The organism is Streptomyces sp. CY-1, assembly GCF_047218265.1.
Classification (GTDB): domain Bacteria; phylum Actinomycetota; class Actinomycetes; order Streptomycetales; family Streptomycetaceae; genus Streptomyces; species Streptomyces niphimycinicus.
The window spans coordinates 8626173-8683843 of the sequence record NZ_CP178393.1 but is presented as its reverse complement, the minus strand read 5'-3'; the positions used below and the strand labels follow the sequence as shown (position 1 = coordinate 8683843).

Here is a 57671-nt window from a genome sequence, read left to right as displayed (position 1 = left end):
CGCGACTCGTCAACCGAGTCTCCGCTGCACCGGCTGGGCCGAAGTCCAGCAGTGTGGCGCGCCAACCGCCTCTACTTGTTGTCGTGAAGCGGCGGTACCGGGTGCTTGCTCATGATCGACACGCGATTGAACGCGTTGATGGTGATCGCGACCCAGATCGCGGCTGAGATCTGGTCCTCGGAGAGAACCTGCTGGGCGGCCTCGTAGGCGAGTGTCTGGGCCCCGGCGTTCACCGGATCGGTTACGGCCTCGGCCAGCGCCAGGGCGGCGCGCTCCGAGGGACTGAACAGGCCGGTGTCCCGCCATGCGCTCAGGATTCCGAGTCTCTGCGGTGATTCACCGGCGCGCAGGGCCGCTCTGGTGTGCACGTCGAGGCAGTAGGCGCAGCCGTTGAGTTGCGACACGCGGAGGTTTATGAGTTCCACGGTGGTGCGGTCGAGCCCGGCCTCGGAGGCCGTTGCTCGGACCGCCTCCGAGACCTGCACCAGGGCATGGAAGGCCTTGGGGCTCTGTTTGTCGATGAAGATCCTTCGGGGTGGGGAACTACAAGTGCGGTCGCTCACGTCGGGGCCTCCTTCGGGCCGCACTCAGCGCGGCCTGCGTTCGTGCGGACACTGTGGCCATCGGCCCGCCTCCGCGACATCATAGTTGATGCGACAACCAGATCGAGTGGGAGGTGCTCCCAATGAGCGGTGTGAATCGTGAAGTCACTGGTCACGGGTCTGGTGTGCGTGGGGTTCGGGGTGCTCGTGCTGGTCGTGGGCGGATGACTTCGGCGAAGATCGTCGGTCATCGGGAGACTTCGCGGTTCGTGAGGACCAGCAGGGCCCGGACCAGGGCGGTTGCCCATGTCGGGTCGGTGCGGGCCTCGCCGAGGACCCGCCGGCTCTTCAGGCGGGCGAAGCCGTGCTCAACCGGCCCCTCTCACGGCCGCCAGCGCCTTGTTGGACAGCTTCCGACCTCGCGTCAGGGGCCTTTTCCGGGCGGCCTTGTAGCCGGTGATCAGCGCCGGGTCGGCGTCAAGATCGGTGTCGTCGAGGCCGACGAATCCCAGGTCTGCGATGGCCCCGGATCCGGCCGCCCGCAGCTTGGCGGTGAGCTGGTCGTGGCGGCAGGCGGTGATGTCCGAGATGCGTCCGGGCCGGGCCGCCGAGACCCAGAGCAGTCGGCCCCGGTCGTCGGTGAGCGCGATCACGAGCAGGCCATGGCACATGTGCTTGCCGGAGTAGTTCTTCCGGTTCTCCTTCCCGGTCCTGCGCCGGGTGCGGATCAGCGTGCCGTCCAGCAGTACGACTCCGCCGCTCTGTCGGGTGATCTTCTTCAGGGCGCGGTCCGGGCGTGGGGCGCGGGCCGCCAGCAGGCCGACGACTTCCCTCACCCACCGGGTCACGGTGGTGCGGTGTATCTGGTTGCCGCCGGCCAGGTCGCCGGGCCGCTGTAGTACTCCAGTCGCGTTTATGACGCGTGTCCGCGTCGCTGGTAGTGGTGTCGGCGGGCGGTGTGCTGGTGTCTTCGTCGCCGGCGTGAGCGGCGCAGCCGAGCACAGGACGACTCCTTCAGCTTCCGTTCGCGGCCGAGCGCGGTGGCTGCCGTGCCTGGTTCCGGAACTGCGCGGGCGATGAGCCGACCACGCGGCGGAACGCGGTGCTGAACGCACTCTCGGACTGGTAGCCCGTGGCCCGTGCGAGCTCGGAGATCGACAGAGTGTCGCGGGCGAGGGCGTCGCGCGCGAGGCTCATGCGCCATTGGATCAGGTACTCCAACGGCGGGACACCGACGTGGCTCTTGAAGGCCCGGGCGAATGCGGAACGCGACATGTGGCTGATCTCGGCGAGCTCCTTGAGGCTCCAGGAGTGGGCCACGTCCGCGTGCACGGCACGCAGGGCGGCACCGATGCCGTCCTCGTTCAGGGCGCCCAGCCAGCCGGTGGGCCGCTCTGTCTGACCGGCGTGAGCACGCAGCATGTGCACGAGCAGGATCTGTGCGAGGTGGTTCTGCACCAGCGGGCCGCCGGCGGCAGCGACCCCGACCTCGGTGGCCAGGAGATCGATCAGCTGCGCGAGCCGCCTGCCATGAGGATCGGCCACGCGGACGATCACGAGCGGCGGCAGAAGATCGGTCAGGACGGCCGCGTTCCTGTCGTCGAACGCGATGTGCCCGACGCAGAGGTAGAGGTCCTCCTCGGACTCCGGGCCGATCCGCACGAACCCGTCTTCCGCACCCGCCCACACCGGCTCCGCAGGGCGCGGGCTTGCGTCGAGCGTGCTGGCCAGCACGTAAGGCGGCGGGTTGCCCAGCATGAAGGTGTCACCCTCCTGCAGGGGCACCGGCTCGTGCCCTTCGAGGATCAACCAGCACGTGCCGCGCACGAGGCCCCCGATCCGCACATGCAAGAACGTGTCGAAGCGCAAAGCCCAGTCTCCCGCGGCCCGGAGACTGGGTCCGATCACCGTGCGGGGCCGGAGCAGGCCGATCGCGTCAGCCACTGGATCCCGAAATCCAAGCACCGACGACACCTCCGGGACGATACGTAAAGGAATCCGGACTCTGCATCATGGATAGTATCTCCGTTCTCTCGCAGTATCGATGTCGAACGGATCGGCATCGAGAGAGTGATGGAGACACCCACATGGGACATCTGGAAGGCAAGACGTCGGTGGTCACCGGGGGCAGCGCCGGTATCGGCCTGGCCACCGCCGCACGGCTGGCGGACGAGGGCGCGTACGTGTTCGTCACCGGCCGACGCGAGTCCGAACTGGAGGCCGCCGTCAAAACTATCGGAGCAGACCGGGCCACCGCGGTCGTCGGCGACATCTCGAAGCCGGAGGACCTGGACCGGCTCTACGAGGCGGTCCGGGCGCGAGGCAAGGGTTTGGACGTGCTTGTGGCGAACGCGGCGGTCGGTGCGTTCGTGACGCTGGAGCAGACAACCGAGGAGCACTTCGACCAGACCTTCGCGGTCAACGTCCGAGGCACGCTGTTCACCGCGCAGAAGGCATTGCCGCTGCTCAACGACGGAGCCTCGATCGTCCTCGTCGGTTCGACTGCCGGCGACCGTGGAGTAGAGGCGTTCGGCGCGTACGCGGCGTCGAAGGCGGCCGTCCGGTCCTTCGCGCGGACGTGGTCCACCGAGCTCAAGGGCCGTGGCATCCGGGTCAACGTGGTCTCGCCGGCATGGATCGAGACTCCGGGGGGGACCGCCGCCTTTGGCGACGAGGAGACCGCCCGGGCCATCAAGGAGCAGGTCGCCGCGACCGTGCCCAAGGGCCGCATGGGCCAGCCCGAGGAGGCCGCCGCAGTCGTGGCCTTCCTGGCCTCGGACCAGAGCAGCTACGTCGTCGGCGCGAACATCTACGTCGACGGAGGCGAGAACCAGATCTGAGCAGGCACCACACGGTGGGTGGCATCTAAAGCGCCCCACCCTCCAATTGGTTGACGCGTCAAGCAAATGCGCAGATGGTTGACACCTCAACAATCGGTCTGCGCAGGAGCCCACCATGTCTGATCTCGCCTTCGGTCTGGACACATTCGGAGACGTACCGGAGGACGACTTCAGCACCCCGGTGTCCTACGCGAAGGCCATCCGCCAAGTAGTCCAGGAGGCCGTACTCGCGGAGGAGACCGGCGTGGACGTCATCGCACTCGGCGAACACCACCGCCCGGAGTTCGCGATCACCACCCCGGAGACTGTGCTGGCCGGGATCGCCACGCGCACCAGCCGGATCCGTCTGAGCTCCGGCGTGACCGTGCTCAGCTCCGACGATCCGGTCCGCGTGTTCCAGCGGTTCGCAACCGTGGACGCACTGTCCAACGGCCGGGCCGAGGTCATCCTCGGACGCGGCTCGTTCACCGAGTCGTTCCCCCTCTTCGGATACGACCTCGCCGACTACGACGTGCTTCGGTCATCCGCACCGCGCACTACGGATCCCGGTCACCGCGGCTCAAGCCGCCGCGGCGGCGGACGTCGTCATCCTGGCGCTGCCGCTCGGCAAGTACCGCGCTCTCCCCGTCGATGCATTGCGGGGCAAGCTCGTGATCGACGCCATGAACTACTGGTGGGAAGTCGACGGCATCCGCGAGGACCTGACCGACCCGCTGACCTCCTCCAGCGAGATCGTGCAGGACTACCTGGCGGATTCACGGGTGGTCAAGGCGTTCAACCACATGGGCTACCACGATCTGGAGGACGGGGCCCAGCGTCCGGGAACGCGCGGACGCAAGGCAATCGCGATCGCCGGTGACGATCCGGATGGCCTCGCCACCGTCGCGCGCATAGTCGACGCAGTCGGCCTCGACCCCGTCATGGCCGGACCCCTGGCCGAAGGGATACGAATGGAACCGGGCACCGGGCCGTTCGGCGCCAGCGTGGGCGCCGAAGAACTGCGTGCGATGCTTCTCCGCTTTCCGGGGTCGGGGCGCGGAAAGAGCGTACGGATAGCTCGAACGTGGTGAACTGCTCTTCGAGCAGCGCCATGGCCTGCTCCGGGCGGCCCTGCGCATCGGCCATGAGCGCCAGCGGCAAGGCCCCACATTGCGGACAAGTATCGTCAGATTGCCGACCTGCCCTCCGCCCTCGGCCGTGTAGCGATCCTCAGGAGCGAGGCGAGTCGCATCACCTGAGGCTCAGGATGACACACGTTCCATGGGGTGAATCCCAAGTAATCGTCACAAGAGAAGACGAACGGCTGCTCACCGGCCGGTACGTCACCGGCAAGTCGGTGCCGGCAGTGTCTCGATACGGCGTTGGTGAGCAGCATGGCCCCACTAAGACCCGGGCACAGTGGATTGCGCCAGCGCTCGTCAGATCGCTGAGGTCGTGATACTGGGCCTCGATGAGGACGTCATCATCTCAGGGGCGGGGAATGTTACGCAGGTTGGCGCGGGCCAGGTCGAGCATCTTGCCGACGCCCCCGTCGAGCACTGTCCGGCCCGCAGCGAAGGCGAATCCCTTGATCTGGGCGGCCGAGATGTGCGGCGGGATCGACAGCGCGTTGGGGTCGGTCACCAGGTCGACCAGGAACGGTCCGTCGTGGGCGAGCGCCCGCTTGAGTCCCTCGACGACATCCCCGGGGCGCTCGATGCGGATCGCCTCGATGCCCGCACCGCGGGCGATCGCCGCGTAGTCCACCGGCTCGTGGTCGGTCTCGTGTTCGGGCAGCCCCTCGACCAGCATCTCCAACTTCACCATGCCCAGGGAGGAGTTGTTGAAGACGATCGTCTTCACCGGCAGATCGTGCAACTTCACTGTGAGCAACTCGCCCATCAGCATGCCCAGTCCACCGTCACCCGACATCGATATCACCTGGCGGCCGGCGTAAGCGAACTGCGCGCCGATGGCGTGCGGCAGCGCGTTGGCCATCGTGCCGTGCAGGAACGAACCGATCACCCGGCGCCGCCCATTGGGGGTCAGGTAACGCGCCGCCCAAACGTTGGACATGCCGGTGTCCACGGTGAACACAGCGTCGTCAGAGGCGAGTTCGTCCAGAACCGAGGCCGCGTACTCAGGGTGGATCGGTGTGTGCCGCTCGACGTCGTGGGTGTAGGCGGAGACCACCGTCTCCAGCGACTTGGCATGCTTGTGCAGCATCCGGTCCAGATAGGTACGGCCCCGCTTCGCCTCGACCAACGGCAGCACAGCCCGCAGCGTCTCCCGGACGTCGCCGTGGACCCCGAGTTCCAGCACCGTACGACGGCCGAGGCGGCCCGCATCGTGGTCGATCTGCACGGTCCGTGCCTGCGGCAGGAAGTCGTTGTACGGGAAGTCGGTGCCGAGCAAGACGACCAGATCGGCCTCGTGCATTGCGTCGAAGCAGGCGCCGTAGCCCAGCAGACCGCTCATGCCCACGTCGTACGGGTTGTCGAACTGGATCCACTCCTTGCCCCGGAGGGTGTGCCCGATGGGGGCGGCAGCCTTCTCGGCGAGCGCCATGACCTCGGCGTGCGCGTCCCGCACTCCCGCACCGCAGAACAGCATCACCTTCCGTGCCGCGTTCACCTTCTCGGCCAGCGCCCGAACCTGCGTGTCCGGCGCGACGACCCGGCCGCGCTCAGTGACCAGGTCACTGCTTCCCGTCGGGTGAGTCGCCTCGTCGTGCGCGACATCACCCGGTATCACCAGGACTGACACCGCGCTGTTGCCAAGAGCCCGCTGCATGGCGATTCGCAGAACCCGGGGCATCTGCCCGGGAGTGCTGATCATCTCGCAATAGTCGCTGCACTCTGTGAACAGCCGTTCCGGGTGGGTCTCTTGGAAGAAGCCGGTGCCAATCTGGTGGGACGGGATGTGCGAGGCGAGTGCCAGCACGGGCGCACCGGAGCGGTGCGCGTCGTACAGTCCCTGGATCAGATGCGTGTTTCCGGGGCCACAGCTTCCGGCACACACCGCGAGCCTACCGGTCAGATGTGCCTCCGCTGCCGCAGCGAAGGCGGCGGCCTCCTCGTTCCGTACATGCACCCACTCGATGCCGTCGGTACGGCGCACCGCGTCGACCACCGAGTTCAGGCTGTCACCCACCACACCGTAGATCCGCTCCACGCCCGCCTGGCGCAGGATGTCCACCATCTGCTGGGCCACGGTCAGATTCCGCATCGCCGGACTTCTCCCCTCGGGCTGCACACCTGTCTCAGGTGACTCTCGACAGCCAATATAGTTGACAGATCCACCTGCGGCCGCGGCCGACGACGATCGCACATCCGCCAGAGCTCGCTGGGGCTACGGCCACGCCGAGCCGGGTAGATCTTCGGGGTTGCCAGTCGCCCGACCCGGCGGATCGTGCTGCGCGGGCCCAGACGTCAGCGGGTACGGCCGCGGGGCTTGAGCGGGGTCACCGGCAAGGCGGGCGCGGGCAGTGGCGAGCCGTCGTAGCCGTACACCGTTCCGAAGCGGTCACCGGACGTCCACGCCTCGCGTCCCTGGGCGATCTCCTCCTGGGTTCGTCCGATGAGGTTCCACCACATGATGATCTTCTCCTCAAACGGCTCTCCCCCAAGCAGCAGCAGCCCCGAGTCGCTCAGAGCACGCAGCGGCAGCTCGGAACGTCCGGAGCCCAGATAGAGCATGGAGCCGGGGTCGAGACGCACCCCGTCGACCTCGGTGGCCCCGGACATCGTCAGCACGGCGTACTCGAAGTCCGGCTCCACGGGCAGCCGTACATCCGCGCCTTCGGCGAGTGCGAGGTCGGCGCCGACCAGCGGTGTGTACGTGGTGCCCGGCGAGACCGTGCCGTCCAGTCCGCCCAGGACGACGGTGGCCTTCAGCCCCGGGGCCGTGACGACCGGCAGGTCCGCGTGGTGCTCGAAGGCGGGCGTGGTGTGCCGGTAAGCCTCGGGCAACGCGACCCATAGCTGGGCACCGTGGAGCAGGCGGGGGTGCGGCACGGCGCTCTGCTCAGCGTGCGCGATGCCCCGTCCCGACGTCATCAGGCCGAGCTCGCGAGGGTGCAGGGTCTGCACGCTGCCAACGCTGTCGCGGTGCAGAACCTCGCCCTCGTGCAGCCAGCTCACCGTCTGCAGGCCCATGTGCGGGTGCGGTGGCACCTGCATGCCGGGCTCGTCGGCGATGTCATCGGGGCCGAAATGGTCGACGAAGCACCAGGCGCCCACCATCCGCCGCCCCAGATTCGGCAGCAGTCTACGGACGACCGTGGCGCCCAAGCTTGCCTCGCGCGGGTTCAGCAGTTCCCTGACGGGCCGCCCGGACACGTCGGCCCGGCCCCCGCACTCACGGAGACCGGGCTGGAGGTCGAGGTCACTCATGACGGCTGCATCCTTTCTGCGGCGGCGGGCCGCGGTAGGGGGTTGTGCCGCGCCGGGTGTTCAGGCGCGGGCACGATGGGCGTTTCACCACGTACCACCCGCGTGACGGGGGCCCGGTCGGCGATCCGCAGCAGCCGTGCACGCCGGCCGTCGTCGAGGTCGCCCGCCAACTCGATGCGCATCCGATCCGGAACTGGTGGCGACAACGGCAGCGACTCGTACGCAGACGGGCTGGACGGCATCGGACATCTCGGTCTGCTCCGTCTGCGGCACGGCCCGCCTCACAGCCCGAACCGCGCCCGCTGCCCCTGCGGCACCAGGTCGGTGTACTCCAGGTGCTTCCCGATCCAGCCACGGATGAAGGGGCAGAAGGGAAGCACTCCGAGCCCTTGCACCCTGGCCGCGTCGAGGGCCGCACGGGCGAGTACGGTGCCGAGGCCTCGGCCCTCGAACCGCGGGTCGATCTCCGTATGAATGAAGGCGATCTCGTCCTGGTACCGGTGGTACTCGGCAAAGCCGGCGAGCTCGTCGCCGTCGAAGACCTCGAAACGCGATCGTCCGGGGTTGTCCGCCACGCGAGGTTCCATCGCTCCTCCTCGGGATGGTCGCTGCGTCGTCGTTCCTCCGCACGAGGAGGAGACTTCCGCGGCAAGCCAACCACTGACTTGGTTGACTAGTCAACCGATGCTCGCACCGGCGGCCGCGCGGCACCTGCCTGCCGCGTGATGGCGACCGGAGAGGTCCGTGGAGACCTTCAGCTTGCGGGGAACCTCCCAGGCGGTGATGCCCGTACCGGCCAGGGTCGCGGCAACCTCCCACGGGACGTAGGCCGGGTTGGCGACCAGTGCGGTGGGGTCGGCGAGCGCGGACTGCGCGCAGGAGAGGCGATGGAAGCCCCCAGCACCTCGCCACCGACGCTGAAGGCGGTCACGCCCTCGCCGACCTGGTCGACCACGCCGGCCACGTCGGAGCCGAGACCGCCCGGAAGGCCGAAGGGCATCACCTGGCGCATGCAGCCGCGCAGGACCTTCCAGTCGATTGGATTGACGCCTGCGGCCCGTACCGTGAGCCGTACCCGCCCGGGGCCCGCGGTGAGCGGCGGAACACAGCTCACCCGCGCACGGTCAGATGCCCGGTGGAACTGCGGGTGATCGCGGTTGGCCGGCCGGAGTATCTGTTCCGCCGTCCACGAGTTCGTACCGCAGCGCACCCGAGGGACAGCGCCGCACCACTTCAGCCAAGCGCTCGGCGGTGGCCTTGTCCGGCTGGATCCACGGGCGCTTCGCCGTGTCGAACACCTCGGGCAGACCCTGGACGCATTCGGCGGCGTGCAGGCAACGCCTGGCCTCGAAGGTCACCGTGATCGACTGCGCCTGGTACGCCTTCTTCTCGGATCCACCGCTCATACCTGCCTCCTTCACTGCCGTGCTCGGCTCTTCAGTCACTGACCTTGCTGCGGGACTGGTACAGCAGGTCCTGGTACTCGGGGTGCCGGCTGATCCAGCCCGCGAAGAAGGGACAGGTGGCCAGCACCCGCAGGTTCGCGGCGCGTGCCTCGTCAAGAGCGGTGCGGACCAGCGCGGACCCGACTCCGGCGCCCTCGTACTCCGCCTCGACCTCGGTGTGCACGAACGCGACGAGTTCCGTCGTACGGATGTATTCCGCGATGCCCGCCACCTTGGGCCCTCCATCGACGCGGGCCTCGTAGCGCTTCGCCTCGGGCACGTCGCTCACTTCGACCGTCATGTGTCCTCCTCGTGGATCTGAACCCGCTGAACTCGACAGAATCCCGTCAGCCAGGACATCAGCCTAACCCCATCAGGTTGATGCATCAACTTAAAGCTCGGCGAGTACGCTCATACCGCAGAGCGAGCACGGGCACCGATCCCGGCACCTTCCGGCTCGCACACCAGGGCGGGCTCTGAACCGAGCCATCTTGGGCGCGACGGACGCGGCCTCGCCGTGGGCTGCATGGCCGCCACTGCGAGTAGATGAGCTGTCAACGATTTCGTTAGACTGCCCCCATGGACGCACCACCGCGCTGGCTCAACCGGGAAGAGAAGGCCGCCTGGGACAGCTTCATCCGCATGCAGGAGACCCTCATCGGACGGCTGTCCCGCCGCATCCAGGCCGACTCCGGAATGTCCGCCTCCGACTACATCGTGCTCGTCAGCCTCACCGAAAGAGGCGACGGGCGAATGCGCTTCTTGGATCTGGCCAAACTCGTGGAGTGGGAGAAGAGCCGAATGTCCCACCAGGTCACACGGATGGCGAAACGCGGGCTCGTGGCCAGGGAGGAATGCCCCGACGACGGACGCGGAGCATTCATCGTCGCCACCCCGGCCGGCTACAAGGCGATCGAAGAGGCCGCGCCCCCGCACGTCGAGCACGTCCGCCGCCTGTTCATCGACGCCCTGACCCCGAACCAGCTCAGCACACTCGGCCGGATCTCCAAGCGTGTCCTGGACCATATGGAGAAGCAGCCGGACTGACCGGGCGAGGGGACGCGACTGCTTGGATCATGGAAGGTAGCCCTGCGCCATCCGTCGAGGGCGTCCTGGTGCGCGGGCCGTTCTCACCAGGGACTCCGGCGACTCCGCAGCCGCCTCGACAGGTGACCCGCCGATCCGGAGGTCGCGACCGAAACCGGCGCTCAACCCCATGCGGGACCGCAGCCCGACGGAGACATCACCGGACGGCCATAGCGATGTACACGGGGTTTTCCTCCACTCTTCCCACGCCGGAGCAGGAAGGGCCCGGGGTCATCTGATCCATCAATCAAAATCCTACGACGATATAGTTGACTTGTCAACCTCTGACTATCAAGGCAGGAGTAGCCGCACCCGGCATCACGCTCACCGCCCGCAGCGTGACTCAGGAGGTGCGACCGGCCTCCGGCGCGCCGACCGCTGCTTGAGTAGTTACCAGGGCTGCGCGGACCCGCGGTGGCAGACGTGGACCTCGCAGCCCAGTTGCCGGGAGAGTGCCCTGGGCACGTGGATCGATCGAGGCTGGCGGATTTCCTCCGGCGCCGCCGCGCCGCTCTGGTTCCGGACTGGCCGTCGGCTCGCCGGGTTGTCGGCCTGCGTCGCGAGGAGGTCGCCGAGCGCGCCTTCATTTCCACGGACTACTACACGCGGCTCGAGCAACGCCGCGGGCCGCGCCCGTCCGAGCAGGTGACGACTGCGCTCGCGAGCGCGCTCCAGCTCACCGCCGACGAGCGAGACCACCTGTTCGCGCTGATCGGGCACAACCCCACCGATCCGCACCACCGGCATCAGTGGAGGTGGTCGTCGAGTGCGGCCCCGGGTGTCTGCCACAACCCGGAGCTGACCGGCACGACCACACAGGGGCGCTGGACGAACTGGTCGACCGATTGGCCAGAAGATGGACGAGCCATGTGAGCAAGGTCGGCTACAGCGTCGCTCTACTTGCGCAAACTCGGCACCCAAAGTCTGTTCGCCCAGCACTTCGGAGCCAACGGCGGCACCCTCACCGGGGCCGTCCACCAAGTCCAGCCACTCATGGCCGAGCACTGGTACACGATCTTGCGCCCTCGACAATCAGGTTCCAGAAACCCGCTGACACCACGCTCCTCGCCAACAGCAGCCCCACGAAGACCAAACCAGCATGTTGACCCTCAGCGGGTCCTTGAGGAGTGATGCTAATATAGATGATAGGTCAACCAAATGAGGCGGGTCGGTCAGCCGACCATCCCGCATTCGGCCCGCTGCCCCCGCGAACCAACGATGGTCGCCAACAACGACACCTCGGGCGGCGCTTCGAAGCAGGCCCAGAACCTCGTCCCCCGGCGCAACCAACAGCGGCAACCCTATGGTCCATTACCGCGCCACACAGGTCGAAGACCAAGTCAAGGCCGCTTACCGATCACGTGCCGCGTCAGGTGAACGTGCCGACGAGGTGCGCGTGGACTGATGCCGCTGACGGCGATCCGAGGAGGGTGGATTCGCCGGCCCGGCCTCCCGCCGTCCGCCACAGTATCTGCCTGCGTAGGCGCGAAAGCGGATAGTGGTCGATGCCGGTCGAAAAGTAGCCACGAAACACGCAGAATCTGATACATCGAGCGCCGAATCCCACAGCGATCCAGGAGGAGAAAGTAAATGGGGTACATTACTGTAGGTCATGAAAACAGCACGCAGGTCGAGCTCTACTACGAGGATCATGGCGCGGGTCAACCCGTTGTCCTCATTCATGGATACCCACTGAACGGTCACAGTTGGGAGCGGCAGACGCGAGATCTCCTGGCCGCCGGATACCGCGTCATCACCTACGACCGCCGAGGCTTCGGCAAGTCGTCGAAGGTGGGCTCCGGGTACGACTACGATACGTTCGCGGCGGATCTCAACACCGTGCTGGAGACGCTCGACCTTCGTGAAGTCGTCCTCGTAGGCTTCTCGATGGGTACGGGCGAGGCCGCCCGCTACGTTTCGCTATTCGGGCATGAGAGGGTGGCCAAAATCGCCTTCTTGGCTTCACTGGAGCCTTTCCTGGTCGCCCGCGAAGACAACCCTGGAGGTGTGCCACAGGAGGTGTTCGACGGGATCGAGGCAGCGGCGAAAGGCGACCGGTACGCCTGGTACACCCAATTCTTCTCGGACTTCTACGATCTTGAGGAAAACCTCGGAAGTCGGATCAGCCAGGAGGCCGTCACCGCGAGTTGGAACGTGGCGACGTCGAGTGCCCCCGTGGCAGCCTACGCGGTCGTTCCCGCTTGGATCGAAGACTTCCGCGCCGATGTCCAAGCGGTCCGCGACAGCGGCAAGCCCACCCTGATCTTGCACGGCACATCTGACAAGATCCTGCCCATCGATGCCACCGCTCGCCGCTTCCGACGGGACCTGCCCGAGGCGCGGTACGTGGAAATAGAGGGTGCCCCGCACGGGCTGCTCTGGACGCACGCCGATGAGGTCAACTCGGCCCTGCGTTCCTTCCTCGGCTAGCCCCGACCTTTCGTGACGGTCCGCCGACGGAGTCGGCGGACCGAGCATGGTCGCCTCGCGGTCAGTGGAAGAGATCGGCCTGGCCGTTCGAGGCGGTCAGGCCGCCATCGACGGCGATGTGCGTCCAGACGCCCGAACCGTTCGGCCACCCCGTCCATGAGTGCGGTGACGGCGTCCAGGTCGGCGACGTCGCCGACCCACGGGTGCGTATCGCGCCTGTCCGGGCCGCTCTCGATAACCTGCCGCAAAGTCGATTCGGTACGCCCCACCAGCACTCACCTTGCCTCGGCCCTCGCCCAGGCGGCGAAGAACCTCGCGGAGCGACGGCTCACCGACGCCGAGCCGTCGCCAGCGATGCTTGCCCGGGAGTTGAACGTTTCTGTGCACGCCACTGCTGGTCACCGCGAACGCTATTCGCATGCCGGATTCGTAGGTCAGTCACTCCCACCTGCAACTGGCCAAGGTCTACCGAGAACCTCTTACCGACGAGCTGAGCCGGCAACTCACTGCGGGTGCAATGTATTACGAAGGCTTCGCCGCTTGGCAAGCCGGGAGAGGCGGATGACCGATTGTCTGATCTCACGACGCCTCGGTCGAGCGGACGGCGGGCCCGCGCCTCCGCCGAATCCGCGGAACTCGCCCGGCCCCGGTTGCCGCAGGAGCGGAGGGAGGACTGGCAGTCACTGGTCATCCTCGCGCACCTGGTCGAAGCCGAGCTCGAGCGACAGACTCGGCGCGACGCCGGCATCCCGCACAGCCACTTCAAGATCCGCGCGTTGCTCGCCGGTACAGATCGGCACACCACGGGTCTGACCCGACTGAGTCGGGCACTACGATTCCACAAGAGCCGCCTGTCACATGCGCTCCGCTCACTTGAGGCCGACGGATTGCTCCGCCGCGAGGACACCCCGAAAAGGGCCGTGCCTACCAGGCCGTCCTCACGCGGCGTGGCCTCGACCTCGTGGAGCGGGTACTGCCGTTGCAGGACGTCTTCGCCTGGGACACGGTGCTCGCCGACCTCAGCGCGACCGAGGTTACGCACCTGCGCACCCTCGCCGAGAGGATCATCGCGAACCTGGACGACCGGCCAGAGTGACCCGTGTCCGGTGCCCACATCTACGTCTGGGTCGTGGCGCTGTCGCCTCCGGATCACGTGGGTCACGACGCAGTGCCGCAGCCTCACGTCCCTGGGCGACGTGTTGACGCATGAGTCGCTCAGCACGCTTGCGGCTTAAACCAGGCCGTTCGCGCGTTCGCGCGTTCGCGCGGAGCTCCGGAGTGATCCCCATGACCCCGTACGTCTTCCACGTCTTCCCGAACTCGGTTCGGACTTTGGGAATCCGCCCGGTGAGCACGGCGGCGGCGACCCTCCAAGGGACCCGTGACGCATGCCTCAGGCGGGAGATGGCGCGTCCACTTTGGAGTCCGGTCGCCTACGTGGGCTCGGGTACGGACGACGGATCGGCATCTAGTTGACGCATCAAGTGTCAATGACTAACGTAGGTGACACGTCATCCACTTGATCGGGCGAGCCGTTACTGATGCCGCGAACCGTCTCGATACTGCGGCCGAGCCCAGTCGTGACGCGATATCAGCCGATTCAGCGTGGTGGTTGACCGACTCGGCTTCAGGGGTGCCTGCGCGGACGCGCACGGCCGTATTCCGGCGTCGGGATCGACAGCGTCCGTCTGAGCACTCTGAACACGCAGATACACCCACGCAGATACACCCACCCGGAGAGGGACCCCATGAGCAACAAAGCAAAGTCCGGACTGCAGGCGCTGCTGACGCCCGAGGAGAGCGTCGTCGTCCTGATCGACCACCAGCCGTTCCAGTTCGCCAACCTGAACAGCCACGAACCCACGATGATCGTGAACAACTCTGTCGGCCTCGCCAAGGCTGCCAAGGCGTTCGACGTGCCGACCATCCTGACGACCGTGCTGGAGGAGCGCGGCGGCTACCTCATCAAGGGGCTACAGGACGTGTTCCCGGAGCAGAAGCCGATCAACCGCACGTTCGTCAACACCTGGCAGGACGAGCGCGTCGTCGACGCCGTCAAGGCGACCGGCCGCAAGAAACTGATCATCGCCGGGCTGTGGACGGAGGTCTGTGTCGCGATGCCCGCGATACAGGCGGCGGGTGAGGGCTTCGAGGTCTTCGTCGTCACCGATGCCTCGGGCGGTGCCTCGAAGGAAGCTCATGACATGGCCGTGCGGCGCATGGTCCAGGCGGGAGTGGTACCGATCACCTGGCTGGCCGTGATGAGTGAGTGGCAGCGCGACTATGCGCGTGAGGAGACGGTCCCGGGCTTGACCGAGATTCTGCTTCAGCACGGGGGCGCCACCGGCGTCGCCTTCACCTGGGAGACGCAGCTGCTCGCCACAGGACGCGCCGGAAGCGACGTCTGACATCGCCGCGGGACAGGCTCCCGTCCGCATGGGGTACTGCCTGTCGGTGTTCCTACCTGGACGACTCGATCGGCCTGGCACAGGCTATCCGATCTCACCACTACCGGCCGAAGATGGCCGGAGGTGCCATGATCGGCCCGCAGAAGATGCAGGTGATCGCTCAAGCCGTCGAGGCGACCGGCGGTTTCACCGACGAGAACCTCTCGGCGTACGCGCGGGAGACAACCTTCCCGACAGTCATGGGTGATGTCCGGTTCGGTGTGAAGGGTGAATGGCCACAACCGAGGTTTCTGCAGGTCCAGTTCCAGGGAATTTCCGGCCACGAGCTCGGTCAGTTCCAGAACGGGTCACGGCAAATCGTGGTGTCGCCACCGGACTCGTCCTCCGGAGACCTCATTTTTCCCTACGCGGAACCTCTCACCGCTGAGTAAGGGGGTCAATCACAGTCATCGAGACGGGTCGCCACATTTTCCGGCGGCCCGTCTCTGCTCAAGTGAGGCATGCCTTCTCAGTGGCTCGGTAGTCGTCTGTCGGAGCGGCCTTCATACCGCTGGCAGTGCTGGTGTACGCGACGAGCGCGACACCGGCCGTCCTGGCGGTGTCGAGCACCTTCCTGTGCACCGCACAACTGCCGGACCTGGCCTCGGCCGACGTCGATGGGGTCACCCTCGACCTGAAGGGTGCCAATATTCCGATCAGGCTGCCGAGCTGGGCATTTCCTGTGGATGGTAAAGCAGTCGGAGTAGCGTGGTGGGGTACTCGTTGAGCAGTCCTCCAAACGCCTGGCGGCGCCTGACGGTGCCGGCAGGCAGGGGGAGCCCGGGTGCCGGCTTCAGCCCCGGCCACTGTGAGGGCTTGGGAGTGCTTTCAGAAAGCTGGGAGTCTGCGGGCCAGTGGCAAAGGCCCGCGGTCTGAATCTCTATTGATCACGTCAGCACCAGACGGCCGGATCCCCGCTCCCGGGCGCCACCAGCCGATGACGAAGTCCGACCACCACCGCAGCACCACCAGCCGCCCCGGCGCATCCCACCCTCTGCCGACCACCGTGTGGACCCCTGCCTTGAATGAACCGAGCGGGCTCTCCACCCCCGGCGGAGTGCTGCCCGGCTGGGCGTTGGACAAGATCCGCGCCGAGTTCACGCACCGACCCGATCACCCGCCCGCGCGCCTGATCAAAATCCACATGCGAGACACCGAACCCGGCATGGACACCCGGACCCGCGTCACCTACATCGCCGCCCCCGCCGACCGCAAAGCCCCTCTCTACCAGGCTTTCGGCCTCACGCTCACCTACAACATGAAGAAGCGGGTCGTGACCGTTGAGTCACGACCCGCATCCGTATACGTAAAATCGTAGTAAGTGTCCGAGGGGGGACTTGACCCAAAACCCCAACCGGTCGTGTTGCGGGCCGACCTGGCCCTTCACGGCGGAGCGCCACTGATCGCAGAGCCCCAAGTTCGCTGTGAAGATGCGGATCCTGGCGACCCTGCAGCGGAATGTCCCGGCGGACCAGTCTGGCCGGAGGGGGCGGTCTGATGGCTGACCGGGAGTGGACGGACGCCCATGCTCGCCCGAGTGGCTCCATCGAACGGGCGATCACGCTCCGCGGGGTAACAGCGATCATGGCTGCAGTGGTCGGGCTCACGTTCTTGTTCGGGTTCGGGAATGTGTGGACGTTGGCGCTGCGGTTGGGTGTACCGCCGTGGGTAGCACCTCTGGTGGCTCCGGCAGTTGATCTGTCGGTGCTGGGGCTGCTGCTGGGCACCCGGTACCTCGCGCTGCACGGCGCGCGTCCGGAGCAGCTCCGCCCGGCGCGGCGCCTACTGGTTGTCTCCAGTGTGATGACTCTGGCGCTGAACGTGACGGATCCGCTACTGGCCGGCCAGTCGGGGAAAGCTGCTTTTGATGCGGTCGGACCGTTGCTACTGATCGGTTGGGCAGAGGTCGGTCCGGGCCTGCTTCAAGCGATCAGCGGCGTCGGGGCAGAGGAGTCGGCGACTCTGGGACCAGATGCTGCCACGGAGGGCCCTGCGATTCATACGGTCGTCGGGACGGAGCATGCGCATGCCGAGGGCGCATGTTCCCCACCTTTCGAAAGTCTTGATCAACAAAGTGACCCCGAATCTGACGAGGGCGATCTCCTGCAGCGCGCGCGGCGCGAGGACGCTCGGCATTGGGAAGCGCATCGACGTCCGATTTCAGCAGAGACGTTGCGGAAGCGCCTTCATGTGGGAGCGGCAAGATCCCGGATGCTGGTGGCCATGGTGCGCGCGGACGACTGCGACCGCATGAAGGCTGAGGGGATGCCTCACGACGCGCCAGGTTGATCGACTCGTCATAGTGGCGTCGCTGGTGCGGGCGAGAAGGTTCGCGCGATGGATGGGCCGGGGCGGAGGGGCCGACTCTTGATACAGGTGTGCTAAGCGCACCCCCCATGAGGTAACAGGAGAGACGGAACCCGGCGTACAGGCCGACTCGTCCGCCACCAGGTCTCTGACCGGGGGGCATACCCTGTTCAAGGCGCTCGGCCAGGCCGCCGTACTTCCCTCTTTTCTTCTGCTCCGGCGTCAGTTACGCGATCACACCCATCATGCCCGCGAAGAGATTCATTACAGCATGCTCTACTTCGCCAGTGCCGATCATGTAGCCGATGCTACAACAAAGAATCAAAAGAAGGATGATCGTAAAGTCGGGAGGAAATTCTCCACCTGGTCGCAATGCAAATGCCGCCATCGTGCTACCTCTCGGTTGCCCGCAGAGCTACGGAATTCGACTATCCGAATGCTGCTCGCGAGAGTCGCACAACATGGTGGTCGAGCATTCTGGCAACGGCGAGCGCTACGCAGATTGGGCGAGTAATGGCACTCGTAGGGGCCAACAATGTCGTGGTAACGGCCTCCTGCCTGTGCGAGGCGAGGAGGGGCTGAAAGGTAAGGGGATACCTGCATGATCGGAGCCCCGCTCAATCGGCGGGCCGCGTCCTGCTATCTAGCCCTGCTGCATACGATCAGATTTTCGAGGAATGGCCGTAGATGTTGTTAGAGCGCTGCCTCCTTGATCGGCCGCAGGTCGATTCATCGCCCCCATTTGACGTCTCTGTCCGGGTTCTTGTAAATTCCAGGATCTGTCAACGGCGAGCGCGGCTGCGGGATGAGATATCGCAGGTGTCCATGCCCTGGAGGGATCGCAACAGCATTCTGGCTCGGCGCGCGCTGCTGGGCATTTAATCAGCCCTAGAGGGTTTCCGCCTACTTAAGCGTTCCGTTATTTCCCCTGCTCGCTTGGTGAGTGGAGTGTTAAGACGAGCGGCACTGAGAGCACTGCGTCGGCGTTGTGAATATTGCTGGACTGATGTCACCCCGGGACCTTGTTGGCGGTCGTCGCGTTGTTCACTTTTCGATCCCAGCAGGGCTGCGACAGCAGGCAGGCGCTGTGTCTGCCATGCTCAGACGTGTCCGTTGCGATCCCACCAGGGTTGATGACGGGCGCCCCCACGGACCGAGGGAAATTGCGGAGGCGATGGGGATGTTACGACCCCTCCAGGGGTGATGACGGCCTCGGTCGAGTCCGAGGCAGGTGCACTGGGTAGCTCGTTGCGACCCCTCCAGGGCTGAGACGACGGGCCGCCCGGGCGAGCCGCCCCAGTGGCCGCTGACGTTGCGACTCCTCCAGGGGTGATGACGACAGGAGCAACCCCAAATGATCGTCTCGTACACCCACGCGTTGCGACCCCTCCAGGGGTGATGACGACCTGACGAGGAGGTACAGCAGCTGCCAGCCGGGCTCGTGTTGCGACCCCTCCAGAGGTGATGACGACCACCACCATCGAGCAGGCCCGCGACTGGCTGCACGGGTTGCGACCCCTCCAGGGGTGATGACGACCACTGCAGGGTGGGGCGCGCTCGCGCTGGGCACATTGTTGCGACCCCTCCAGGGGTGATGACGACGGGCCGCCGCCTGCGTGACACCATTTTCGGGCTGATGTTGCGACCCCTCCAGGGGTGATGACGACGGTCCGCCGTCGCCCCGGTGTCGTTCCACGCCTGCAGTTGCGACCCCTCCAGGGGTGATGACGACCGCATGCGGCGTCGTAACAGGTCCCACATCTCATCGTGTTGCGACCCCTCCAGGGGTGATGACGACCGGTATCCGTCGGTGACGGCGTCGTGGCCGTTCGGGTGTTGCGACCCCTCCAGGGGTGATGACGACAGTGACCGCCCTCGTACCGCACCAGCCGGACGCCGCGTTGCGACCCCTCCAGGGGTGATGACGACGCCGGGCTCTGGATCGCGATCAGCCATGGGTTCATGTTGCGACTCCTCCAGGGGTGATGACGACGGGGGACGGGGCGCGGCCCCGGGGATGGCCGCCGACGTTGCGACCCCTCCAGGGGTGATGACGACGATGCACACCGCCCAGCAGTTCCGCATGATGATCCGGTTGCGACCCCTCCAGGGGTGATGACGACCTGCGGCGGGGATCCGGAACATCACCGACTGCACGGGTTGCGACCCCTCCAGGGGTGATGACGACGAGGTCGAGTCCGCCGCGCCGCCGCTGTCCATCATGTTGCGACCCCTCCAGGGGTGATGACGACACCACCCCAGCCGCCACCACCCCCGGCCGGGGCCTGGTTGCGACCCCTCCAGGGGTGATGACGACGTGGGCGGAGCGCGAGCACGCCTCGTGCCGTCAGAGTTGCGACCCCTCCAGGGGTGATGACGACTCGGGAACAGACCGGGCCTACTGGCGAAGGCTTCCGGTTGCGACCCCTCCAGGGGTGATGACGACACCCTGGCCGTCCCACGTGCCGGACCCGTGTCCGTGTTGCGACCCCTCCAGGGGTGATGACGACCGCGACACCCGCGCCGTCCTGGTCCAAGTCACCCCGTTGCGACCCCTCCAGGGGTGATGACGACCGGACGCAACGCATCTTGCACGCCTCATCGCAATGTTGCGACCCCTCCAGGGGTGATGACGACGCCGGCGGGAGCCCAGCGGCGGGGGTCCGCGGTGCTGTTGCGACCCCTCCAGGGGTGATGACGACCCCCGGCCCCGACGACGAGGAGAGCACACCGTTCATGTTGCGACCCCTCCAGGGGTGATGACGACAGCTTGGTGGCGGCCCATACGCGGGCGGCTTCGGCCTGTTGCGACCCCTCCAGGGGTGATGACGACCCGGTGAAGGGGGCGAACCAGTAGGTGGTCCATCCCTGTTGCGACCCCTCCAGGGGTGATGACGACTGCTCGCGCTGCTCGCGTGCTCGGCGGTGTTCTCCACGTTGCGACCCCTCCAGGGGTGATGACGACCCGTGACCATGGGTGCCCTGTTCTGGGAGGGCATCAACGCGTTGCGACCCCTCCAGGGGTGATGACGACGACCTCGAGCGCCTGGAGAAGCCGCGGAAGAGCCTGTTGCGACCCCTCCAGGGGTGATGACGACCCGAGGGTAAAGCCACAGGTCGGACACGTCTTCCTGCGGCGTTCCCAGGCGGATTTTGCAGCGACCCGGCAGTAGTGCATCAGAGCAGGTCAGAGCGTTATGACGTGTGAGCACTACACGCCGTGCGGGGTTGTTGTCAGTGGTGCCCGCTAGTTTGCGGGTTCGGTTCCACTGGCGGCAACACGTCGGTGGAGTTTGACGAGTGCGATATATAGCACTGATGAAGACGTTTCAAGATACTTTGTAAGTTTTCGCACCTTACCTCCCTTTGCTCGGCTAGGGTCCTTTCCTGTCCGGGCTGGTCGCTGTGTCAGCAGAGCGGCAGGGTCGTTGGCGGAGTCGTTGGGGGTGTGATGCGGATCAGGGTGGACGTCGAGCCGGATCGGCCGAGTCTGCGGTGGGAGGAGGTGCATGGGCCAGCGCGGGGGGTGATGTATGAGTTGCTCGGCAGCCACGATGCCGCGATGGCTCAGTCGCTGCATGACGAAGGGTGGAGGGGCAAGTCGCTGAAGCCATTGGGGATGACCAGCCCTCAGTTCAAGGGCGCGCCGAGGAAGAACGGTGTGTACACGACCTCGAATGATGGGTCGGTGTGGCTGGGGTCGCCCATTCCGGAGATCGCGGCGGCTTTGGTGGCGTCGTTGGCGTCCCGGACTGAGATCGTGTGGGGCGCGGCGCGTCTGAAGGTACGTGGCTTCAACGTCGACGTCAGCGGTCAGTTCTCGGGCGGCCCGGTGGAGTTGAGCACGGCCACACCGGTGGTGGTCAAGCACGAGAGCCGCTACCTCCTGCCGGGGGATGATCATTACCTCGAACGGCTTCAGCACAATCTGGCTCATAAGGCGGACGTCCTGGGGCTCCCGGCGCCGCATGGTCTGCGGGTGCTCGAGGCTGGACCGCGGAGGCGGTTCACCGTGCGGGGAGCGCCTCGTATCGGTGCGCAGGTGCGGGTGGCGATGGAGGCGGATGCTCGCTACGTGGATGCGTTGCGCTCCTGGGGTCTGGGGCTGGATACCGTGCAGGGCTTCGGGTGGATCCGGTGAGTGTGTCCGGCAGCGTCGTACCGGCCACGGTGCCGCTGGCGGCAACGAGTCATCCTTTGCAGCGTGCCGGGGCACGGGCGGTGGCTGTACTGGCCGAGCGGACGACGCCCGGGGAAGTGACCGAGACCGATCTCGACACGGTGGCCTCCCGCCTGGTGGACGATGTGAGTGCCGCGGCCGTGGCCGCGAAGGACGCACCGGCCTATGACTGGTGGAAAGTGCTGTTCGCTCTCTATCCGAACTCCAAGGCGACGCACAGCAAACGGCCTCGCGATCGTGCCGTACTCAAAGTGGCCGTCGCGGAGATGTTCACCGCTGACGACATGCACGCACCCACCCGCCCGTGCACCTTCTGTGGGACTCCCGCATCGGCGGTATGGGCGAAGTCGATGCTGCCGATGTTCGATACGAACAAGGCGCTGAACACGTTGCCGCCCGGGGTCGCGGGCTGGCCTGTGTGCCGGGGGTGCCGTATCGCGGCGTGGACCCTTCCCTACGGCGCTTGGGTCACGGCGGGGTCGGCGACCGTTCTGTCCTGCGAGGAGGAGGGGGCCGAGCGATCCTTCGTGGCACGCAATGTCCGGCGGGCTCAGCAGATCATGCACCTTGGGCTCAGCGGCCTGCACGCCGGCGCTCGCGCCGAACTTGTCGCCGTCCGAGCCATGCGATCCCTGCGCGCGGGGCTGCCGGCCGCCTCCACTTTGTGGAGTTTCAAGAACGACAACCAGGAGCCGTGGCTGCGGGTATCGCGGACGCGCCGTGCCGTACCCGCTTTCCTGGCCACCGTCGAGGGCAATGCCGAGCTGCGGAGGGGCTGGCGGCTGCTGGAGGTGGCCCTCACCCGGCACGAGAAGAGCGGAGAGCTGGTGACCAGTGGTCCGGCCGAGGCGGCCCGGCTGCTGTTCGAGGCCGAGGACGGCCGGAGCCGTTCACTGCTGTCGCAGCTGCACTACGTCTTGGCCGAGCCCGAGCGGTGCTGGAGCACACGGAACCGAGCGGCCCTGACCCGGCTCGCCTTCATCTACGCCGAGGAGGTTCTCGGGATGAACCCGGACCTGAAGCCTGTGGCGACCGTAGTCGCCGACTGGATCGAACACGGCAGCGGCAGCCCCCGGGGCCGGCTGGCCGAGTACCGGAATGTCGCGCTGAGCGACTACAAGCTCGGCACCCTGCTGATGCAGGCACATTTCCGCCTGACGCTCGACGGCCGTCCTGCGGCGGCGGGCCCGGAGGACTGGAGGCCGCTGATCCAGCAGCGCCCCCGCGCCTGGGAACAGCGCATGCTGCTGGCTGCCACCGTGCTCCAGATCCTTCAGGAGCGTGGCGTGGCCGTCAGTGACACACGGGCCGAGGCGGCGGATGAGGAAGCCCGGACCGAGCAGCTGCTGGAGCGGCCCCTGCTCGGCCTCGACGAAGACGACGAGATGGGAGCGGTCTGAATGGCTTACCTGGCAGGAAAGATGGTGCTCGCGATCGAGGCGGGAGCACCGAACAACGGCAAGGGCGAGGACACCAAGGCCAGGGTGAAGTTCGCCCGCATCCGCGGCCGCCACTACCCCTACATCTCCGCGCAGGCCGTACGGCGCTGGACACGGGACGGCATGGTCGAACTGGGCGCAGTGCCCTCGCCGGTTACCCGGGTCGGCAAGGCACAGAACAAGGCGCAGAAGGCGAACACCGAGGCGGACCCGGTCAGGTATGCCGACGACGACCTGTTCGGCTACATGCGGGCCGGGGCCAAGAAGGATGACGCGGCCACCACACTGCGTGACAGCCCATTCATGCTGGGCACGCTGATGTCGGTTGAACCGTCGTATCCGACGGAGGACTTCGGCGTCATGTCACGCGGCGTCACGGAGCCGGTTCTGCACGGGCACGAGTTCTACACCGCCGACCTAGCCGCCCCCTTCCTGCTGGACATTCCGAGGATCGGTACGTTCACACTTCCCGACGCGAACGGTGTGGGCAGGCCGAACTACCTCACCCAGGAGCAGGCTCTCGCTGTGGCCGATGCCGCCGCGGCCGGGGCGAGCAGTGTCCGCTTCCGGGATCAGCCTGCCGTTCGGCTACCTGTCGAAGAGCGCCGGAACCGGGCCGCGCTGTTGCTGGAGGCACTGGCACATCTCAGCGGTGGAGCCAAGCAGGCTCTCCACTACGGAGACCGGGTGCCTGCCCTGGTGGTGATGGTGCCGTTCAAGGGCGGTATCAATCCGCTCGCCCACTGCATCGATGGCCAGGAGGGCACCGGTTTGCGGGTGCGTGGCGAGGTGTTGCGCGCCGAGCTGAAGGCGTGGAAGGGAGAGTGGGAAGCACCGGTCCGCATCGGCTGGCGTCCCGGGTTCCGGGATGACCTGCGCGAGGACTTTGAGAAGGAATGCGCTCAGGAGCTGACGGACGGAACAATCGTCATCGACCATCCTCGTACGATCCTGCGCGGCTTGGCCACTGAGCTGCGTGAGGGCCGGCTGGATGGCTGGTTCGACGATCCCGCCCGGTGATGCCCGTGCAGCGTGATCCACAGACGGCCTGGCGGGCGGAATTCTGGGCCCCCGTCGCCTCCTTCCGTGATCCTCTCTTTCCCGGTCTCAGCCACGGTCTGCCCCTGCCGCCGCCCTCGACCGTACGGGGACTGCTGGCGGCGGCGACCGGCGCACCAGCGGAATCTCTTGCCCTGGGGATGGCGGCTTGGTCCGAAGGCGGTGGCGTGGACGCGGAGACCTACCACCCCATCTCCGCCGACGGTTCCAATCCGGCTGTCTCCGGCCGTGTGCGCGCGGTCAAGGGCGGCATGACGATCCGTGACCGGCCCTTCCTCGCGGACGTCCATCTGACGGTGTGGCTGCCCGGCGGCGACGGGGACCGCATCGCCCAGGCGCTGCGCCGTCCGGTGTGGCCTCTGCGCCTGGGACGGTCCCAGGATGTCGTGCACCCCCTGGTCTTGCGGCGTACCGCGCTGCACCCGGCCGACGAGGCGATCGTGGATCATGCCCTGGCGCCGATGGGCGGCCATTGCGTGCCTGCGGCCACGGTGCACCGTATGGCGGCCAGCGTGTCCCTCGACCGCCTTCGGACCTCGTGGGCGGATTACCTGTGGTGCGACACCGCCACCGGCCCGTACCCGGTCCGGGACGCCTATCAGGACGATGAAGGGCAGGCCGTGTGGCTCCTGACCCCCTGACCCCGGGAAGCCGTCGGCGCTGGCTGACGGAGGTCCGCGCGAAATCCACACCCGTGGACGATCCCGAACGCCTGACCACCCACTCCCGCACCGTTCACGACGTGGTCGGCCAGATCGAAGCACGCGTCGCGGCAGCCGGGATCCTGGCCACCGAGTCCGCCTTCTGGTCCCGTGTCCGCACTGCGGCCCTGCTGCACGACACGGGCAAGGTCGCAGAAGGCTTCCAGCAACAGCTCCAGCCCGGTGGGGAACTGTGGGGCCAGCGGCACGAGGTGCTCTCCCTGGCCTACGTTCACCTCCTCGCCACGGCAGCAGGCTGGAGTGATGAGGACCGGCTGATGATCGCCACACTGGTCGCGACCCATCACCGGGCGCTGCACTCCTCGTCCTCGGGCGCCGGGGGCAAGCCGCCCCTGGCGCAGACGTATAACGCTCGTACCCGGTGGGACGAGGCGTTCACTCACACCCCGCTGCCCGGAGGTGTGCAGGTCCAGGTGACCCGCGGGCTGCATCAGGAACTGGTCGCCTGGCTCGCCGGGTTCCTCAAGGTCGACCCCCCGTTCGCCACCCCGGGCGAGGCCACGTTGGCCGACCGGGCCAGAGCACTGCTGGAACACGTGCTGGCTGCCTGGCAGCTTCCCGTCAAGGAGCACCAGGGACTGCTCGCCGTCCTCGCGCAGGGCGCGCTCACCCTCGCCGACCACGTCGGCTCGGCCCACGAGCGCCTCCAGACCCACATGCCCCTGTCCGCCGACTACCTCGACCGGTTCCCGCACACCCCCTATCCGCACCAGCGGCAGGCCGCCGCGGTCGACGGGCATCTGATCCTCATCGCTCCGACCGGAAGCGGCAAGACGGAAGCCGGGCTGGCCTGGGCGGCCCGGCAGCTCACCACGATGCCCGGCCTGCCCCGCCTGGTCTGGACCCTGCCGTATCGCGCATCCCTCAACGCGGCGCGCGAACGCTTCCGACACAGCCTCGCTCCGGCTCCAGGAGACCAGCAGGCCGACATCGGTCTGCTGCACGGCACGATCGCGCACACCCTCCTCACCCAGGCACTCGAAGACGACTGCGCGGCCGCCCACGGCGCGGGCCGTCGCGAGCCGACCGTCGACCAGGCCCGCCGCGCGCGGGCCCGTGCCGGTGCGATGCGGCTGTTCGCCCAGCGGCTACGCGTGGCGACCCCGCACCAGCTCCTGCGCGGCGCCATCGCGGGCCCCGCGTACTCCTCCGTCCTGCTGGAGCAGACCAACTCCCTCTTCGTTCTGGACGAACTGCACGCTTATGAGCCCGAGACCTTCGGCCGCCTCTGCGCCGCCATGGGGCTCTGGGAGCGGCTCGGCAGCCGTATCGCCGTGCTGTCCGCCACGCTCGCACCGCCGATGACCACGCTGATCGACGAGAGCGTGACCCAGCGCGTGGCCTGCCACCGCGCGCCCCAGGGCACCAGCCCGGCACGCCACCGCCTCATCGTGGACGAGAATCCGCTGGCCGATCCCGAGAGCCTGGAGCGGCTGCGTACCTGGCTGCGGCAGGGCCACAGCGTCCTGGCCGTGGCGAACACCGTGACCACCGCCCAGGGACTGTTCGACGAACTCGCTGACGAGGCCCGCGCCGCCGCCCCTGCAGACCCTCATGCGGCGCTCCTGCTGCACTCCCGGTTCAAGAACCGTGACCGCGCCGCGATCGAGAAGAACCTCCTGACCCGGCACCCCGAACGCCGCACCGGCGACCCGGCGGGACGCGGTGGGCTTACGGTCGCCACACAGACGGTCGAGGTGTCCCTGCAACTGGACTTCGACCGGGGAGCGGTGGAACTGGCCCCCGTCGAGGCCGTCGCCCAGCGCGCCGGCCGCGTCAATCGCCGCGGCCGGCATCCAGGCGGCCCGGTGGAGTTCCGCGTGCACCACACGCCCGGGCCACGGCCCTACGATGCCGGCGCCGTGGAGGCCGCGTGGCAGGCGCTGACCACCCTCATCGAAGAGGGGGCCGACACCCTGAGCGAGCAGGACATCGATCGCCTGCTCGCCCTCGCCTACGAAACCAAGTGGGGCAAGGAATGGACCGAGGCGGCCCGCCGCGCCCGCGACGCCTTCGCCTCCGAGTTCCTAACCTTCACCGACCCCTTCCACGACCGCAGCGAGTTCGCCCAGACGCTCAGCGAACAGTTCAACAGCGTCGAGGTCCTGCACCGCTACGATGCCGAGGAATACGCGCAGCTGACCGCCGGAGGCAGGAGCGAGCATTTCCTCCTCGCGGCCGGGCTGCTCATCCCTCTCCGATACAGCCAGCTCCCCACCTACCACGGGCAGTACGACCGCCGCCTGGGCGTGCATGTGATCGACGGCGAGTACGACGAGACCACCGGGCTCAAGCCCCCGCAGGAACCGGAGACCATCCTGTGACCGGCCCCGCCCACGATCCGGCCGACGACCCCGCGCCCCTCGGTGGCGTCCACATCAAATACTTCCACCACTGCCCCCGTCAGCTGTGGCTCTACAGCCGCGGCTACCGGCCCGAGCAGCGCAGCGACCTCGTCGCTTTCGGCGAGGTCATCGACGACACCACCTTCACCCGGCGCCGCGACATCGACCTCGGCGAAGCGAAGATCGACTGGGTGACCACCGGTGCCATCGTCCACGAGACCAAGTCCTCCCGCGCACCGGCACCCGCCCACGCCGCCCAGGTACGGCACTACTGCCTCCTCCTGGAACGCCGGGGCATCACCGTACGCGGCGGCACCGTCCACTACCCCCTCATCCGCCGCACCACCGACGTCCCCTGGGACGCCACCGCCCGCGCCCAGGCCGAGGATTCCGAAGCCCAGGCCCGCGCCACCATCGCAGCCACCGAACCACCAGCCCGCCTCAAGCGCGCCCACTGCCGCGGCTGCTCCTACCTCGACTACTGCTGGGGAGACTGATGCCCGCTGTCGGCCGCACCTACTGGCTGACCGAACCGTGCCGCATCCGCCGCGAGGACAACAGCGTCCGCATCGAGCGCCCCGACGGCAGCCCGGTCCGCATTCCCATCACCGACATCCGCGATCTGGTCACCTTCGACCACGTCGACATCAACACCTCAGCCCTCTCCCTCCTGAGCCGGAACGGCGTGACCCTCCACGTCCTGGACCACTACGGCAACCACGCCGGACACTTCAGCCCCTCGGAATCCATGTCCTCCGCCAGCGTCGTCCGACGCCAGGTAGAGATCACCGCCGACCCGGACCAACGCCTGGCAGTGGGCCGCTCCCTCGTGCTCGCCACCGCCGAAAACCTGCGCTGGGCCCTGGACACCGACCTCCTCGACCCCGCACTGCTCTCCCTGCGCACCGCCCTGCCCGACTGCAAGGACAGCGACGAGATCATGGGGCAGGAAGGGAACTTCCGCCGCACCGGCTGGACAGTCCTCGATACCCAGCTCCCTGCCTGGCTCCGCCTCGACGGCCGCACCCGCCGGCCACCCACGAACGCGGGCAACGCCTTCATCAGCTACCTCAACACCCTCATCTACGCCCGCGTCCTCACCGCCCTGCGCACCACCCCCCTGCACCCGGCCATCGGCTTCCTCCACTCCGACACCGACCGCCGCCGCAACACCCTCGCCCTCGACCTGGCCGAACCCTTCAAGCCTCTCTTCGCCGAACGACTCCTCAAGCGCGCCGCCAGCCAGAAGAAGCTGAAGCCGACCGACTTCGAGACCGACGTGGCCAGGGCCTCCCTGAGCAAAGACGGCCGCAAGAAAGTCGCCGCCCTCGTGAAGGAAGAACTGGCAACGACCGTCTACCACCGCACACTCAAGCGCAAAGTCAGCTACGAGGAACTCATCCACCTCGAAGCCCTCAAGATCGTCCGCCTGTGCCTCGAAGACAAGCCGTACAAGCCCTTCCACCCCTGGTGGTGATCAGCATCTTCGTGATCCTCGTCTACGACACCGCCGTCGAACGCAACCCCAAGGTGCTCAAGACCTGCCGCAAGTACCTCCACTGGACGCAACGCAGCGTCTTCCAGGGCGAACTCTCCACTGCCCAGTACCGCGCGCTCATGGCCACTTTGAACACCACCATCGATCCGGAGTACGACAGCATCGTGACCTACACGGCCAGGTCCCCGGACATGGTCGAGTCCAGTACCCTCGGAGTCGCCCTGGGCGGCCCCGGCGACATCCTGTGAACCGCTCTGACCTGCACAGATGCACTACCGCCGGATCGCTGCAAAAAGAGGCTCGCGATGCGACGGTTTCGCTTTCTGACCTGCGACTTTACCGTCGGGTGCTCATCAACCCTGGAGGGCTGGCAACAACGGCGTCATCGGCTGATCGGCAGGGACACCCTCGTGCTCATCAACCCTGGAGGGCTGGCAACGGCGTGACCAGCCCGGCCTGCCATACGCGGCCGCCGGTGCTCATCAACCCTGGAGGGCTGGCAACGCGGACCCTGCCACCGGGTCTCTGAACCCCGCCACCGTGCTCATCAACCCTGGAGGGCTGGCAACGCCCAGCGCTGCACCTTGTCCGGCCGGGCGTCCGGGTGCTCATCAACCCTGGAGGGCTGGCAACGTGAGCACGCCGAGGGCACGGGCCAGGCCCTCACCGGTGCTCATCAACCCTGGAGGGCTGGCAACCCGACGTGCCGGGGCTGGACCTGCCGACCGCGGTGGACGTGTGCTCATCAACCCTGGAGGGCTGGCAACAGGTCAACGAGATGAGCACCAACCCGCTCCAGGGCGGGTGCTCATCAACCCTGGAGGGCTGGCAACTGGATGAGCGGGGTGGAGCGGCCGCCCGGCTCCATGGTGCTCATCAACCCTGGAGGGCTGGCAACCCGGTCCGGCCGACTGGTGGACCGCGGTTCAGGCCCTCGAGTGCTCATCAACCCTGGAGGGCTGGCAACATCGCCAGGGGGCGCCGGAAGCACGCCGACGCCACCCGTGCTCATCAACCCTGGAGGGCTGGCAACGCGAACATGCGGACGAGGTCGTCGACCTGGCCCGGGTGCTCATCAACCCTGGAGGGCTGGCAACAGGACCAGGAGCACGACGAGCTAGCCGCCGCGCGAGCCGGTGCTCATCAACCCTGGAGGGCTGGCAACCCGGCCTCCTTCTCCTTCTTCCGGAGCGCCTCCTCAGTGCTCATCAACCCTGGAGGGCTGGCAACAGCGCCACAGGATCTGTGCGGCGATGGGCTGCCCGCGTGCTCATCAACCCTGGAGGGCTGGCAACTTGAGGAAGGCGGTGGCGGCGTCGGATCCGTCACCGGGTGCTCATCAACCCTGGAGGGCTGGCAACCCCCGACCGACGCCGACGACGTAGCCCGGCGTGCCGGTGCTCATCAACCCTGGAGGGCTGGCAACGGAGTCGGTCTGCTCCCGCGCCCACACCAATGGGAGGACGTGCTCATCAACCCTGGAGGGCTGGCAACGTCATCACCAGGCAGGCGAAACGGCCGGTGGAGCGGGTGCTCATCAACCCTGGAGGGCTGGCAACCCGCCTACACCACCGGCATCTACCACGGGCGACCCGAGTGCTCATCAACCCTGGAGGGCTGGCAACGCCAGTTCCGCGGTCGGGGAGACCGCCGAGCAGCCCGGGTGCTCATCAACCCTGGAGGGCTGGCAACGTCAGGCCGGGGACGCGCGGCCGGTCGCGCTTGCGGTGCTCATCAACCCTGAGGGGCTGGCAACCAGAACACGACGATGGCCGGGGCCTCGGGGGTGGGGGTGCTCATCAACCCTGGAGGGCTGGCAACGTCAGGCCGGGGACGTCTCCGCGCAGCCGTGCGGCCAGTGCTCATCAACCCTGGAGGGCTGGCAACGCAGGGGCGCGCGGTTCTCCAATGCCCTGATGTCGGTGCTCATCAACCCTGGAGGGCTGGCAACTAGGCCCCGCGGGACGGCCTGTGCGCGTAACGCTGCGTGCTCATCAACCCTGGAGGGCTGGCAACACCACGGCGGCGTACCCGATGGTCTTCACGGCATCGGGTGCTCATCAGCCCTGGAGGGCTGGCAACATGAACCCGGTGGTGCCGGCGACCAGCCAGCCGGCGCGTCCTCATCAGCCCTGGAGGGCTGGCAACGCGGCCCGGTACCGGACGCAGGCACGCAATGCGCGGGATCCTCACAGCCCTGGAGGGATGGCAACCCGAGCAGCGGCACCAGTTCCTCGGCATCGACCCCGGTCCTCATCATCCCTGAAGGGATGGCAACGGCACATAGCGGTGGGGTCATCCTCATCAGCCCTGGAGGGCTCGCAACATGTATTACACGCCACAGCCCATTGCCGAGGCGATGGGTCCGCATCAGCCTTGGAGGGCTCGCAACATCTGCCAGCGGCCGATACGGATCGGCATGTGGTCGTCCTCATCAGCCCTGGAGGGGTCACAACAGGAGGGAACCACCCCGCTCTAGCCCGACCTCTGCGGGTCCTCATCAGCTCTGGAGGGCTTGCAACGAGTGGTAGACGGTGTTGCCCGCCGAGTCCGGATACGGTCCTCATCAGCCCTGGAGGGCTCGCAACATGACCTTGTGGTCGTACTCCGTCAGCAGGTCGAGCCGTCCTCATCAGCCCTGGAGGGGTCGCAACGCAGCGTGGACCGCGACGTGGGCAACGAGGACATCGGGCCGCCATCACCCCTGGAGGGGTCGCAACAGGCGATCGAGCGGGTCTCGGCGGCGATCTGCCGGGCCGTCATCACCCTTGGAGGGGTCGCAACGGGATCTGCATCAGCATGCCCGGCCAGAGCTCGGGCCGTCATCACCCCTGGAGGGGTCGCAACCGGAGGCTGGCCGCACGGCCGGTGCGGTCGGCCGGGCCGTCATCACCCCTGGAGGGCTCGCAACGGGAACACGGCCCGCAGGTAGCCGCGGATCTCTTCGGTCCTCATCAGCCCTGGAGGGCTGGCAACATGTCGACGACGCCGTACGCTCCGCGGCCGACGGGCGTCCTCATCAGCCCTGAAGGGCTGGCAACCGCACCGAGCCCAGCATCCGCAGCACGAGTACGGCCGCTTGTCCTCATCAGCCCTGGAGGGCTCGCAACACGGTGACGACGTCCGCGCCGGACGAACAGGCCCCCGTCCTCATCAGCCCTGGAGGGTTGGCAACCCGGTGAGGACGTCACGGGAGGCACACCGGGGTAGCGTCCCGCCGCATCCTCCCGCCGCGGCGGGGCCTCGTCGCGAGCATCGCCGTTCTCCACAAGTAGCCCGGCTAGTTCCGGATAGCGCGCTGCCACCAGTGTTCCGAGCGCTGCCGGTGCCAACGCTGCCAGATCCCCTCTCTGGGCGGATCAAGGTCGGGAATGACCTTCCGGCCCGACATGCTGTGCACAGTGCGGCCCTGCGGTCAGCGGCACCGCGCAGCTCCACCAGACCCGGGACGGATTCACTCTTTGGGCTGGCTTTCCTGTTGCTGTCGGGTCCGGGTGCGGACGTCTGGGCAGGCTCGTGGTCGTGGCCGGTGATCGTGATGCGGTGGGCCGGGGCGGTCCGGGCGACGGTGTGAGTGGCGCCGGTCGCCGTCGGGATGTGCGTTTCGAGTTCCGTATCGACACGGTTCAGGGCTCGGCGGCGGAGTCGAGATCGCCGACATCCTGGAGCGCCTGATGATGATTCGCGCTGAGGAAGCTGGCGAGGTGGGTGCCGACGGCTTCGACGACCAGTTCGTCGACCTGCTGGACTCAACCATGGCCAACTCCTCACCGGGCGCCAACTCTGGCTCGGCAGCAGGCGGCCGCTTTTCGCGACGTGGTGAGCTGGGTCGCGCAGCAGCGAGAGCAGAGTCGCGCTTCCGAATCGACCCCACATGACGAGGACGAGCCGGTAGGCCAGGAGCCAGACCCAGGTCATCCACGCGAGGGCTAGGCTCTGGCCTCTTCTGACCTTCGCGCTGTGTGGTGGGTCGCCAACTGCTTGCTGCAGTTACCGCCTATGGCTCGAACCTGCGGCACTGAGGACCGAAGCCGACGCTCCCCGTCCAACCTTGTTGACCTGAGGAGACGCGGTACGAAGACAGACTGTGCCGCTGGGCCGGTCTGTGCGTGGTTGCCTGCGCCTTGGAGCCGCAGGTAGCCCCACGGGTAGTCGTATACGGTCTCTGACCTGTGGCAACGCAGGGTGTAGCAGTGCACCCCAGGCAGGGCGCTACACAGAAGGATGGGTGCTCTCAACTGCGGAATTTCGTCGGCAGGTTGGTGATCAAGGGGAGCTTTGAGCCTACGGCGCAGCATGGGGTGCGCTGATGGCTGGCGAGAGGTCGGCACATGCGAGCGGCCGTACGAGAGCTTCCTTCGAACGGGCGGTCACTCTCCGTGCGGTAACGCTGATCATGGCCGCAGTGGTGGGGCTGACGTTCTTGTTCGGCTTCGGCAATGTGTGGACTTTGGCCCTGCGGTTGGGCGCGCCGCCCTGGGTGGCGCCCTTGGTGGTCCCAGCGGTGGATCTTTCTGTGTTGGGGTTGCTGCTGGGCACGCGGTATCTCGCGCTGCAGGGTGCGAGTCGGGAGCAGCTCCGGCCAGCGCGTCGGTTGTTGGTCTTCTCCAGTCTTATGACCTTGGCATTGAACGTGACGGATCCGCTGCTGGCCGGTCAGAACGGCAAAGCTGCTTTCGACGCGGTTGGACCGTTGCTGTTGATCGGTTGGGCAGAAGTGGGTCCAGGGCTTCTGCAAGCCATCAGTGGCGTCGGAGGCGAGTCGTCACCTCAGGCGGAGGCCCAGGAGCGCTCCGTAGAACACGCTGCGGAGATAATCGAGCCGGGGAAGGGCAACGTCGACCAACCGCATGCCCGGGACGAAGATGATCAGCAACGTCAGCTCAGGTTTGACGGGGACGACCCGACCTGCTTGAGCGCGCGCTGGCGGAAGACGCGTGGCATTGGAAGGCGTATCAACGGCCGATCTCGGCTGAGACGCTACGGAAGCGACTGCATGTTGGTGCGGCCAGGTCTCGCATGCTGGTCGCTGCTGTGCGTTCGACAAGGACCTATCATATGGCGGCTGAGTCATCATCTGTAGAGGTTGGCCGTTCAATCACTCAGCCCCGCCATCAGGTTGACGGTGCGGACGCGGAAAGCCTGGCAGATGAGTGATCCGGGTTCCTCAGGTTTGCGGTTTCATGACGGTCTCAGTGCTCTGTCACTCGCCGCCATCCAAATAATCACGCAATATATGTGAACGTGAGGGATGGCGCAGCTTCCTCATCGTTATAGTCTCAATTTGCCGTATGCGTTCGCGTGTTACCCCGTAGACTTTGCCGATTTCTTCGAGAGTTTTGGGATGGTCCCCGTAAAGGCCGTAGCGCAGAGAGATGATCCCGGCCTCGCGGGGAGTCATATTCGCAAGAACGGCTCGAATGGTTTGCTGGAGGAAGACGGCTGTGACCACGTTGAAGGGAGCGGGTGATTCGCTGTCCACGATGAGGTCACCGAAAGCGGTGTTACCCTCATCGGAATATATGGCATCAAGGGAGATGGGCTCCTTGTTGTAAGAGCCAATTTCTTCCAGACGCTCCACCGTGACGCCTGCCTTTTCAGCCAGCGTCGTCGGTTCGGGATCAGCTCCAGTTTCGATAATTAGTTCCCGACGAACCCGTTCCACGCGGTTCATCACCTCCACGGCGTGCGCCGGAACGCGAATGGTGCGGCTCTGGTCGGCCAGGGCCCGGGTGACCGACTGTTTGATCCACCACGTGGCGTAGGTAGAGAACTTGAATCCCTTGGCGTAGTCGAACTTTTCCACTGCTCTGATCAGCCCGATATTGCCTTCCTGGATCAAGTCCAGGAACTGCAATCCACGTCCGGTGAAACGCTTGGCAATGGAGACCACCAGGCGCATATTGGCCTCGGTGAGGCGGTTCTTCGCACGGTGGCCGTCCAGGGCCAATACGGTCAGCTCCTGGCGGTAATACGGGTCTGGGCAGAGGTCTTCGGCACGGAGATGTTCGGCGTACAGCCCTGCCGATGCGCTTGCTCAGATCCACCTCTTGTTCGGCGGTCAGCAGCTGGATCTTGCCGATCATTCTCAGGTAGTCCTTCACTGGGTCGATCGAGGCGCCGGCGGAGGCGAGCCGGGGGGCGGGGGCGTCGGTCTCGTCGTCGGTGAGCAGCACTTCTTCCGCGTCCTGCACAGTGATGGCGTTCACTTCGGCTCCAGCAGAGCTTGCAAGTAGCGTCCGGTGTGTGACTGAGGGTGGGACGCCAGCTGTTCCGGGGTGCCTTCGGCGATGACCTCACCGCCTCGGTGGCCGCCTTCCGGCCCCATGTCTATCAACCAGTCGGCTATCTTGATCACATCGAGGTTGTGCTCGATGACGACGACGGTGTTGCCGCCGTTGACCAGGCGTTGGAGCGCGATGAGTAGCCGCTCGACGTCGGCGATGTGGAGACCGGTGGTGGGTTCATCCAGGATGTACAGGGTGCGACCGCGGGTTCGACGCTGCAGTTCGGCGGCGAGCTTGACGCGCTGAGCCTCGCCGCCGGACAGGGTGGTAGCAGGCTGGCCGAGCTTGACGTACCCGAGTCCGACGTCGTCAAGGGTGCGCAGGTGGCGAGAGATGATCTGATGACCGTCGAAAAAGTCCAAGCTGTCCGCCACGGTCATGGCCAGCACATCGGCGATGGACTTGCCTTTGTAGTGGACTTCGAGGGTTTCCCGGTTGTACTGGGCGCCCTTGCATACTTCGCAGGGGACGTACACGTCCGGGAGGAAATTCATCTCCACCTTGATGGTGCCGTCGCCGTAGCAGTGTTCGCACCGGCCGCCCTTGACGTTGAAGGAGAACCGGCCGGGCTGGTAGCCGCGTACTTTCGCCTCCGGGGTCTGGGCGAAGAGTTTGCGCAGGTGGTCGAAGACGCCGGTGTAGGTGGCCGGGTTGGAACGGGGGCTGCGGCCGATCGGCGCTTGGTCGACCTGAACCACTTTGTCGATGTGATCGAGGCCGGTGATGGCGCGGTGCCGGCCTGGCGCTTGGTGCGCGCGGTGGAGCTGCTGGGCCAGGGCGCGGTGTACAGGATGTCGTTGACCAGGGTCGATTTGCCCGAACCGGAGACGCCGGTGACTGCGGTGAACACCCCGAGAGGGAATGACACGGTCACGCCTTGCAGGTTGTGTTCGGTCGCCTGATGCACGGTGAGGGCGCGGTCTTGCGTGCGCGGTCTGCGCTGCTCGGGCAGGACGATGGCACGGCGGGCGGAAAGGTAGGCGCCGGTGATGGATTCCGGGTTGTCCTCCAAGACCTCCACGGGACCCGAGCAGACGATCCGCCCGCCGTATGTGCCGGCGCCGGGGCCGATGTCCACCACCCAGTCGGCGGCCCACAAAGTCTCCTCGACGACGATCACCGTGTTGCCGCGGTCACGCAGCCGCTTCAGCCTGTGGATGAGTCGCTGGTTGTCGCGCTGGTGCAGGCCGATGGAGGGCTCGTCCAGCACGTACAGCACACCGGTCAACCCGGACCCGATCTGGGTCGCCAGCCGAATGCGCTGCGCTTCTCCGCCGGATAGGGATGCGGCGGGCCGGTCGAGGGAGAGGTAGTCCAGCCCGACGTCGAGCAGGAATCGCAACCGCTCTGCGATCTGCGCGAGCACGGCCTCGGCGATCCGCCGCTCGCTATCAGTCAAACTCAGCGCCTGCGCCTGCAGTACCGCGGCGAGGTCGTCGAGCGGCAGCGCGGACGCCTGGGCGATATTGCGGCCGCCGACTGTGACCGCCAGGACAGCAGGGGTGAGCCGGGCTCCCCCGCAGGCAGGGCACGGCGCCTCGCGCATGTAGCCGGTGAACCGGCTTCGGGCGGTGTCGGGCTCGGCGTCCTCTGCATAGCGGCGCTCGATGTAGGGGATCACCCCCTCGAAGCGGGCTGCGTGTGAGCGGTCCCGGCCGTAGCGATTCCGGCCGGAACCCTCACTACTCATCATCCCCTGGTGGTCCGGCTGTTCCTCGGTAGCCGGACGACAGGCTGGTGCCCCCAAGTGGCGCAAGGTGGTGTACGTCAGTCCCGATCTGGGCGCGGTGGACCGGGCGTGTACGTTCCACGGGTTTGATAGCCTGCTCATCCGCTTGGTCACACGACCAGGGATGGCTTGGCGCCCTGAGACGCTGGTCCGAGGCTCGAAACCTCCGGCTTCATGTAGACGATGAAACCGGAGGGTTTCACTATGTCCTTTGCCGCGCCTGAGCCACGTCGTTGGTGGTCCTTGGCGGTCATCTCGATGACTCAGCTCGTCATCGTCCTCGATGCCACGATCGTCAATGTCGCCCTTCCGGAAGTGCAGCGCGAACTCGGGTTGACGGACTCGCAGCGGCAGTGGGTGATCACCGCCTACGTTCTGGCTTTCGGCTCCCTTCTGCTCTTGGGCGGCCGCGTCGCTGACTCATGGGGTCGGAAGCGGAGCTACCTGGTCGGCATCATCGGCTTCGGCGCAGCGTCGGCTTGGGACGGGCTGGCCAACAGCGGCACCGAGCTCATCACCGCGCGAGGCATCCAGGGTGCCTTCGCTGCCCTGCTGGCGCCCGCCGCCCTCTCGATGCTCACCGTGATCTTCCCGTCCGGAAAGGAACGAGGAACGGCGTTCGCGGTCTTCGGAATCGTGGCCGGTTCCGGAGCGACTGTCGGGCTCGCACTCGGCGGCATCCTGACCGAGTTCGCCGGCTGGCGCTGGTGCCTGCTGGTCAACCTGATCTTCACCGTGCTGGGTGTCGTCGGCGCGGCAATGTTCTTGAAGGAGTCGAAGACGAGTTCGGCGACTGGCCACGATCTGTGGGGCGGCGTCAGTGTCACACTCGGATTCGGCAGCCTGGTCTACGGCCTGACACTGGCCGAAGAGGGCTGGACCTCGAGCACCACGGTTGTCTTCCTTGCCCTTGGACTTGGCCTCCTCGCACTGTTCGTCGTCATCGAAGCCAAGACCGCCAGCCCCATCCTTCCCCTTCGGATCCTGCGCGACCGAACCCGTGCCGGAGCGTTCTTCGTCCAGGCAGTCGTGGGAGCCGTGTACATCGGTTCCACGCTCTTCCAGGCGTACCACCTGCAGATCATCCTTCAGCTCTCTCCTCTTGTTGCGGGCTTCGCGACGTTGCCCATGGCGGTGTCGACGATGGCCATGGCGGTGTCGACGATGGCCATGGCTGCCGTCTCTACGAAACTCTTCCAGCGCTTTGGCGGCAGGTACGTCATGACCGCGGGACTCGTCGTGGCCGCGGCAGGCATGCTCTACCTTGCCCAGCTCACACTCGACGGCTCCTACTGGGCGCAGGTCTTCCCGGGCCTGTTGCTCGTCGGGATCGGCCTCTCCGGGGTTGTCGTCCCGGTTCAGAATGTCGCCCTCACCGGAGTCGGCTGGAACGACGCCGGGGCAGCGTCGGCCGTCGTCAACTCCCTGATGCAGATTGGCGGATCCATCGGCCTGGCGCTCTTCACCGCTCTCTTCATCGATGCAAGTGGAGGACAGAACACCTACGAAGCAACTGGAGTGGAAGGCTACGCCGCCGTGTACATCGGTGCTGCCGCCGCCCTGCTGGCCGGCGCCGCCGTCGCCGCAGCCCTCATCCGCACGCCCGTCACGTCCGCGCCGAACACCTCGGAACAGGAGACGCACCACGTACCCGTGGGGTGACCCGGAGGTCGGACCACACAGGTGCACGCCTCCCGCCTTCACCGCGTCATCTGGAGCGCCCTCAGACATCTGCGAACAGCGCTTTTGATCCCCTGCCCTGTTTGCGGGGTGATCCAGGCGAGCGTCTGGTACCTACCTCATCGACGCGGACAATGGTGGTTGGCCTCGCGACAGTGACCGCTCCGGGCGGCAGGCTGCCACCCGGAGCGGTGATACAGACTGCCCCTGGCGCGCCTCCGCGCCGGGGGCAGTCTGCATCCCGAGTACTCGGGACCCGCCTGGCCCGGGAAGACGCCTTCGAGACGTGACCGGGACTACTTCTCTTCAGCACCGTCTTCGGGCGCGGTCGGGCCACGGAAGGGGCGAAGGCCCCGGTCGGGGCCGCTGGCAGTGATGGTGAACAGGTAGCGGCCCAGGAAGTTGATGTGCCGGTCCTTGAGCGGGGAGAGACGGGTAACGTCCCCGTCCCGCTCTCACCTCACCCGCTCGAGCGGGACCGGTGACTCAGCGCCGCGCGCCGCCAGGCGCGAGGAGGCTGGTCAGCTCCGAGATCGCCTCGGGCGCGGGCCTGGCCGTAGGCGAGGCGGGCCAGGCCGGTGTCCGGGCATACATCCCTCGGGCTGACGACCTTCCCCGGGCCGGGGCGGCGGTGGGTGACGAACACCGGCCCGCGGGAGCGGCCGCGCAGCAGCCGTGGCAGGAGACGGGCGGTCCCGGCGTCCCAGTAGATCGTCTCCAGCACGAAGTCCTCGCGCGCCTGCCCGCGGCGGCGGGCCTTGCTCCGGGCGCCCTTGGCCTTCACCGGGCAACGGCGGGCGGCAAGGTCCAGGTCCTCGATGTTCACGCCGAGAATCTCCTCCGACCGCCCGGCGGTCTCGTAGAGCATCCGCCACAGCGTCTTCTCCCGCAGGTGGACCTCGCGGCGGGCGATGAGCCTGTCCACGGCCATCTTCGAGCGGACCGGGGTCTCGGGTCCGGCACCGCCAGCCGCTTCGTCCAGGCCGGAACCGCCGGGCCGTCGTAGCCGTACTCCGCGCACCAGCCCAGCCAGGACAACACCTCGGCCCGGCGGGCGCCGCCCTTCGTCACGCCTCAACCTGAGGTTGGAAAGCTCAATGTCGGCTTTGCCGACAAGCGCCTTGCCGACTCGAAGTGCAACTTGCCGACACCAGCGGCCCATCGGGGCACGCACGCTGACACGTTCACCTCTTGAGCAGTTCCGGGTCGCCCGCCTCGCGGCGGGCGACCCGGATTCGGCCTAGTCCTGGCTTTCTTCTGGGGCGTGCGGCTCTCCGTCCGGCGCCCCACCGGTGTCACTGAGGTCGTCGACGTCCCTCTTCGGCCACGCGTCCCTCACCTGAAGTGCCAGCGAGCCAACAGCGGCCACAGTCGTGATCCACAGGGCATAATCTTCTGAGCTCATGTCCGGTCCTCTTGAATCAAGCAGGACCTCGCACCGAACTACGCGGTCGAGCGCCGTCTGCGCACTCCGCATTCGTGCAGTTGGCGGCGGTCTCTGTCGATGGAACGACGGAAGACCACGCAACCCGGCGCTCGGGGAACTCGGGGTTCAGTCAGAACGAGCTCGCCGGGTGGATGGCACGGCCAGACAGGAATCGGGACATCCTGGACAGCCGACGGCAAGGTGTCAGCACGGCCACGGATGCTGACGGCCAAAAACGCCAACAATTCGCTCAAGCAATGGGGCTCGACACCCAAGAGCGCCAGCATTCGCAGAACACGAAGGGCAGCACGGGCCTGGCTCAGCGACCCGTCGCCTTGGCAGCCGGGGCCATCGGCGTCCTCACGGCCCGCAAGCACCAGGAGAGCCTCAGGCGTCAGCGCCGTCAAATCCATCATGGGCATGCCCTGCAACGCGCTGAGCACCCACAGCGGAACCTCGGCGGAGTCCAGCATCCGCATCCGGCGAGGGTGATGGCGGATGCGCTCCTGCTGTTCCGCTTCGAGGTCACCGATGTGTTCCGCCGCCCTCCACAGAACCCACACGACCTCCAGCACCATGCCGGCCAGATGGCAGCTCGCCGCAGGATGCCGATCCCCGAGGACCCGGATGTCCTCAGCGATCCCTCGGAAGGCGTCAGCGACTGGTCCATCAGGAAGGCGTTGGCTCACGGAGAGCACAAGCCCAGCACGCTCCTCGGGCTCCATGGCTGCGAACGGATGTCTTTCCAGAGCCTTACTTGAGCCATGAGCGAGCTCGTTCCGGCTGTGACGGATCGCCTCGGCATCGGCTCGGGTGAGGACCCCCATCAACCGTCGCGCCTGACGCATGGAAAGGGCATCAGCAGCCGAAAACCCATGCGCAGAGGAGCCCCGCCCATGCTGCCGTTTCACCCCTAAATCCATGCCGAAAGGCTACCGGCGCCAGAGCCGTGTCACCGCCACATCACCCGATCTAGCGCTGAACCGGATGTCGGCACCCGAACGTCCCGAAAATGTCCGCTACCTTCCCCGACGGGAGCCAGCGGAGGTCATGCGGTTGATTCTGACGCGCCGGGAGCGAGGATTCCGCAGAGAGTGCCCAAGGTGTCAGGACCACGCCCTCATCGACTGGCTCCGTGTGGCGAGCGAGGCGGCGTCAGCACCGGTCTGTTTCGCGGCGCCATACGCGCGCACCCTCGCGACGAATAGCGGAGAGCGCTGCGCGAGTGATCTAAACGATCAAGCGACGGCTCTCCAGCCCCATGGACGTGGCCCACGCCGTCCCCGCACACACGCGATGCGATACCGGGCCTGAGCGAGAGCCTCTGGGTTCTCGTCCGCGATCTGAATAGCAAAAGTGACCTTTCGGAGCTCGCGAATTCCACGCAGCGTCGGATATCCGGCCCAGCTCATCACGTCGTATCCGTAAGCCTCACAGAAACGACCGTATCCTTCCTTCGAGACTGCGCCGAAAGTTTCGTAATCAACCGCAATGGAAGCTAGGTCCCACTCAGGCGGCCCCTGTGAGGTGCGCTCGAAATCCATCAGCACTGCCCCGCTCGGCGTGACTACGCAATTTCCACCCCATGCATCGCCATGTATCAGGCACTCCGGATCGCCGAGCGGCAGCTCCTTCCACTCCTGCCGCAGGTCCTTGAGCCAACGGAGGAGCCACTGCTGGTCGTCATTGTTGTGGGAGCGGGCCCCTGCCAGCCGACCTTCGATCCGAACAAACGGATCCAAATGCCCTACAGTGAACGGCGGTAGTGGGAGGGCATGCAGTCGCCGCAGAAGGGGGGCTATATCTACCTCGGTGCCGTGCCGGTGGGGAGGAAGCTCCTCCCAGAATGTCGCGGCACGCGTACCACTGTGCACGGGCTGCTCTAACGGCAGCGGTCGAACAGCCGGGATGCCGGCTTCGACGAGCCAACGAGCCACGGCCACTTCACGCGCTGCTGCATACTCCTGGCCAGCGCGCGCAATACGAACCACGATGTTGCCTGGCAATCGCCACAGGTCGTTCTCGGCGAGCCGGATAGGTTCTGCTCCATATGAAGATAGGCCAGCAGCAGCAGTAACCTCACGCAAGAGGGCGAGAGATTCCTTGGCCCGAGGCGTCAACATGCCGGGACCGTCCTCCGAATCCGCTCACGCAGTCCCGCCACGTCCGAATTCTTCGCGTACTTCGCCGACGCCCTCGCTAGGTCCTGCACGTCGGTGACAGCTCGCTTGGACCGAAGTTGGCCGATCTCATCCAGCGCCCGGTGAGCGATACACACCGCCTCTTGAGGGTCACCAGTAGCCATGGTCAGCGTTCCTAGCTTAGTGCCGGAGAGTGCACGAGAGCGCACGTAAGAGTCAGCATGGTTATTGATTGCCGTTTCTAAGCGCTCGATCGCGAGCCTCGGCGATTGACCGGGGAGCAAGGCGATATCAAATGCGGCATGTCCCGTGTCACCATGGTGCTGGGCGTAGTCGTAGTACGCCAGCCAGGATGCGTCCTCTCCGTCCTCGGCCAGGCTGAAGGCTTCGTCTGACTGACCGATGGCGGTGAGGGTCTCCTGCCGGTTTCCTATCTTGGCCCAGGCTCGAGCACGGGCGATGTGTAACATCGCCCGCTCGCGGGGGGTGAGGCGATCGGTCCGCACCAGCCCCATATCGGCATAGGTCAAGCCTCCATCTGGGGCTCCGCACCAAATAGCTTGCCGGGCCCGCCAGTTAAGGGCAAACGCTCTCAAATGCCAGTTATCCACCCTCTCGGCGCACTGTGCTCCAAAGTCCAGCAAACGGGCAGCGTTTCCATGCTGATAGGCATCGAACGCGCTCGCACCCATCACGATGGCGAGGTGCCCGACGACAGTGAACAACTCCGCTTCGTACTCCGATGGGCACGTGACGTCGAGCAGGCCCTGGGCCCAGGCGAGTTGGCCGAACGCGGCCGTTCGAACGATCCCACCGCCGCCGTACAGATTGTCCCAACTGGCATGGTTCTCGGCAGCAGCACGGACCTGTTCAAGGTCGTCCGGCCGCACCACATCAGGCAACTGCGCGTGGACCGACTCCCGAATTAGATCACCGAAGGATGCCGGGTCGAGGACGGCTATGCCGCCAGTGGCGAGGAATGCACGACGCTCCATGGGGGTCAGGCTCCGATTCAGGAAGTCGAGCGGGTCTGTATCAGGCATGCCCGCGGCTTGCGCCCTCCTACCTTCCATCGCAGTTGCCGCTGAAGAGGCACCCTTGCCAGTGATCGGCTTGTCCGCATCAGCGCGCCGCTTGTCCGCATCCTCTTCCACTCGGCGCCACAACCTACGGAGGGCACCGCCCGCGTCTAGGGCGTCGTCCAGCGCTGTAGCGAGGTGGGCGTTGCACGATCGGTCAGCCTTCTCGATTTTCACGATGGAAGCCCCGCTGAGGTGCACTTTTGCGCCGAGCGCCTCGGCAGACATGCGCTGGGCCCTACGCCAGTTGCGGAGTTCCATACCAAACCAATGGGCCATGGACTCGGTATCGTCCAAGGGCTTCGGCTTCTGCGGCACAGCGTCCTCCTCGACACCCTTATGCGGACTGTTCCAGCGTCATCAGGTGGTCCGCATCGGGTACCAACTTCGTGAGTTGGTACCCCGGGCGGCACCGGTTCCACCTCTTGGATACCGCAACCCACCGTCACGAAGCCACCACAACGAGCCCGGCCCGGGGCCCTCGCGGGGCCTCGGGCCGGGCTCGGTGGTCCTCAGCGGATTAGTTTCGCCGAAGAGTCCCTGTACCCACAGCGAAAGCGAAGGCACCCCATGCCACTTGGGAGAACGTGAGATGCGGGCCATCCGGCGTCTTCGAGTCCCGGACCAGGATGCTCTGGGGCAAGTTGGCGCACTCCACGCATTCGTTGTTGGGTGAGCCGCTGTAGGAGCTCTTGAACCAGTCGAGTTGGGGCTGTTCGGCCACGTACGTTTCCTCGCTACTTCCGGTTTCGCAGATGCGTCTTGCTGACCTCGGCAATCAGCTCGGCCGAGGAGGCAGTGTCCAGCGCCTCCTGGCGCAGGAAGGAGATCGCACTGGCGTACTCTTCCCGGGCGCTCGGTTCCTCGAGGAACAGAGAGCCGACCGGGTTCTCGATGAAGATGACGTCCAGTGATGGGTCCGGGCCGCCGTACACAACGAAGCTGTTGAGAGCCGCGCTGTATGCACCAGCGGAGAAGGGCAGTATCTGGATGCTGATGTTGGGCTCCTGGCTGCGCTGTAGCAGGTGGTCGAGCTGTGCCGTCATAACGTCCGGCCCGCCCACCTCGCGCCGGATGACCGCCTCGTCCATAACCACCTGGTACTTCGGAGGGGACGGGCGATCAAGGATTCGCTGCCGTTGCATCCGCATGGACAGGTACTCGTCGACCTCGCCAGGAGGGAGCGCACTGCTGGGTGTGGCCTTGATAGACCGCGCGTACTCCAGCGTCTGCAGGAGACCAGGGATCACGCCCACCGTGTAGTGGCCGATGCGCGAGGATTCGTCCTCCAGGGCGAGCAATAACCGCATCGGGCTCGGCAGCTTGCCCGCATAGGGAACCCACCACCCCTCCACTGCCTTGGAGTTCTTGGCAAGGTCGACCAGGGCCTCGCGCTCCTCGTCCGATGCGCCGTACGCACGACACAGCTGATCTACCCAGTTCCACCGCACGTTGCCCTTGGCGCGCTCGTACCGGCTCACAGTTGCCTTCGAGACGCCGGCACGTTCACCAGCCTCCTCGGCGCTCCAACCACGGGCTTCCCGAAGCGCCAGAAGGCGGAAGCCAAGCTGCCGCCGCCGAGCTGTCGGCCCCGCAGCCTCCACCGACTCGGCCGGTTCAATCGGCTTCTCCGTCATCGCGGTACTCCCTCGGACTAGTCGCAGCCAGTCTCCCCTTTGCTGGCGCGTAGCCGCCATAAGGAAGTTACACGGCAGAGTCGGCGAACCGTGATCGAGTACCGCAACGGTAGTAACAGTCATGCGGACACTCTCTCTGTGAGCGTTACAGAGAGAGAGGACCGGCTGCAATACTCCAATCGATCGCTCCGGACGGTGTCTGATCTCTGGCGCGGAGTGATCACGAAGTGAGTGCGGGTCGCCTCATGACAAGGACATTCGCGATGGTCGAGACCTTACGGAGAACGCCGCCCCGAGAGCGGAGCCTGGCCATGGAGCCAGGAGCGCGGCCGAGGGGTCTTCGCACACATGACGTCATGGCGGTGTGCTTCGAAATCAGCCCGCGCCATGGCGGAGAGGACATCCCTGACCAGGACGCGCTACGAATCTCCCAGGTGCGCCACCTGACCAAGGCGCGCCTCGTGTACTGGAGGCTGTCTGCGTTGGCCGGTGACGTGACGCTGCTGGTGTCCGAGCTGGTTACCAATGGCGTCAAACACAGCTGCGGTACCCAGATCACCATGACGCTCTGCATTGACGATGGCGAATTGCGGCTTGAAGTCAGGGACGAGACCAGCCAGCGGCCTCAGATCCAACATCCGAACGACGACGCCGAGAGCGGTCGTGGACTCCAGCTCGTACAGTGGATCACCCAGCAGCACGGCGGTTCTTGGGGCGTTAGCTCCGACGGCACCAGCACCTGGTGCTCGATCCCCGTCCCCTCGCAAGGAGGGGACGGTGGCTAACGGAATGGTCACTGCACACGCCATCAGGAAAAGCGGAGTGCAGGAAGTCGTCCGGTGGGTGCCTCCGCTGGACGCGGACACGCTGGAGCACATCCTGGTCAAGATGCGGGGCTGGGATCCGCTCGACTGCGACGCGATCTTCGAGGACCTGGCCGACGCCTTGGACCACCAGGCGCCTGAGGACAGCGAGGCCGATCAACTCGCCTGTCGCCTGAGCGACAGCCTCGGGCAGCTCGTCAACATCGCTCTGGCCGGGTGTGCGGACCAGCGGGATTACGAGACGACAGTGCTCGTCGAGCGGGCCCACACTGTGCGCTCCAAGGAGAGGCCAATCGACTCCTGGACGGCCACCGGCCACTTGCGACGGCTGGCGTGGGTCACCAACGAACTGCTGGAGCGCCTTTCCCAGACAGGGCGCATCGATGTCATTCCATGATCGCGTCAACTGGACCACCCCCGCGTCTGGTGGGTGCCGGCCGCCGCCCCTGCTCCAACTGCCAGGAAGGGAGGGGCGGCGGCTAGACCAGGCGAGACGCGGACCCACAACTCCTCTTCGGCGCTGCTCCTCTCCCAGGTCGAGAGCCGCGTCAGCCACCCCTCTGCCAATTCCGCTACCAGAGACACAACGAAGTCCCCTCGACCGCAGTGTTCACTTTCCCGCGTTCGAGGTGCCTCTGCCGGCGCCGGGCTGACCGACGGCGGCAGAGGGAAAGGCCCCTCCGCCTCGAACGCTCCGAGACGCGGGTGGGTCGCCACCAACCTGAACGACTCGGCAAACCACACCATATGGAGATACACGCGTGACCGTGATCGATGTCCTTGATGAGACCGGGCGCGAGCGTCAGCTCGCCGACCAGATCACAGGGATGCTGGAAGATACCGCCGAGCTGGTGTCGGACATCACTGCTCTGAGTCCACCGGCCGTGCTGAGGTTCCGGCTGCTGAGCCCCTCGGCGTGGCGCGCGGAGTCGCTGGCATATATACGCCGCCAGGTCGAGGCCAGCTTCGCCCGGTCCGCGCCCTCCCCGGATGAGGAAGCCGAGGCGCGGAAGACAGAGATCACCTACCGTGCATCGACTCTGGCGAGCTGGTGGATGACGGAAGGCAGGACGATGCTCGACAGCGCGGGCGGACCGCAGAGCCTCGTCGCGCCCAAGGCTCTGCACCATACGGGGCTGCGTTACGCCGGCAACCAGCTGTACCGGCTCGTCGTGCACGAGGCTGTCCACCAGTGGCAGATAGCCTCCAGCAGTCCCGCGATCATGCCCGTTCCGGTACTGGACCGCGACCTCACGGCTCCCCACCAGGGCCTGATCTATCTGGCGGAGGGCCACGCTGACTGGGTGGTGCAGGAGGTCGCGCGTCGACTGTTCGGGCCGGACACAGCGCCTGCTGCGGATCTGCGGAGGTCGTGGCGCTACCGCGGGCAGACCGCGCTGATTAAGTGGATGGCCCGCAGGGTTGCCAACGCTGACGCGGTTGAGCGGGCGGAGACGCAGATTCACGATCTACGCGGCCAGGGCCTGCACTGGGTGGCGTTAGCCATCGAGGGAGCCGGCGGCGTGATCCCGTTCAACAGGGTCTGGCAGGACGCTTCGTACGTCCCCACGGCGGACGAGGTTGCCTACCCGGAGAGGTGGCTCAGTCGCGTGGGTTTCTGACTAATGAGCACCTACGCCTCGCCCGTCCTCGTGGCCGCCTTCCTCGGCTACGGAGCACACACCGTGCCGGTCAGTCTGACGCCCCTTCCCATGGCCGCCGCGTAAACCGGCCGCACCACACTCCCTCTCCGGCTGGCATCACATGGCAGGTCTCACTTCCCCCGCCGTCCTGCCACAGCCGGAGAGGGGCTTTCACCGCACGTCGGAAAGGACTGACAATGCATCGGAGTGAGTTCCTGTATCCCACCAGCGGACCGCTGCCGGATCGCCCCACTGCTGGTCTTCAGCGTCCACGGCCCCATCAGTACTTCGCGGGCAGCATTCGCGTGCCGTACATCACGCCGTGGACAGGCGAAAATGCACGTCAGCCCACGATGACGACGCGGCTGGGCCGCGTCGGCTATGGGATCGGCTATGCGGACGAATACGGCATCGCTGATCGTGCGCGGGGCGCGTTGTGGGTGAGGATGCCGGTCAAACCCGGGGCGGGTGGGCCGTTGCTCGGCCGGATTCACGCTCTGCGTCAGCGGCAGGCGATGTATCACATGCTGTGTCAGGGCTGCGGCCAACCCACCGTTGGCGGTCGAGGCGATCAACGGCACCTCTTCCTGATGACCTCGGCAACCGGACAGCCGATTGCCGAGGGAGAGAAAACCGTCACACCCCCTTCATGCGCGGACTGCGCTGTTGAGGCGGCGCTGGAAGGCCCGCCCTCGCGGAGCCGGTATGTGGCGGTACTGGTGGAACATGTCCTGGTCTGGGGTGTCGCCGGCATCGTGTACTCGCCCGACACCCTTGTGCCGGTGCCCCGTGATAGCGGTAACGAATTCGCGCTCGTGGCGTACGACGACCCGAGGCTCCCGTGGACACTCGCGTGCCGCGAGGTCGTCTCCTTGCACGGCTGCACGGCCATGGATCTGAAAGACCTGACCGTACAGTCCGCCGTATAGATGCCCTGTATTTCTCTCGCACCACCTGCACGTCGCCCTGGAACCACCATTCAAACGCGCACGTGAAAGGACCTTCTGTGACCAGCCAACTGCCGGACTGGCTGGGGCTGTCTGCCCGCGAGCGCGAGGCCGTCCAGCTTATGGCACTGGGTATGACACGAACTGAGTCGGCCGCAAAAATGGGAGTGTGTACGGCGAGGGTGAATTGCTGTTTGAAGAACGCGGCAGGGAAACTCCGTACGCCGACATGGCCGGGTTTAGTAGATCGGGTCTACACATTGAGGGAAATCGACCCGCCCGAGCCCACAACCGAAGGCGTGACCAGTGACCTCACGCGGCACCCTGTTCTCCGGGGCTTGGCAGACGGCCGCGATCTGCCGTGGATTGCCACAAACAGCGAACTTACCGTGGATACCGTGCGCGAGGAAGCGCGAATCCTCATCAGTCTGACGGGCGCGAAGAACACCGAGAACCTCATCCACCGTGGCTGGGAACTCGGCCTGCTCGGGAACGGTCCGAACACATCGGCCACGCGAAGTTTCATCAGGTACGACAGAATCAATAACTCCATCGCTTGGGGATTCCCGCACATGACTGCTGAAAAATTGGAAGACCTGCCTAAGATACCGCCGAAAAAGCGACTCACCGGCAAGGACCGCGAAAAGTTCCGAAAAGACGTTAGCACCGTATATAAAAGGTCCCCCAAGGTGAGCGTGCGGGACATTAGCGGGGCCACAGGGAGGTCGTTCGGCTTCATTCGAACGATCCTCTTGGAGGCGGGGGTTGAAATGCACTCACGCGGTAATTCACGAGGCCTTCCGGTCCCGTCAGGCAAGGAAGTGGAGGTGTGAAATCTCCGTACATCAAGGGCGCGCGAACTCGGCCCCGAGTCCAGGGACCCGCTGGAGAACCGCCCGACACGGTCTCGGATCCCCGAGTTTCACAACGAGTCACTACGAAAGGCAAACCGAGATGAAGACCTTATACGTCGTTCTCGCCGCCACCGCAGTCGGAGCCGCGAGGCTGATGCAGTCCGAGAGGCAGAACCGGCAACGCCTCGCCCTGCACGCTGAGGAGATGCACCAGGTGTGGCTCTCCGAGGTGGCCTCCGATCCCGAGCTGCGGGCGATGTGGACGGCGCCCGGCGAACCGCCCGTCGAGGAATACGCGAGGCTTCTGCACTGCAACCGGCTGATCAGCTTCTTGTCGGTCAAGTACCGGGTGGGCCTGCTCGACACCGCCTCCTTGAGAGTCCAGGCGCGGTGGGTGATGGAACGCGAGGTCGGCCGAGTGTACTGGACGACGTTCGGGGCCTTCCGGGAGGAGGAGGCGATGGATCGGACCGATCGCACCTTCAACGCGATCATGGCCGACGAGCACGCCGCCCTCGTGGACGCGGACACAGTCGCCACCTGACGGGATTCCCTGCGCTGCCGCGCTGAGAGTGGTGCGAAGCGCTCCCAAGGACTGGGGCTTCCTCCCGGTCGTGAGGACCACCCCCGTGCAGTGGAAGGTCCCGGCCGCGCCTCTCGGAGGAGGCGGCGCATGAGCGCCCCGGCCGCGGCTCGTGGGGAAGCCGCGGCCGGCCCTCCACCCCCGTACCCGGTTCCACCAACCATCTGAAGGGACTCCATGAACGCCAGCAGCACCATCGACGTAGCTGTCTGGAACATCGAGGCAGACGGCGGCCGCCAGGGTGAACGCCGTGACCTCGCCCTGGACATCCTGGCAGAGCGTGAGCCGGACGTCTGGCTCCAGCAGGAGGCGAAGCACAGCCGGGGAGGCGGCCAACGACTCAAGAACAGCGCGGCGAAGCGGCTCGGGCTCCGCGGCTTTCTGGCAGAGCCCAACCCATACGTTGATGCCGACATCGCCACCGCCGTGTACCTGCGTCCCGAACTCTTCCACGTCCGCGAGGAGCCACCGCGGGCAAAGCCATGGTGGCTGCACCCCTGCCACGTACAGGCGCAACTGGGCGACTGCCCCGTGCCGTTGAACATCGTCTCCGCGCACCTGTGCTTCTTCGACGCCAACCAGCGGCTCACCGAAGCCGGGTGGCTGACCACCCTCGCCGAACCCGGCATGGTCACCCTCATCGGCATGGACAGCAACAGCTACCCGAGGGCCCCTGAACCGACCGCTTTGCCGAACTGGGACACGGTCACCGACCGCGCACACATGGTCCACCGCACCTACGTGGACGCCGACGGCCACCGCCGCAGCGACACCCGACCTGACGCCGCCCTCATAGACGCCGGATACGTCGACCTTGCCCGGCATGCGGCCGACCATCTCGGAGTGGACAGCAAGATGGCGCTCGCCCCTACGGCGGGGTTTTACAAGCCGCACCAGGGCGGCCCGCAGCGCATTGACCGCGGCTACGCGGCTGGCGGTGCGGCTGATGCTCCCGACCGCATCGAGGTCATCGACACCGAAGACACCCGCGCCGCCTCTGACCGCGCCATGGTCCTGTACCGCTTCAACCGCGCTCGCCTGGAACGCGTACTCACCCAAGCCGCGCCATGCGCACGGTGATCAGACGGCCCGTCGGCATCACCAAAGCGGGCCGGTGCCCCATCCGGCAGCCGTTACGACCGCGATACGCGGCTCTGGTTGTGAGAGCAGCTTCACGCGGGGGCAGCGGTGCCGTGGGCGTCGATGATTGCAGGGAGGGCGCGCACACGGTCATGCAGTTCGTCGACACCCGTTGCGCGCGTCGGGCTGAGGACGGCGTCGAGCTGTGTGAGGCGGCTCCTGGAAGTGGAGCGAAGCCGTGCTGCGGGTACGCGGGCCAGGACGTCCAGAGCCCGTTGCGCGGCATCGGCCGGTTGGGAGGGGGCTTCGGCTTGCGCCACGAGCAGGGCGGCGGCGGCCCAGCCGGGGGTGGCCGCGATGCAGGCGTTCATGGAGGTCTCGGCGATGGTGACCGCCTTTTCGGTCCGTCCCAGAGCGCGATCGGCGTCGGCTTCGTGCAGTTGGTGCTCTGCGATGTCGTAGCCGAACCTTCCTGGCGCCCAGCCCGCTGCGTCGGCCTCCAGCTCACGCATGGCGGCCGCCAGCGCAGCGTCCGCTTCTCGTTGACGGTTCAGAGCGGCAAGGGACGGGAGCTGTGCCCAGGCATAGAGCTGGGCGCGCGGGAGCCCGGCAGAGGCGCAGGCCAAGCCGCGGTCAGCATGGGCCAGAGCCTGGATGTGCTGGCCTGCCGCACGCGCAACCATCGCCTGAGCGCCCCAGGCCCAGCCCGTGAGTCGCGAGTCTCCGCTGCGGTCGCCGTAGGTCGTGGCCGTAGCCAGATGAACTCGTGCTCCGGCGTGGTCGCCGAGATGGTGGGCGAGGTTGCCCAGGAGGGCGGACAGCCAGCCGACGCACCGCCGCAGCTCATTCTCGATTCGCTCCGGCGCCGGCGTGGTGCTGGTGAGGGCTTGCATCAGCAAGCCCCGGGCGGCGTGCACTTCGGTGAAGAGCAGGTGGGGCGGGTGCTTGCTGTAGCCGAGTGCGTAGTGCTCGATCGCCGCCTCGGACAGTTCGACGACTGCGGTACTGCCTGCCGGGTCGGCGAGCAGCGCGAGGTGCAGAGATTCCCGGACGGCCGGCAGACCGGCGGAGGTCGTCATGGTCACCATGCTTTCCCGTGCGGGAAGGACGCACGCTTGGGGCCCGGGAGCACTGTATCGAGCGCCGTGAGCCCACTGGGGTTGTTCGTAGTCAGGGGCACGGTCGAGTCCGAGCTGCTCCGGACGGGCCTGATAGACCGTGCACAGGACCTCGACGTACTCCAGGCTGGGCCGCTCATAGGATCGGTGTTCCCACCGGCAGAGCATCGACTCCGACATGCCCGGTGGCATGAGGCCGCGGGCCCGGTACAGGGCACCGACCCGCTCGATGGTGCGGGACCGAGGCCAGCCGAGGGCAAGGCGCCACGCCTCCAGCGAGTGGACTTCGGGCAGCTTGGCGCGGATCACATCGGCAGTCCGCTCGACCCCGCTGCCACTGTGCAGGCACCGTTCCCTGATCTCGGCGGCGGCCTTCTTGATAGCGGCGCGACGCGATCGACTGACCGTAGTCATTTACGCACCCCCCGCGATGGAGCTGGCTGCGCGTCACGGTATCCGAGCTTCCCCGCCGAGGGGAGTGTGTCCTGTCGCGACGGGCCGACATTGCGAGTTGCCCGCAATGCGCGCAAGCAGATCTGGCAATGACCTGCTGTCCATCCGCCAGGACGATGAGTGAATGCCGTGACCAGTCGGCACGGCGTTCCCGATCTCGAGATCCGCGTACCCCGCCGCCGCGGCACTCGACTCGACGGCGCCTCCGAGGCGGCCATCCGTGCTCGACCGGGCAATGCCTCGGGTTTCCTGTATCGCCGATCCCCAAAGGGGGAGTTCCGTGAACAGCTTTAGCGATTCGTCGTTCCCCGTCGGCACGTTGACCATCGGCAAGATCTTCGATTTTGAGGCTGGGCATCGGCTTCCCAGCCTCCCGCCCAAGCACAAGTGCTCGCACCAGCACGGACACAGCTACCGGGTCGAGGTCATTCTCACCGCCCCTGCGCTAGAGGCGCCGGGCTTCGTCACCGACTTCGGGGCGCTCGTCCCGTTCAAGAGGTTCCTGGACACCGAGCTGGACCACCAGAACCTCCATGAAGTGCTGCCCTTCGAGCCGACCTCGGAGCACGTGGCCCAGTTCCTGGCCGGTTGGATCATCCAGAACCTTGAGGCGGACATCCCCGGCCGACTGGTCGCGGTCCGTGTCTGCGAGACGGAGCGCAGTTGGGCCCGCTTCGACGTGGAGCAGCGGTGATGGCGAAGGGCGCGGCTCCAGCGTTCGCCGAGAGCGCTGACGAGCTCTGGCTGATCATCGCGGAGTGTTTCGGCGTCGAACAGCCGACGTTCCAGGGAGAGGGCCCTAGCTGTGGATGTCCCGCCCTGTTTATCCGTCTGTCCCGGTGCAACTTGACGTGCCGCCGGTGCGACACGAAGTACACCTGGGACTGGTCCCAATTCGATCCCCGCGAGGAGTCGACGAAGCAGCCCGTGGCCGATCTCCTCGAATGGGCTCTTGCGTCGCCTGTCGAGTTGGTCGTCATCACTGGCGGCGAGCCGCTGATCCAGCAGCGGGCGTTGATCCCCCTGGTGCAGGGACTGCTGGCTGCCGGTAAGCGGGTGGAGTTCGAAACGAACGGCACCCTGGTGCCGGACCCGGCGCTGCTGGTGGACGGGGTGCGGTTCAACGTGTCGCCCAAGATCGCCAGCTTCGGCGTCTCCAAGGAGCAGCGGCTTGTGCCTGCCGCGCTGGAAGCCTTCGCCGCGTGCGGGCGGGCCGCATTCAAGTTCGTCGTCCGCACGGTGCCGGACCTGGACGAGGTCGCCGAGCTCGTGGACGCGTACGGCTTGGCGCCCGTGTGGGTGATGCCGGAGGGCGCCGCCGCGGACGCGCTCATCACGACCACACGGGTGATCGCGGACGCCGTCGCGGCCCGCCACTGGCACTTCTCGACACGCCTGCACGTCCTGGCCTTCGCCGACGCCCGCGGACGCTGACAGCTCCTTGCTCATGTTCTGTTGCCCCATCCCCTGGAAGAGGCGAAGCCCATGACGAATGCCATATACGGTGCGGCCGGCCTGAGCCCGGCCGCACCACCGCAGCCCGCCGCGGAGCTCTCACGCCCGGAGGTCGACGCCGAGCGAGTCGCCGTGCTGGTCGGCCAGCTCCTGACCGCGCTCGGCGAGAACCCCGACCGCGAGGGTCTGGCCGAGACGCCGACTCGGGTCGCAGCCTGGTGGACCTCGTTTTTGTCCCCGGACGCCGCCGCGACGGCCACGTGCTTCACCGAAGTCCACCTGAGCGATCAGTTGGTCGTGGTCGGCGGCGTGAGCGTGTGGTCGCTCTGTGAGCACCACATGCTGCCAATGAACCTGCGGGTCGTGGCTGGCTATGTGCCTGATGGCGAGGTGGTCGGGCTGTCGAAGTTCGGGCGGATTGCGCAACGGCATGCCGGGCGGCTCCAGATACAGGAACGCTTCACGCGGCAGGTTGCCGAGGAAATCACCGCCGCGATCGGTGGCAAGGACGTGGCGGTAGCCGTCCGCGGCACTCACCTGTGCATGAGCATGCGAGGGGTGCGGATGGAGGAAGCCCGCACCATCACCTTGCAGGCCGGCGGCCGGTTCCAAACCGACCCGGTGCTCTCCGCGCAGTTCCTCACCCTCGCCACCGGGCAGTGGGGAGCCGTGGGGTGACCAAGCACATCGACTTCTCCGTCATCGCTCCGCCCGCCTACCTGGACGATTTCGTCGCCCAGGAGCCGGCCCGCGTACACCACGTGGCCGCCCAGCGAGTCCTTTCCGATGACGGCTACCGGGCATTCTTCGTCGCCGAAGCCGAACGGGGCGCGGAGATCATCATCGACAACGGGGTCTTCGACCTCGGACATGCCCTGCCAGCCGCGGACCTCGTCGCAGCCGGACTCGCGGTCAGCGCCCGCGAAATCATCCTCCCTGATGTCATGCGCAACGGCGCCGCGACAATCAAGGCAAGCGAGCAGGCCGCCCGCGAAATCCTCGCCCTCACCGACAGCTTCCGCTTGTGCGCCGTCCTACATGCCGCGGACGACGAGGAATGGCTGCGCACCTACGCCCACTTCGCTTCCAGCGATTATGTCGGCGCCATAGCCCTGCCCGCTTCCCGGCGTCCTGACCCCGAGAAGCAGCTATGTCGCACCAGGTGGATGGCCACCCACTACCTGGAGGACCGCGGCATGGTCGAGGAGCGGATCGTCTACCGGCTTCTCGGACTGGGCCGCACCGGGCACCTGGAGCTGGTCGAGCAGCGCGAGCACGAGTGGATCGCCTCCGTAGACGGCGCGGCGCCGGTCATCCTCGGTGCGATGGGCATCACCATGCTGCCGGGCGGCCCGTACGAGAAACCCAGCACCCCCCGCATCGAGAACCTCGGCCCGATCCCCAAGTACCGCTTCGATCTGATCCGGCAGAACATCGCCGTCGTCCGCGAGGCGGCCGGCAGCCACATGAAGATCGCTGAGGCCCGCCGATGAGGCTGACGCCGAACTCCCTGCTCGAGCCCGTGCACGGACTGCTGCGCGCGGCCCCGGTTCCCGTCGATGGGCACACCATGGGCCCCGACCGCCTGTTGCGCTACCTGGAGATCAAGGTCCACCACCTCATCCAGGACCAGGACTGGGACAGCATCCGCGTCGTCGGCGGCTACGACCGTACGGTGGTGGTCTCCCGGCACGAGAAGACCGGCAAGCTGTTCAACATCGAGCGGCCCACCGCCACGGTCCACGGCCGCGACCTGATCATCAAGGCGTTTCCCGGCGCCGACTACGTCCAGCACTACGCGCTGATCATCGCCACCTACCTGGCCATGACCGGCCGCCCAGCTAACGCCGTCACCTACCAGCCGCCCGGGGAGGAGGAGTGCCGTGCAGCCGTCGAAGCACTCGACCTCGAGCTGGACGGTGATCTTGTGATCGTCGGCTGGGGCCTTCAGCACCTCGCCCCCACGGACGGCGTGTGGACGTGCGGGCTCGGCTACGCCTGGCAGCGTGCCGATGTCGCCAGCCGCCGGGTGGTCTTCCTCGGGTTCCTTCACAGCATCTGGGGGGACGTCGCCGGCCGGGTCGTCGCCCGCTTGGCTGAACTCGGCGCCCGCGATGTCGTCTACGTAGGCAAGGTCGGGGCGCTGGCCCCCGCCATCGAGCCGAACAGGTGGCTGGCTACCGGCAACGAGAGCCTCGTCGGCGGCGCGCTGATCACCTGGGACGACTTCTTCGGTAATTTCGCCGCCGCCCAGGCCGACGTGCAGGCCGGGTTGCACGTCACCTCCGCGTCGATCCTCCTGGAGAACCGCGACTGGCTGGCCAAGCACGCCGAGTACGCCTTCGTCGACCCGGAGATCGGCCCCATGGGGGCGGCGGCGTGCCGGGCGGGGATCAGATTCGGCTACCTCCACGTCATTTCCAACAATCTGGCTCGGCACTATCCCGCCGACCTGTCGAATGAGCGCCACGGCGATGTCCTGTGGCGGCGCGCCCAACTGATCGACCGGATCCGCGGCATCATCGCGGATCGCCTTGCCAACACCTCGGTCCCATCCCCTGGAGGAACCCGGCCATGACAGTCGCAGCACACCCTGCTCCCACGCCGGGGCGGGAGATCACGGTCACCGGCATCGACGGCGCAGGCAAGTCCACCCTCGCCGCGCGTCTGCACCAGGCCATGAACAACGCCGGGCACCGGACGATCCTCGTAGGCAAGCACAGCACCGAAGTCCCCATGGACGCGGCACTGTCCGCCTACGTCGATCACCTCAACGCACTGGTCTACCGGCGCGACGCCCGCGTCGCCCAGGCATGCGGCGATCACTACTGGTTGCTGGCTCTGGCCGCCTGGTGCACCCTCCAGGAGCAGCTCGTGATTCGGCCTGCGCTTGCCGCAGGTACCCACGTGATCCTCGACAACGCGCACCACAAGATCCTCGCCCGGTACGCGGTCAACCCTGAAGTCTCCACCCATCTGGCCGAAGAGGTCTTCGCCCACCTCACCGAGCCCGACCTGGTGATCTTCCTGCGGATCGGCGCCCGCGAAGCCCTTGCCCGCAAGGGCTCGTTCACCTCCCTGGAGACCGGTCACTCCGGCAACGGCGACGAGCACTTCATCCGCTACCAGGACACCGTCCTGGACCAGCTGCGCGAGCAGGAGCAGCGCGGTGGCTGGCTGTCGCTGGACGTCACCGACATGGACCGCGACCAGGTCTTCAAGTCCGCCACCGCAGCGCTGGCCAACCGCCTGCAGCTCACCGTCTGACCCGCCCCCACACCTACAAAGGAACGCTCCATGTCACGAGCCCGGCCCACGAGCGGCATGTACGTGTGTCACGGCATCACTTGGGCCACGGGAGACCCCCGTCTCCTGCTCGCCCCGCTGCCCGGCGGGCCGCTGGCCTACGCCGAGATCATGAACCAGTGCCTCGGCTACCAGGTGAGCGGTACCGGGCGGTGGTGCACCGGTCGGTACCGGTTCGTCGACACCCACCGCGTCGAAGCCGTCCCCTGCCCCGACCGGGCGGCGGCCGAGCAGAGCGGGCAGTGCGCCCGCTGCGCCGGCCAGGACGACTTCCGCTTCGCCCACCAGTTCCATCAGGGGGGCCACGCCCCCGTAGCCCTCGCCGCGTACATGGCGCAACCGCACTGGTTGTACCTGGCGACGTTCGCCGACGGCACCACCAAGGTCGGCACCGCGGCCGAGTCGCGCAAGCGGTCCCGCCTTGACGAGCAGGGCGCCCTGATGGCCACCTATCTCACCAAGAGCCCCGACGGCCGCGCCGTTCGCTTCCTGGAGGACGCGCTCACTCGACGGCTCGGCCTGCCCCAGACCGTACGGGCTACGGCCAAGCTCCGGGCCCTGGCCGAGCTGCGCGACCTCGCCCCGGTCCACGCCTCGCATGAGAAAGAGCTCGCCCGCGCGGCCGAGGCCCTGGCTGATATGAACATCCCCGCGGTCTGGGAGGCATGGACGCCGCCCGGTGAGGGCGACCTGCTGCGCACAGCCGGGACCGAGCG

At 66.6% G+C, this 57671-nt stretch carries 50 protein-coding genes, 4 pseudogenes and 2 CRISPR repeat arrays (1 of these 56 only partly in view); of the genes and pseudogenes, 37 read left to right on the top strand and 17 right to left on the bottom strand.

Annotation, left to right across the window (positions count from 1 at the left end):
* Nucleotides 1–71 precede the first annotated feature (71 nt).
* From ACK1X7_RS37440 to ACK1X7_RS37430, 3 genes are all read right to left on the bottom strand, one after another.
* Complete coding sequence (locus ACK1X7_RS37440) at nt 72–563, bottom strand: carboxymuconolactone decarboxylase family protein (RefSeq protein WP_413116296.1); 492 nt, start codon at nt 561–563, stop codon at nt 72–74.
* A gap of 347 nt (nt 564–910) precedes the next feature.
* Nucleotides 911–1390, bottom strand: a complete 480-nt coding sequence (locus tag ACK1X7_RS37435) for a transposase family protein (RefSeq protein WP_413116295.1) — start codon at nt 1388–1390, stop codon at nt 911–913.
* A 166-nt stretch (nt 1391–1556) separates the two neighbouring features.
* The gene (locus ACK1X7_RS37430) at nt 1557–2486 is read right to left on the bottom strand and encodes an AraC family transcriptional regulator (RefSeq protein WP_413116294.1); all 930 of its coding nucleotides are present in this window, start codon (nt 2484–2486) and stop codon (nt 1557–1559) included.
* A 143-nt stretch (nt 2487–2629) separates the two neighbouring features.
* On the opposite strand from ACK1X7_RS37430, the gene ACK1X7_RS37425 reads away from it, so the two are divergent.
* The 3 genes and pseudogenes from ACK1X7_RS37425 (at nt 2630) to ACK1X7_RS37415 (ending at nt 4452) form a co-directional block, all read left to right on the top strand.
* Complete coding sequence (locus ACK1X7_RS37425; protein ID WP_390795707.1) at nt 2630–3382, top strand: SDR family NAD(P)-dependent oxidoreductase; 753 nt, start codon at nt 2630–2632, stop codon at nt 3380–3382.
* A 115-nt stretch (nt 3383–3497) separates the two neighbouring features.
* Nucleotides 3498–3899, top strand: a pseudogene (locus ACK1X7_RS37420) (LLM class flavin-dependent oxidoreductase); the annotation flags it as partial.
* Nucleotides 3900–3924: 25 nt separating this feature from the next.
* Entirely contained in the window at nt 3925–4452 is a 528-nt protein-coding gene (locus tag ACK1X7_RS37415; RefSeq protein WP_413116939.1) for an NADPH-dependent F420 reductase, read from the top strand.
* 397 nt (nt 4453–4849) lie between these two features.
* Here ACK1X7_RS37415 and ACK1X7_RS37410 read toward each other — a convergent pair whose 3' ends face one another.
* The 6 genes from ACK1X7_RS37410 to ACK1X7_RS37385 form a co-directional block, all read right to left on the bottom strand.
* Nucleotides 4850–6589, bottom strand: a complete 1740-nt coding sequence (locus ACK1X7_RS37410) for a pyruvate dehydrogenase (RefSeq protein ID WP_390795705.1) — start codon at nt 6587–6589, stop codon at nt 4850–4852.
* A gap of 203 nt (nt 6590–6792) precedes the next feature.
* Entirely contained in the window at nt 6793–7755 is a 963-nt protein-coding gene (locus tag ACK1X7_RS37405) for a pirin family protein (RefSeq protein ID WP_398158635.1), read from the bottom strand.
* A 281-nt stretch (nt 7756–8036) separates the two neighbouring features.
* Nucleotides 8037–8342, bottom strand: a complete 306-nt coding sequence (locus tag ACK1X7_RS37400) for a GNAT family N-acetyltransferase (protein ID WP_385146098.1) — start codon at nt 8340–8342, stop codon at nt 8037–8039.
* Nucleotides 8343–8509: 167 nt separating this feature from the next.
* Nucleotides 8510–8869, bottom strand: a complete 360-nt coding sequence (locus tag ACK1X7_RS37395; RefSeq protein WP_390795704.1) for an alcohol dehydrogenase catalytic domain-containing protein — start codon at nt 8867–8869, stop codon at nt 8510–8512.
* A gap of 10 nt (nt 8870–8879) precedes the next feature.
* Nucleotides 8880–9161 carry a (4Fe-4S)-binding protein gene (locus tag ACK1X7_RS37390; protein ID WP_385146094.1) on the bottom strand — a complete coding sequence of 94 codons (282 nt, stop codon included), beginning with the start codon at nt 9159–9161 and terminating at the stop codon, nt 8880–8882.
* A 31-nt stretch (nt 9162–9192) separates the two neighbouring features.
* On the bottom strand, nt 9193–9501 hold the full coding sequence (locus ACK1X7_RS37385; protein ID WP_385146092.1) for a GNAT family N-acetyltransferase: 309 nt from the start codon (nt 9499–9501) through the stop codon (nt 9193–9195).
* 278 nt (nt 9502–9779) lie between these two features.
* Between ACK1X7_RS37385 and ACK1X7_RS37380 the strand changes: the two genes are divergently transcribed.
* From ACK1X7_RS37380 to cas2, 18 genes and pseudogenes are all read left to right on the top strand, one after another.
* Nucleotides 9780–10247 (top strand): MarR family winged helix-turn-helix transcriptional regulator, encoded by a 468-nt coding sequence (locus ACK1X7_RS37380; protein ID WP_385146090.1) that lies wholly within the window; start codon nt 9780–9782, stop codon nt 10245–10247.
* Between the two features lie 504 nt (nt 10248–10751).
* Nucleotides 10752–11159 carry a helix-turn-helix domain-containing protein gene (locus ACK1X7_RS37375; RefSeq protein WP_413116293.1) on the top strand — a complete coding sequence of 136 codons (408 nt, stop codon included), beginning with the start codon at nt 10752–10754 and terminating at the stop codon, nt 11157–11159.
* A gap of 21 nt (nt 11160–11180) precedes the next feature.
* Nucleotides 11181–11392: pseudogene (locus tag ACK1X7_RS48315) on the top strand (ISAzo13 family transposase); the annotation flags it as partial.
* Nucleotides 11393–11876: 484 nt separating this feature from the next.
* Nucleotides 11877–12716, top strand: a complete 840-nt coding sequence (locus ACK1X7_RS37370; RefSeq protein WP_385146086.1) for an alpha/beta fold hydrolase — start codon at nt 11877–11879, stop codon at nt 12714–12716.
* Between the two features lie 961 nt (nt 12717–13677).
* Nucleotides 13678–13812: a hypothetical protein gene (locus ACK1X7_RS37365; protein ID WP_413116292.1), complete on the top strand. Its 135-nt coding sequence runs from the start codon at nt 13678–13680 to the stop codon at nt 13810–13812.
* A 652-nt stretch (nt 13813–14464) separates the two neighbouring features.
* A complete protein-coding gene (locus ACK1X7_RS37360; RefSeq protein ID WP_390795700.1) occupies nt 14465–15124 on the top strand; it encodes a hydrolase in 660 nt (219 codons plus the stop codon).
* 128 nt (nt 15125–15252) lie between these two features.
* Nucleotides 15253–15555 (top strand): hypothetical protein, encoded by a 303-nt coding sequence (locus ACK1X7_RS37355; protein ID WP_385146080.1) that lies wholly within the window; start codon nt 15253–15255, stop codon nt 15553–15555.
* A 125-nt stretch (nt 15556–15680) separates the two neighbouring features.
* Nucleotides 15681–15890 carry a hypothetical protein gene (locus ACK1X7_RS37350; protein WP_413116291.1) on the top strand — a complete coding sequence of 70 codons (210 nt, stop codon included), beginning with the start codon at nt 15681–15683 and terminating at the stop codon, nt 15888–15890.
* A 210-nt stretch (nt 15891–16100) separates the two neighbouring features.
* A complete protein-coding gene (locus tag ACK1X7_RS37345) occupies nt 16101–16481 on the top strand; it encodes a hypothetical protein (protein ID WP_413116290.1) in 381 nt (126 codons plus the stop codon).
* A 179-nt stretch (nt 16482–16660) separates the two neighbouring features.
* Entirely contained in the window at nt 16661–17452 is a 792-nt protein-coding gene (locus ACK1X7_RS37340) for a SpdA protein (RefSeq protein WP_413116289.1), read from the top strand.
* A gap of 1328 nt (nt 17453–18780) precedes the next feature.
* Nucleotides 18781–20568: a CRISPR direct-repeat array (repeat unit 29 nt; unit sequence GTTGCGACCCCTCCAGGGGTGATGACGAC).
* A gap of 464 nt (nt 20569–21032) precedes the next feature.
* Nucleotides 21033–21611 carry a CRISPR-associated endoribonuclease Cas6 gene (cas6, locus tag ACK1X7_RS37335; RefSeq protein WP_413116288.1) on the top strand — a complete coding sequence of 193 codons (579 nt, stop codon included), beginning with the start codon at nt 21033–21035 and terminating at the stop codon, nt 21609–21611.
* Between the two features lie 179 nt (nt 21612–21790).
* A complete protein-coding gene (locus tag ACK1X7_RS37330; protein WP_413116287.1) occupies nt 21791–23050 on the top strand; it encodes a hypothetical protein in 1260 nt (419 codons plus the stop codon).
* A 21-nt stretch (nt 23051–23071) separates the two neighbouring features.
* Complete coding sequence (gene cas7i, locus ACK1X7_RS37325; RefSeq protein WP_413116286.1) at nt 23072–24109, top strand: type I-B CRISPR-associated protein Cas7/Cst2/DevR; 1038 nt, start codon at nt 23072–23074, stop codon at nt 24107–24109.
* The gene (cas5, locus tag ACK1X7_RS37320) at nt 24109–24789 is read left to right on the top strand and encodes a CRISPR-associated protein Cas5 (RefSeq protein ID WP_413116285.1); all 681 of its coding nucleotides are present in this window, start codon (nt 24109–24111) and stop codon (nt 24787–24789) included. Before cas7i ends, cas5 begins: the two co-directional genes overlap by 1 nt.
* Nucleotides 24771–27194 carry a CRISPR-associated helicase Cas3' gene (gene cas3, locus ACK1X7_RS37315; RefSeq protein WP_413116284.1) on the top strand — a complete coding sequence of 808 codons (2424 nt, stop codon included), beginning with the start codon at nt 24771–24773 and terminating at the stop codon, nt 27192–27194. Before cas5 ends, cas3 begins: the two co-directional genes overlap by 19 nt.
* Complete coding sequence (locus ACK1X7_RS37310) at nt 27191–27712, top strand: CRISPR-associated protein Cas4 (protein WP_413116283.1); 522 nt, start codon at nt 27191–27193, stop codon at nt 27710–27712. The genes cas3 and ACK1X7_RS37310 overlap by 4 nt, the downstream gene beginning before the upstream one ends.
* Nucleotides 27712–28692: a type I-B CRISPR-associated endonuclease Cas1b gene (cas1b, locus tag ACK1X7_RS37305; RefSeq protein ID WP_413116282.1), complete on the top strand. Its 981-nt coding sequence runs from the start codon at nt 27712–27714 to the stop codon at nt 28690–28692. The genes ACK1X7_RS37310 and cas1b overlap by 1 nt, the downstream gene beginning before the upstream one ends.
* On the top strand, nt 28689–28961 hold the full coding sequence (gene cas2, locus ACK1X7_RS37300; protein WP_413116281.1) for a CRISPR-associated endonuclease Cas2: 273 nt from the start codon (nt 28689–28691) through the stop codon (nt 28959–28961). Before cas1b ends, cas2 begins: the two co-directional genes overlap by 4 nt.
* Nucleotides 28962–29059: 98 nt before the next feature.
* Nucleotides 29060–30861: direct repeats of the CRISPR family, unit length 29 nt; unit sequence GTGCTCATCAACCCTGGAGGGCTGGCAAC.
* Between the two features lie 3055 nt (nt 30862–33916).
* Here the strand turns inward: cas2 and ACK1X7_RS37295 are convergent.
* Nucleotides 33917–34663, bottom strand: coding sequence for a sigma-70 family RNA polymerase sigma factor (locus ACK1X7_RS37295; RefSeq protein WP_413116280.1), 747 nt, complete (start codon nt 34661–34663; stop codon nt 33917–33919).
* Between the two features lie 255 nt (nt 34664–34918).
* Nucleotides 34919–36669: pseudogene (uvrA, locus tag ACK1X7_RS37290) on the bottom strand (excinuclease ABC subunit UvrA); the annotation flags it as partial.
* Between the two features lie 318 nt (nt 36670–36987).
* Here uvrA and ACK1X7_RS37285 point away from each other — a divergent pair.
* Nucleotides 36988–38391: an MFS transporter gene (locus ACK1X7_RS37285; RefSeq protein WP_413116279.1), complete on the top strand. Its 1404-nt coding sequence runs from the start codon at nt 36988–36990 to the stop codon at nt 38389–38391.
* Between the two features lie 559 nt (nt 38392–38950).
* Here the strand turns inward: ACK1X7_RS37285 and ACK1X7_RS37280 are convergent.
* Nucleotides 38951–39480 (bottom strand): annotated as a pseudogene (locus ACK1X7_RS37280) (site-specific integrase); the annotation flags it as partial.
* 612 nt (nt 39481–40092) lie between these two features.
* Here ACK1X7_RS37280 and ACK1X7_RS37275 point away from each other — a divergent pair.
* The gene (locus ACK1X7_RS37275) at nt 40093–40596 is read left to right on the top strand and encodes a hypothetical protein (protein WP_413116278.1); all 504 of its coding nucleotides are present in this window, start codon (nt 40093–40095) and stop codon (nt 40594–40596) included.
* Between the two features lie 477 nt (nt 40597–41073).
* Here the strand turns inward: ACK1X7_RS37275 and ACK1X7_RS37270 are convergent, their stop codons facing one another.
* The 4 genes from ACK1X7_RS37270 to ACK1X7_RS37255 form a co-directional block, all read right to left on the bottom strand.
* Nucleotides 41074–41958, bottom strand: a complete 885-nt coding sequence (locus tag ACK1X7_RS37270; RefSeq protein ID WP_413116277.1) for a phosphotransferase family protein — start codon at nt 41956–41958, stop codon at nt 41074–41076.
* A complete protein-coding gene (locus ACK1X7_RS37265; RefSeq protein ID WP_413116276.1) occupies nt 41952–43373 on the bottom strand; it encodes a helix-turn-helix domain-containing protein in 1422 nt (473 codons plus the stop codon). The genes ACK1X7_RS37270 and ACK1X7_RS37265 overlap by 7 nt, the downstream gene beginning before the upstream one ends.
* Before the next feature lie 202 nt (nt 43374–43575).
* Nucleotides 43576–43779, bottom strand: coding sequence for a DUF397 domain-containing protein (locus ACK1X7_RS37260; RefSeq protein WP_413116275.1), 204 nt, complete (start codon nt 43777–43779; stop codon nt 43576–43578).
* A gap of 13 nt (nt 43780–43792) precedes the next feature.
* The gene (locus ACK1X7_RS37255) at nt 43793–44692 is read right to left on the bottom strand and encodes a helix-turn-helix domain-containing protein (protein WP_413116274.1); all 900 of its coding nucleotides are present in this window, start codon (nt 44690–44692) and stop codon (nt 43793–43795) included.
* Nucleotides 44693–45048: 356 nt separating this feature from the next.
* Between ACK1X7_RS37255 and ACK1X7_RS37250 the strand changes: the two genes are divergently transcribed.
* The 7 genes from ACK1X7_RS37250 to ACK1X7_RS37220 all read left to right on the top strand — a co-directional run bounded on the left by ACK1X7_RS37250 (nt 45049) and on the right by ACK1X7_RS37220 (nt 50623).
* Nucleotides 45049–45477, top strand: coding sequence for an ATP-binding protein (locus ACK1X7_RS37250; protein WP_413116273.1), 429 nt, complete (start codon nt 45049–45051; stop codon nt 45475–45477).
* Nucleotides 45470–45913, top strand: a complete 444-nt coding sequence (locus ACK1X7_RS37245; RefSeq protein WP_413116272.1) for a DUF6415 family natural product biosynthesis protein — start codon at nt 45470–45472, stop codon at nt 45911–45913. Before ACK1X7_RS37250 ends, ACK1X7_RS37245 begins: the two co-directional genes overlap by 8 nt.
* A 364-nt stretch (nt 45914–46277) precedes the next feature.
* Nucleotides 46278–47138, top strand: a complete 861-nt coding sequence (locus ACK1X7_RS37240; RefSeq protein WP_413116271.1) for a hypothetical protein — start codon at nt 46278–46280, stop codon at nt 47136–47138.
* Between the two features lie 218 nt (nt 47139–47356).
* Complete coding sequence (locus tag ACK1X7_RS37235; RefSeq protein ID WP_413116270.1) at nt 47357–48088, top strand: hypothetical protein; 732 nt, start codon at nt 47357–47359, stop codon at nt 48086–48088.
* Nucleotides 48089–48165: 77 nt separating this feature from the next.
* The gene (locus tag ACK1X7_RS37230; protein ID WP_413116269.1) at nt 48166–48939 is read left to right on the top strand and encodes a helix-turn-helix domain-containing protein; all 774 of its coding nucleotides are present in this window, start codon (nt 48166–48168) and stop codon (nt 48937–48939) included.
* 121 nt (nt 48940–49060) lie between these two features.
* On the top strand, nt 49061–49504 hold the full coding sequence (locus ACK1X7_RS37225; protein WP_413116268.1) for a DUF6082 family protein: 444 nt from the start codon (nt 49061–49063) through the stop codon (nt 49502–49504).
* Nucleotides 49505–49720: 216 nt separating this feature from the next.
* A complete protein-coding gene (locus tag ACK1X7_RS37220; protein ID WP_413116267.1) occupies nt 49721–50623 on the top strand; it encodes an endonuclease/exonuclease/phosphatase family protein in 903 nt (300 codons plus the stop codon).
* A gap of 92 nt (nt 50624–50715) precedes the next feature.
* Here ACK1X7_RS37220 and ACK1X7_RS37215 read toward each other — a convergent pair whose 3' ends face one another.
* The gene (locus ACK1X7_RS37215) at nt 50716–52155 is read right to left on the bottom strand and encodes a Twin-arginine translocation pathway signal (RefSeq protein ID WP_413116266.1); all 1440 of its coding nucleotides are present in this window, start codon (nt 52153–52155) and stop codon (nt 50716–50718) included.
* Between the two features lie 319 nt (nt 52156–52474).
* Here ACK1X7_RS37215 and ACK1X7_RS37210 point away from each other — a divergent pair, with 319 nt between their 5' ends.
* The 7 genes in view from ACK1X7_RS37210 to ACK1X7_RS37180 are tightly spaced (at most 51 nt apart) and all read left to right on the top strand, a layout consistent with a single transcriptional unit that may run on beyond the window.
* Complete coding sequence (locus tag ACK1X7_RS37210; protein WP_413116265.1) at nt 52475–52888, top strand: 6-carboxytetrahydropterin synthase; 414 nt, start codon at nt 52475–52477, stop codon at nt 52886–52888.
* Nucleotides 52888–53628: a 7-carboxy-7-deazaguanine synthase QueE gene (locus ACK1X7_RS37205; protein WP_413116264.1), complete on the top strand. Its 741-nt coding sequence runs from the start codon at nt 52888–52890 to the stop codon at nt 53626–53628. The genes ACK1X7_RS37210 and ACK1X7_RS37205 overlap by 1 nt, the downstream gene beginning before the upstream one ends.
* A gap of 51 nt (nt 53629–53679) precedes the next feature.
* The gene (folE, locus tag ACK1X7_RS37200) at nt 53680–54327 is read left to right on the top strand and encodes a GTP cyclohydrolase I (protein ID WP_413116263.1); all 648 of its coding nucleotides are present in this window, start codon (nt 53680–53682) and stop codon (nt 54325–54327) included.
* The gene (locus tag ACK1X7_RS37195) at nt 54324–55142 is read left to right on the top strand and encodes a hypothetical protein (protein ID WP_413116262.1); all 819 of its coding nucleotides are present in this window, start codon (nt 54324–54326) and stop codon (nt 55140–55142) included. Before folE ends, ACK1X7_RS37195 begins: the two co-directional genes overlap by 4 nt.
* Nucleotides 55139–56227 carry a hypothetical protein gene (locus ACK1X7_RS37190; protein WP_413116261.1) on the top strand — a complete coding sequence of 363 codons (1089 nt, stop codon included), beginning with the start codon at nt 55139–55141 and terminating at the stop codon, nt 56225–56227. The genes ACK1X7_RS37195 and ACK1X7_RS37190 overlap by 4 nt, the downstream gene beginning before the upstream one ends.
* On the top strand, nt 56224–56916 hold the full coding sequence (locus ACK1X7_RS37185) for a dTMP kinase (RefSeq protein WP_413116260.1): 693 nt from the start codon (nt 56224–56226) through the stop codon (nt 56914–56916). Before ACK1X7_RS37190 ends, ACK1X7_RS37185 begins: the two co-directional genes overlap by 4 nt.
* A gap of 30 nt (nt 56917–56946) precedes the next feature.
* Nucleotides 56947–57671, top strand: partial view of a DUF2797 domain-containing protein gene (locus ACK1X7_RS37180; RefSeq protein WP_413116259.1) — the 5' portion only. 199 nt of this gene lie beyond the right edge of the window; the window shows 725 of its 924 coding nt (coding positions 1–725); the start codon lies at nt 56947–56949; its stop codon lies beyond the right edge, outside the window.

What these genes read in the sequence shown, in the direction of transcription:
- ACK1X7_RS37250 (WP_413116273.1), top strand. Translation starts at nt 45,049, where the DNA reads ATGGCGGTGTGCTTCGAAATCAGCCCGCGCCATGGCGGAGAGGACATC.
- ACK1X7_RS37235 (WP_413116270.1), top strand. Translation starts at nt 47,357, where the DNA reads ATGCATCGGAGTGAGTTCCTGTATCCCACCAGCGGACCGCTGCCGGAT.
- ACK1X7_RS37285 (WP_413116279.1), top strand. Translation starts at nt 36,988, where the DNA reads ATGACTCAGCTCGTCATCGTCCTCGATGCCACGATCGTCAATGTCGCC.
- ACK1X7_RS37255 (WP_413116274.1), bottom strand. Translation starts at nt 44,692, where the DNA reads ATGACGGAGAAGCCGATTGAACCGGCCGAGTCGGTGGAGGCTGCGGGG.
- cas5 (WP_413116285.1), top strand. Translation starts at nt 24,109, where the DNA reads ATGCCCGTGCAGCGTGATCCACAGACGGCCTGGCGGGCGGAATTCTGG.
- cas6 (WP_413116288.1), top strand. Translation starts at nt 21,033, where the DNA reads ATGGCTCAGTCGCTGCATGACGAAGGGTGGAGGGGCAAGTCGCTGAAG.
- ACK1X7_RS37345 (WP_413116290.1), top strand. Translation starts at nt 16,101, where the DNA reads ATGACGAAGTCCGACCACCACCGCAGCACCACCAGCCGCCCCGGCGCA.
- ACK1X7_RS37275 (WP_413116278.1), top strand. Translation starts at nt 40,093, where the DNA reads ATGGGGCTCGACACCCAAGAGCGCCAGCATTCGCAGAACACGAAGGGC.
- ACK1X7_RS37205 (WP_413116264.1), top strand. Translation starts at nt 52,888, where the DNA reads ATGGCGAAGGGCGCGGCTCCAGCGTTCGCCGAGAGCGCTGACGAGCTC.
- ACK1X7_RS37220 (WP_413116267.1), top strand. Translation starts at nt 49,721, where the DNA reads ATGAACGCCAGCAGCACCATCGACGTAGCTGTCTGGAACATCGAGGCA.
- ACK1X7_RS37410 (WP_390795705.1), bottom strand. Translation starts at nt 6,589, where the DNA reads ATGCGGAATCTGACCGTGGCCCAGCAGATGGTGGACATCCTGCGCCAG.
- ACK1X7_RS37380 (WP_385146090.1), top strand. Translation starts at nt 9,780, where the DNA reads ATGGACGCACCACCGCGCTGGCTCAACCGGGAAGAGAAGGCCGCCTGG.
- cas1b (WP_413116282.1), top strand. Translation starts at nt 27,712, where the DNA reads ATGCCCGCTGTCGGCCGCACCTACTGGCTGACCGAACCGTGCCGCATC.
- ACK1X7_RS37185 (WP_413116260.1), top strand. Translation starts at nt 56,224, where the DNA reads ATGACAGTCGCAGCACACCCTGCTCCCACGCCGGGGCGGGAGATCACG.
- ACK1X7_RS37370 (WP_385146086.1), top strand. Translation starts at nt 11,877, where the DNA reads ATGGGGTACATTACTGTAGGTCATGAAAACAGCACGCAGGTCGAGCTC.
- ACK1X7_RS37190 (WP_413116261.1), top strand. Translation starts at nt 55,139, where the DNA reads ATGAGGCTGACGCCGAACTCCCTGCTCGAGCCCGTGCACGGACTGCTG.
- ACK1X7_RS37340 (WP_413116289.1), top strand. Translation starts at nt 16,661, where the DNA reads ATGGCTGACCGGGAGTGGACGGACGCCCATGCTCGCCCGAGTGGCTCC.
- ACK1X7_RS37425 (WP_390795707.1), top strand. Translation starts at nt 2,630, where the DNA reads ATGGGACATCTGGAAGGCAAGACGTCGGTGGTCACCGGGGGCAGCGCC.
- ACK1X7_RS37225 (WP_413116268.1), top strand. Translation starts at nt 49,061, where the DNA reads ATGAAGACCTTATACGTCGTTCTCGCCGCCACCGCAGTCGGAGCCGCG.
- ACK1X7_RS37360 (WP_390795700.1), top strand. Translation starts at nt 14,465, where the DNA reads ATGAGCAACAAAGCAAAGTCCGGACTGCAGGCGCTGCTGACGCCCGAG.
- ACK1X7_RS37405 (WP_398158635.1), bottom strand. Translation starts at nt 7,755, where the DNA reads ATGAGTGACCTCGACCTCCAGCCCGGTCTCCGTGAGTGCGGGGGCCGG.
- ACK1X7_RS37400 (WP_385146098.1), bottom strand. Translation starts at nt 8,342, where the DNA reads ATGGAACCTCGCGTGGCGGACAACCCCGGACGATCGCGTTTCGAGGTC.
- folE (WP_413116263.1), top strand. Translation starts at nt 53,680, where the DNA reads ATGACGAATGCCATATACGGTGCGGCCGGCCTGAGCCCGGCCGCACCA.
- ACK1X7_RS37215 (WP_413116266.1), bottom strand. Translation starts at nt 52,155, where the DNA reads ATGACTACGGTCAGTCGATCGCGTCGCGCCGCTATCAAGAAGGCCGCC.
- ACK1X7_RS37270 (WP_413116277.1), bottom strand. Translation starts at nt 41,958, where the DNA reads ATGTTGACGCCTCGGGCCAAGGAATCTCTCGCCCTCTTGCGTGAGGTT.
- cas7i (WP_413116286.1), top strand. Translation starts at nt 23,072, where the DNA reads ATGGTGCTCGCGATCGAGGCGGGAGCACCGAACAACGGCAAGGGCGAG.
- ACK1X7_RS37355 (WP_385146080.1), top strand. Translation starts at nt 15,253, where the DNA reads ATGATCGGCCCGCAGAAGATGCAGGTGATCGCTCAAGCCGTCGAGGCG.
- ACK1X7_RS37385 (WP_385146092.1), bottom strand. Translation starts at nt 9,501, where the DNA reads ATGACGGTCGAAGTGAGCGACGTGCCCGAGGCGAAGCGCTACGAGGCC.
- ACK1X7_RS37390 (WP_385146094.1), bottom strand. Translation starts at nt 9,161, where the DNA reads ATGAGCGGTGGATCCGAGAAGAAGGCGTACCAGGCGCAGTCGATCACG.